Annotated in this window: 52 protein-coding genes (2 of these 52 cut by a window edge); 27 read left to right on the forward strand and 25 right to left on the reverse strand. The window is 68.8% G+C overall.

The genetic code is table 11. The features are described 5' to 3' along the window. The 6 genes from shbA to G3I17_RS21120 form a co-directional block, all read left to right on the forward strand. Positions 1-188 carry the 3' end of an RNA polymerase sigma factor ShbA gene (shbA, locus tag G3I17_RS21095; RefSeq protein WP_164598905.1) on the forward strand. 433 nt of this gene lie to the left of the window's left edge, so the window shows 188 of its 621 coding nt (coding positions 434-621); its start codon lies off the left edge, out of view; it ends in the stop codon at positions 186-188. Next, positions 181-1,572, forward strand: coding sequence for a hypothetical protein (locus G3I17_RS21100; protein ID WP_164598907.1), 1,392 nt, complete (start codon positions 181-183; stop codon positions 1,570-1,572). Before shbA ends, G3I17_RS21100 begins: the two co-directional genes overlap by 8 nt. Before the next feature lie 160 nt (positions 1,573-1,732). After that, positions 1,733-3,244, forward strand: coding sequence for an IMP dehydrogenase (gene guaB, locus G3I17_RS21105; protein ID WP_164598909.1), 1,512 nt, complete (start codon positions 1,733-1,735; stop codon positions 3,242-3,244). 26 nt (positions 3,245-3,270) lie between these two features. After that, positions 3,271-4,377 carry a GuaB3 family IMP dehydrogenase-related protein gene (locus G3I17_RS21110; protein WP_164598912.1) on the forward strand — a complete coding sequence of 369 codons (1,107 nt, stop codon included), beginning with the start codon at positions 3,271-3,273 and terminating at the stop codon, positions 4,375-4,377. After that, positions 4,374-4,964: an acyl-CoA thioester hydrolase/BAAT C-terminal domain-containing protein gene (locus tag G3I17_RS42160; RefSeq protein WP_164598914.1), complete on the forward strand. Its 591-nt coding sequence runs from the start codon at positions 4,374-4,376 to the stop codon at positions 4,962-4,964. The genes G3I17_RS21110 and G3I17_RS42160 overlap by 4 nt, the downstream gene beginning before the upstream one ends. A gap of 52 nt (positions 4,965-5,016) precedes the next feature. Next, complete coding sequence (locus tag G3I17_RS21120; protein ID WP_164598916.1) at positions 5,017-5,412, forward strand: hypothetical protein; 396 nt, start codon at positions 5,017-5,019, stop codon at positions 5,410-5,412. On the opposite strand, the gene G3I17_RS21125 is transcribed toward G3I17_RS21120, so the two are convergent. Both G3I17_RS21125 and G3I17_RS21130 read right to left on the reverse strand, forming a co-directional pair. Next, on the reverse strand, positions 5,409-6,326 hold the full coding sequence (locus G3I17_RS21125) for a TIGR03086 family metal-binding protein (RefSeq protein WP_164598918.1): 918 nt from the start codon (positions 6,324-6,326) through the stop codon (positions 5,409-5,411). The two genes, G3I17_RS21120 and G3I17_RS21125, sit on opposite strands and share 4 nt — an antisense overlap. A 54-nt stretch (positions 6,327-6,380) precedes the next feature. After that, entirely contained in the window at positions 6,381-7,820 is a 1,440-nt protein-coding gene (locus G3I17_RS21130; protein ID WP_203590536.1) for a hypothetical protein, read from the reverse strand. A gap of 138 nt (positions 7,821-7,958) precedes the next feature. Between G3I17_RS21130 and G3I17_RS21135 the strand changes: the two genes are divergently transcribed. The 10 genes from G3I17_RS21135 to G3I17_RS21180 all read left to right on the forward strand — a co-directional run bounded on the left by G3I17_RS21135 (position 7,959) and on the right by G3I17_RS21180 (position 20,825). Then, positions 7,959-9,551 (forward strand): succinic semialdehyde dehydrogenase, encoded by a 1,593-nt coding sequence (locus tag G3I17_RS21135; protein ID WP_164598920.1) that lies wholly within the window; start codon positions 7,959-7,961, stop codon positions 9,549-9,551. Then, the gene (locus G3I17_RS21140) at positions 9,548-11,266 is read left to right on the forward strand and encodes a GMC family oxidoreductase (RefSeq protein ID WP_164598922.1); all 1,719 of its coding nucleotides are present in this window, start codon (positions 9,548-9,550) and stop codon (positions 11,264-11,266) included. Before G3I17_RS21135 ends, G3I17_RS21140 begins: the two co-directional genes overlap by 4 nt. Before the next feature lie 1,049 nt (positions 11,267-12,315). Next, complete coding sequence (gene bioB / locus G3I17_RS21145; RefSeq protein ID WP_164598924.1) at positions 12,316-13,311, forward strand: biotin synthase BioB; 996 nt, start codon at positions 12,316-12,318, stop codon at positions 13,309-13,311. Between the two features lie 218 nt (positions 13,312-13,529). Continuing rightward, positions 13,530-14,840 (forward strand): adenosylmethionine--8-amino-7-oxononanoate transaminase, encoded by a 1,311-nt coding sequence (locus G3I17_RS21150; RefSeq protein WP_164599200.1) that lies wholly within the window; start codon positions 13,530-13,532, stop codon positions 14,838-14,840. Positions 14,841-14,887: 47 nt separating this feature from the next. Beyond that, on the forward strand, positions 14,888-16,006 hold the full coding sequence (locus G3I17_RS21155; protein ID WP_239062759.1) for an 8-amino-7-oxononanoate synthase: 1,119 nt from the start codon (positions 14,888-14,890) through the stop codon (positions 16,004-16,006). Further along, positions 16,003-16,665, forward strand: coding sequence for a dethiobiotin synthase (gene bioD, locus G3I17_RS21160; protein WP_164598928.1), 663 nt, complete (start codon positions 16,003-16,005; stop codon positions 16,663-16,665). The genes G3I17_RS21155 and bioD overlap by 4 nt, the downstream gene beginning before the upstream one ends. Positions 16,666-16,705: 40 nt before the next feature. Beyond that, complete coding sequence (locus G3I17_RS21165) at positions 16,706-17,797, forward strand: cytochrome P450 (protein WP_203590537.1); 1,092 nt, start codon at positions 16,706-16,708, stop codon at positions 17,795-17,797. Next, entirely contained in the window at positions 17,794-19,344 is a 1,551-nt protein-coding gene (gene guaA, locus G3I17_RS21170) for a glutamine-hydrolyzing GMP synthase (protein WP_164598931.1), read from the forward strand. Before G3I17_RS21165 ends, guaA begins: the two co-directional genes overlap by 4 nt. A 20-nt stretch (positions 19,345-19,364) precedes the next feature. Next, positions 19,365-19,943 carry a histidine phosphatase family protein gene (locus tag G3I17_RS21175; RefSeq protein ID WP_164598933.1) on the forward strand — a complete coding sequence of 193 codons (579 nt, stop codon included), beginning with the start codon at positions 19,365-19,367 and terminating at the stop codon, positions 19,941-19,943. A gap of 165 nt (positions 19,944-20,108) precedes the next feature. After that, positions 20,109-20,825, forward strand: a complete 717-nt coding sequence (locus tag G3I17_RS21180) for a hypothetical protein (protein WP_164598935.1) — start codon at positions 20,109-20,111, stop codon at positions 20,823-20,825. On the opposite strand, the gene G3I17_RS21185 is transcribed toward G3I17_RS21180, so the two are convergent. Together G3I17_RS21185 and G3I17_RS21190 are read right to left on the reverse strand one after the other, a co-directional pair. Further along, a complete protein-coding gene (locus tag G3I17_RS21185; RefSeq protein WP_164598937.1) occupies positions 20,809-23,505 on the reverse strand; it encodes a hypothetical protein in 2,697 nt (898 codons plus the stop codon). The two genes, G3I17_RS21180 and G3I17_RS21185, sit on opposite strands and share 17 nt — an antisense overlap. After that, positions 23,502-25,274, reverse strand: coding sequence for an HSP90 family protein (locus G3I17_RS21190; protein ID WP_164598939.1), 1,773 nt, complete (start codon positions 25,272-25,274; stop codon positions 23,502-23,504). Before G3I17_RS21190 ends, G3I17_RS21185 begins: the two co-directional genes overlap by 4 nt. A 96-nt stretch (positions 25,275-25,370) precedes the next feature. On the opposite strand from G3I17_RS21190, the gene G3I17_RS21195 reads away from it, so the two are divergent. Continuing rightward, positions 25,371-27,023, forward strand: coding sequence for a hypothetical protein (locus tag G3I17_RS21195; protein ID WP_164598941.1), 1,653 nt, complete (start codon positions 25,371-25,373; stop codon positions 27,021-27,023). On the opposite strand, the gene G3I17_RS21200 is transcribed toward G3I17_RS21195, so the two are convergent. Further along, positions 27,004-27,795, reverse strand: coding sequence for a TetR/AcrR family transcriptional regulator (locus tag G3I17_RS21200; protein ID WP_164598943.1), 792 nt, complete (start codon positions 27,793-27,795; stop codon positions 27,004-27,006). The two genes, G3I17_RS21195 and G3I17_RS21200, sit on opposite strands and share 20 nt — an antisense overlap. A gap of 96 nt (positions 27,796-27,891) precedes the next feature. Between G3I17_RS21200 and G3I17_RS21205 the strand changes: the two genes are divergently transcribed. Further along, positions 27,892-28,725 (forward strand): NmrA family NAD(P)-binding protein, encoded by an 834-nt coding sequence (locus tag G3I17_RS21205; RefSeq protein ID WP_164598946.1) that lies wholly within the window; start codon positions 27,892-27,894, stop codon positions 28,723-28,725. A gap of 37 nt (positions 28,726-28,762) precedes the next feature. Next, positions 28,763-29,917, forward strand: a complete 1,155-nt coding sequence (locus tag G3I17_RS21210; protein WP_164598948.1) for an Rv2578c family radical SAM protein — start codon at positions 28,763-28,765, stop codon at positions 29,915-29,917. 412 nt (positions 29,918-30,329) lie between these two features. Here the strand turns inward: G3I17_RS21210 and map are convergent, their stop codons facing one another. Next, entirely contained in the window at positions 30,330-31,097 is a 768-nt protein-coding gene (gene map / locus G3I17_RS21215; RefSeq protein ID WP_164598950.1) for a type I methionyl aminopeptidase, read from the reverse strand. A 116-nt stretch (positions 31,098-31,213) separates the two neighbouring features. Here map and G3I17_RS21220 point away from each other — a divergent pair, with 116 nt between their 5' ends. Both G3I17_RS21220 and G3I17_RS21225 read left to right on the forward strand, forming a co-directional pair. Then, on the forward strand, positions 31,214-32,371 hold the full coding sequence (locus G3I17_RS21220; RefSeq protein ID WP_164598952.1) for a CapA family protein: 1,158 nt from the start codon (positions 31,214-31,216) through the stop codon (positions 32,369-32,371). Positions 32,372-32,520: 149 nt separating this feature from the next. Continuing rightward, complete coding sequence (locus G3I17_RS21225; protein WP_203590539.1) at positions 32,521-32,808, forward strand: rRNA adenine N-6-methyltransferase family protein; 288 nt, start codon at positions 32,521-32,523, stop codon at positions 32,806-32,808. 58 nt (positions 32,809-32,866) lie between these two features. Here the strand turns inward: G3I17_RS21225 and G3I17_RS21230 are convergent, their stop codons facing one another. From G3I17_RS21230 to G3I17_RS21240, 3 genes are read right to left on the reverse strand one after another with little or no spacing between them, the layout of a single operon-like run. Further along, positions 32,867-34,603, reverse strand: coding sequence for an ABC transporter ATP-binding protein (locus G3I17_RS21230; RefSeq protein WP_164598954.1), 1,737 nt, complete (start codon positions 34,601-34,603; stop codon positions 32,867-32,869). Further along, positions 34,600-36,321 (reverse strand): ABC transporter ATP-binding protein, encoded by a 1,722-nt coding sequence (locus G3I17_RS21235; protein WP_164598956.1) that lies wholly within the window; start codon positions 36,319-36,321, stop codon positions 34,600-34,602. The genes G3I17_RS21230 and G3I17_RS21235 overlap by 4 nt, the downstream gene beginning before the upstream one ends. Before the next feature lie 53 nt (positions 36,322-36,374). Further along, positions 36,375-37,574, reverse strand: a complete 1,200-nt coding sequence (locus tag G3I17_RS21240; RefSeq protein WP_203590540.1) for a DUF418 domain-containing protein — start codon at positions 37,572-37,574, stop codon at positions 36,375-36,377. A 153-nt stretch (positions 37,575-37,727) separates the two neighbouring features. Between G3I17_RS21240 and G3I17_RS21245 the strand changes: the two genes are divergently transcribed. After that, positions 37,728-38,693, forward strand: a complete 966-nt coding sequence (locus G3I17_RS21245) for a glycerophosphodiester phosphodiesterase family protein (RefSeq protein ID WP_164598958.1) — start codon at positions 37,728-37,730, stop codon at positions 38,691-38,693. On the opposite strand, the gene G3I17_RS40905 is transcribed toward G3I17_RS21245, so the two are convergent. The 3 genes from G3I17_RS40905 to G3I17_RS21255 form a co-directional block, all read right to left on the reverse strand. Next, positions 38,690-39,466: a M48 family metalloprotease gene (locus tag G3I17_RS40905; RefSeq protein WP_343238367.1), complete on the reverse strand. Its 777-nt coding sequence runs from the start codon at positions 39,464-39,466 to the stop codon at positions 38,690-38,692. The two genes, G3I17_RS21245 and G3I17_RS40905, sit on opposite strands and share 4 nt — an antisense overlap. A gap of 212 nt (positions 39,467-39,678) precedes the next feature. Beyond that, a complete protein-coding gene (locus G3I17_RS40910) occupies positions 39,679-39,858 on the reverse strand; it encodes a hypothetical protein (protein WP_239062740.1) in 180 nt (59 codons plus the stop codon). 69 nt (positions 39,859-39,927) lie between these two features. Further along, positions 39,928-40,245: a PspC domain-containing protein gene (locus tag G3I17_RS21255; protein WP_164598960.1), complete on the reverse strand. Its 318-nt coding sequence runs from the start codon at positions 40,243-40,245 to the stop codon at positions 39,928-39,930. 152 nt (positions 40,246-40,397) lie between these two features. On the opposite strand from G3I17_RS21255, the gene G3I17_RS21260 reads away from it, so the two are divergent. Continuing rightward, entirely contained in the window at positions 40,398-40,736 is a 339-nt protein-coding gene (locus tag G3I17_RS21260; protein ID WP_203590541.1) for an MmcQ/YjbR family DNA-binding protein, read from the forward strand. Here the strand turns inward: G3I17_RS21260 and G3I17_RS42165 are convergent. Both G3I17_RS42165 and G3I17_RS39935 read right to left on the reverse strand, forming a co-directional pair. Beyond that, positions 40,718-41,017 (reverse strand): helix-turn-helix domain-containing protein, encoded by a 300-nt coding sequence (locus G3I17_RS42165; protein WP_203590542.1) that lies wholly within the window; start codon positions 41,015-41,017, stop codon positions 40,718-40,720. The two genes, G3I17_RS21260 and G3I17_RS42165, sit on opposite strands and share 19 nt — an antisense overlap. Beyond that, positions 41,014-41,331 carry a hypothetical protein gene (locus G3I17_RS39935; protein ID WP_203590543.1) on the reverse strand — a complete coding sequence of 106 codons (318 nt, stop codon included), beginning with the start codon at positions 41,329-41,331 and terminating at the stop codon, positions 41,014-41,016. The genes G3I17_RS42165 and G3I17_RS39935 overlap by 4 nt, the downstream gene beginning before the upstream one ends. A gap of 101 nt (positions 41,332-41,432) precedes the next feature. Here G3I17_RS39935 and G3I17_RS21270 point away from each other — a divergent pair, with 101 nt between their 5' ends. Beyond that, the gene (locus tag G3I17_RS21270; RefSeq protein ID WP_164598962.1) at positions 41,433-41,861 is read left to right on the forward strand and encodes a Rid family hydrolase; all 429 of its coding nucleotides are present in this window, start codon (positions 41,433-41,435) and stop codon (positions 41,859-41,861) included. 234 nt (positions 41,862-42,095) lie between these two features. Beyond that, positions 42,096-43,721, forward strand: a complete 1,626-nt coding sequence (gene groL, locus G3I17_RS21275; RefSeq protein ID WP_164598964.1) for a chaperonin GroEL — start codon at positions 42,096-42,098, stop codon at positions 43,719-43,721. Positions 43,722-43,851: 130 nt separating this feature from the next. On the opposite strand, the gene G3I17_RS21280 is transcribed toward groL, so the two are convergent. The 3 genes from G3I17_RS21280 to G3I17_RS21290 form a co-directional block, all read right to left on the reverse strand. Continuing rightward, positions 43,852-44,844: a glycoside hydrolase family 6 protein gene (locus G3I17_RS21280; RefSeq protein ID WP_203590544.1), complete on the reverse strand. Its 993-nt coding sequence runs from the start codon at positions 44,842-44,844 to the stop codon at positions 43,852-43,854. 107 nt (positions 44,845-44,951) lie between these two features. After that, positions 44,952-45,461 (reverse strand): DinB family protein, encoded by a 510-nt coding sequence (locus tag G3I17_RS21285; protein ID WP_343238368.1) that lies wholly within the window; start codon positions 45,459-45,461, stop codon positions 44,952-44,954. A 12-nt stretch (positions 45,462-45,473) separates the two neighbouring features. Then, positions 45,474-45,902: a ribonuclease domain-containing protein gene (locus tag G3I17_RS21290; protein ID WP_164598965.1), complete on the reverse strand. Its 429-nt coding sequence runs from the start codon at positions 45,900-45,902 to the stop codon at positions 45,474-45,476. 215 nt (positions 45,903-46,117) lie between these two features. On the opposite strand from G3I17_RS21290, the gene G3I17_RS41705 reads away from it, so the two are divergent. Beyond that, a complete protein-coding gene (locus tag G3I17_RS41705) occupies positions 46,118-47,047 on the forward strand; it encodes a GNAT family N-acetyltransferase (RefSeq protein WP_164598967.1) in 930 nt (309 codons plus the stop codon). On the opposite strand, the gene G3I17_RS21300 is transcribed toward G3I17_RS41705, so the two are convergent. Next, positions 47,044-47,631, reverse strand: coding sequence for a GNAT family N-acetyltransferase (locus G3I17_RS21300; RefSeq protein WP_164598969.1), 588 nt, complete (start codon positions 47,629-47,631; stop codon positions 47,044-47,046). The genes G3I17_RS41705 and G3I17_RS21300 overlap by 4 nt on opposite strands. A gap of 212 nt (positions 47,632-47,843) precedes the next feature. Between G3I17_RS21300 and G3I17_RS21305 the strand changes: the two genes are divergently transcribed. Beyond that, complete coding sequence (locus G3I17_RS21305; RefSeq protein WP_164598971.1) at positions 47,844-48,281, forward strand: hypothetical protein; 438 nt, start codon at positions 47,844-47,846, stop codon at positions 48,279-48,281. 10 nt (positions 48,282-48,291) lie between these two features. Here G3I17_RS21305 and G3I17_RS21310 read toward each other — a convergent pair whose 3' ends face one another. The 7 genes from G3I17_RS21310 to G3I17_RS21340 form a co-directional block, all read right to left on the reverse strand. After that, positions 48,292-49,002, reverse strand: a complete 711-nt coding sequence (locus G3I17_RS21310) for an FHA domain-containing protein (RefSeq protein ID WP_164598973.1) — start codon at positions 49,000-49,002, stop codon at positions 48,292-48,294. Then, positions 48,999-50,276 (reverse strand): VWA domain-containing protein, encoded by a 1,278-nt coding sequence (locus tag G3I17_RS21315; protein ID WP_164598975.1) that lies wholly within the window; start codon positions 50,274-50,276, stop codon positions 48,999-49,001. The genes G3I17_RS21310 and G3I17_RS21315 overlap by 4 nt, the downstream gene beginning before the upstream one ends. A gap of 85 nt (positions 50,277-50,361) precedes the next feature. Further along, positions 50,362-51,426 carry a PP2C family serine/threonine-protein phosphatase gene (locus G3I17_RS21320; RefSeq protein WP_203590545.1) on the reverse strand — a complete coding sequence of 355 codons (1,065 nt, stop codon included), beginning with the start codon at positions 51,424-51,426 and terminating at the stop codon, positions 50,362-50,364. Further along, complete coding sequence (locus G3I17_RS21325) at positions 51,423-53,666, reverse strand: serine/threonine-protein kinase (RefSeq protein WP_164598979.1); 2,244 nt, start codon at positions 53,664-53,666, stop codon at positions 51,423-51,425. The genes G3I17_RS21320 and G3I17_RS21325 overlap by 4 nt, the downstream gene beginning before the upstream one ends. Next, entirely contained in the window at positions 53,663-54,787 is a 1,125-nt protein-coding gene (locus G3I17_RS21330; RefSeq protein WP_164598981.1) for a hypothetical protein, read from the reverse strand. The genes G3I17_RS21325 and G3I17_RS21330 overlap by 4 nt, the downstream gene beginning before the upstream one ends. Beyond that, the gene (locus G3I17_RS21335; protein WP_164598983.1) at positions 54,787-55,767 is read right to left on the reverse strand and encodes a glutamate ABC transporter substrate-binding protein; all 981 of its coding nucleotides are present in this window, start codon (positions 55,765-55,767) and stop codon (positions 54,787-54,789) included. Before G3I17_RS21335 ends, G3I17_RS21330 begins: the two co-directional genes overlap by 1 nt. After that, on the reverse strand, positions 55,764-56,902 hold the 3' portion of the coding sequence (locus G3I17_RS21340; RefSeq protein WP_164598984.1) for a hypothetical protein. Its footprint extends 190 nt past the window's final position; the window shows 1,139 of its 1,329 coding nt (coding positions 191-1,329); the start codon falls outside the window, past its right edge — the gene reads right to left on this strand; its stop codon occupies positions 55,764-55,766. Before G3I17_RS21340 ends, G3I17_RS21335 begins: the two co-directional genes overlap by 4 nt.

The raw sequence follows: 56,902 nt of genomic DNA on the forward strand, positions 1-56,902 counted from the left end.
AGAAGCTGCGGGAGATCCTGCGGCTCCGGGTGGTAGCGGGGATGTCAGCCGAGGAGACCGGCCGGGCACTGGGGATGACACCGGGGGCGGTGAGGGTCGCACAGCATCGGGCGTTGAACACGCTCAGGGGGTTTGTGGGGCATGAGGCACAGTCGGAACGAGGGGCAGGGGAGGAGCGACATGGCTGACCGTTTTGATCTAGACGCGATTGAAGCCGATGACGCGCTGCTCGACCTGCTCGCAGCCGGTGGGGAGTCCGCCTGGGCGGCCGGCGAGCACGACCCGGTCCTGATGATGCTGGCCGAGCTGCGGCTGGCGGTGGAGGTCGAGGACGAGCTCCCGGTGGAGACGATCGACGACCCGGAGAGCTTCCTGGCGCGCTGCGCCGCGCTCAACCCGGTCACGGATCCGTTCGCCCGCAAGCTCGCGGCCCGCAGCCTGGCGCTCGGCGTCGCCGCGGTGGCCGCGCTGTCGGTCTCCGGGGTGGCCGCGGCCGTCACGGGTAACCCGCTCTCGCCGTACGAGAAGGTGATCGAGAAGATCGCCGACGGTCTGCGGCCGGAGACGAGCCTGCCGAAGGAACAACTCGACGGCCTGCCGGCGTTCGACAAGACCAAGATCGTCAAGGTCGGCAAGGACTACCAGGCGACGCAGCAGCGGAACGCGGAGAAGGCGAAGGAGCCCACGAGTGGCGGCGTCGACACGCCGCCCGCCTCCAACCTGCTGCCCCCGCTGGCCCGGCCGGCCCCACTGCCGCAGACCGACCAGCAACTGCAGATCGAGACGCAGGCCGTCGCCCCGGTAGTACCGGAGCAGCCGGCCCCGGTTGTCCCGCCGCCGAGCGAGCCGACCACGCAGCCGACCGAGCCTGGCCCGACCGGCGAGCCGACTGCGCCGCCGACCGGCGAGCCGACCCAAGAGCCGACTGCGCCGCCGTCCAGCGAGCCGACCCAAGAGCCGACCGCGCCGCCGTCCAGCGAGCCGACCCAAGAGCCGACCGCGCCGACGACGACGCCGGCTCCGGGTGGTGGCGACAACGGTTCGACCGGCAACCCGGGCGAGGGACCGACCGATGCACCGACCCCGCCGGTCACCGAGCCGACCAAGCTGCCGACCACGGTGCCCAGCACGGGCGACGGTGGCGAGACCAGTACCGGGACCGAGAACGGCGGGGACGAGACCACGCCGGTGGTCCCGCCGAAGACCGACGAGCCCAGTCCTGACCTGCCCGGTGACCAGACCGGTGACGAGGGCAACCAGGGCACCGACAACCCGATCTCCGAGGTGCTGGGGAGCGTCGTACCAGTACTACCGACGCCGACCGGTGCCCCGATCGAGGAGCCGGTGCGCCTGGAGCAGTACTTCGGCAAGGGGTTCACCGACAACGGCAAGCACTCCAGCGGCAAGCCCGCGCTGGGCTGGGCCAAGTCGCAGTACGCCAAGGGCAAGCACTCCACCGGTCAGTACGCCGAGGGCAAGCACGCGGCGACCAACCGCGCCCACGGCTCGATGGCCCCGGTCACCATCCGCCAGATCCTGGGAGTGCTGAACACCCCGATGTCCGACCGCTGACCGCCTCGCTGCCTCCGGCAGCATGGCGGTTTAGCGGGTCCGGAGCGGTCTTCTCCGGTGGGCTGTGGGTAGGGGCTGTGGAGGACCGATTCGGGGCGTCGGGTAGCTGCGGCTTACGATGGGGTCCCGTTCTCGCTGTGCAAAGGTGCCTGCCTTCCTCATGGACATCACACCCGCTGGAGTTCCCGACAAGTTCGCCGTCCTCGGCCTGACGTTCGACGACGTGCTACTGCAACCGAACGAGTCCGACGTGATCCCGTCGGAGGCCATCACCAAGTCCAGGGTCAGCCGCAACATCGAGGTGAACATCCCGCTGGTGTCCAGCGCGATGGACACCGTCACCGAGGCGCGGATGGCGATCGCGATGGCGCGCCAGGGCGGTCTCGGCGTGCTGCACCGCAACAACTCGATCGAGGACCAGGCCCAGCAGGTCGATCTGGTCAAGCGCTCCGAGTCCGGCATGATCGCCCAGCCGATCACCATCGGCCCGGACGCGACCATCGGCGAGGCCGACGCGCTCTGCGGTCAGTACCGGATCTCCGGCGTGCCCGTGGTCGACAACGCCGGCGTCCTGGTCGGCATCGTGACGAACCGCGACATGCGGTTCGAGAACGACCCGGCCCGGCCGATCCACGAGGTGATGACCCGTCAGCCGCTGGTCACCGGCCCGCAGGGCATCTCGGCCGACGACGCGATCAAGCTGCTCAGCCAGCACAAGATCGAGAAGCTGCCGCTGGTCGACGAGGCCGGCAAGCTGACCGGTCTGATCACGCTGAAGGACTTCGTCAAGCGCGACCAGTTCCCGCTGTCGACCAAGGACTCCGGCGGCCGGCTCGTCGTCGGTGCCGCGATCGGCTTCTTCGGTGAGGCCTGGAAGCGCGGGATGACGCTGATCGAGGCCGGCGTCGACGTGCTGGTGGTCGACACCGCACACGGTCACTCGCAGGCCCAGCTGGACATCATCCGCAAGCTCAAGGCCGACCCGGCCACCCGCGGCGTGGACATCATCGGCGGCAACGTCGGCACCCGCGCGGGCGCCCAGGCGCTGGTCGACGCCGGCGCCGACGGCGTCAAGGTCGGCGTGGGCCCGGGCTCGATCTGTACGACGCGCGTCGTGTCCGGCGTCGGCGTCCCGCAGGTCACCGCGATCTACGAGGCCTCGCTGGCCTGCAAGCCGGCCGGCGTGCCGGTGATCGGCGACGGCGGCCTGCAGTACTCCGGTGACATCGCCAAGGCGCTCGTGGCCGGCGCGGACACCGTCATGCTCGGTTCGCTGCTGGCCGGCTGCGAGGAGTCGCCCGGCGACCTCGTCTTCATCAACGGCAAGCAGTTCAAGGCGTACCGCGGGATGGGCTCGCTCGGCGCGATGCAGTCCGGCGGCCTGCGCAAGTCGTACTCCAAGGACCGGTACTTCCAAAGCGACGTCGGCAGCGACGAGAAGCTGATCGCCGAGGGCGTCGAGGGCCAGGTCCCGTACCGCGGCCCGCTCGCCGCCGTCGCGTACCAGCTGATCGGCGGCCTGCGCCAGTCGATGTGGTACTGCGGGTCGCGGACCGTCCCGGAGCTCCAGGACAAGGGCGTCTTCGTCCGGATCACCTCGGCCGGCCTGCAGGAGTCGCACCCGCACGACATCCAGATGACGGTCGAGGCGCCGAACTACTCCGGTCGCTGAGCACCGCCTAGCAAAGGGAACCCCAGATGACCGAGATCGAGATCGGCCGCGCCAAGCGGGGCCGGCAGGCGTACGCGTTCGACGACATCGCGATCGTGCCGTCGCGGCGGACCCGTGACCCCGAAGAGGTCTCGGTCGCCTGGCAGATCGACGCGTACCGGTTCGAGCTGCCGATCCTGGCCGCGCCGATGGACTCGGTGATGTCGCCGGCCACCGCGATCGCGATCGGCAAGGCCGGCGGCATCGGCGTGCTGAACCTCGAAGGTCTCTGGACCAGGTACGACGACCCGACCTCGCTGCTGGCGGAGATCACCAGCATCAGCAAGGAGCAGGCCACCACGCGCCTGCAGGAGATCTACTCGGCGCCGATCAAGCCCGAGCTGATCTCCCAGCGGGTGCAGGAGATCCGCGACTCCGGCGTGACCGTGGCCGGCGCGCTGTCGCCGCAGCGGACCAAGCAGTTCGCCAAGCACGTCGTGGACGCGGGTGTCGACCTGTTCGTCATCCGCGGTACGACGGTGTCGGCCGAGCACGTGTCGGGTCAGGCCGAGCCGCTCAACCTCAAGCAGTTCATCTACGACCTCGACGTACCGGTCATCGTCGGTGGGTGTGCGACCCACCAGGCCGCTCTGCACCTGATGCGGACGGGCGCTGCCGGCGTACTGGTCGGCTTCGGTGGTGGCGCTGCGCACACGACCCGCAAGGTGCTCGGTGTCGCGGTGCCGATGGCCAGCGCTGTCGCGGATGTCGCCGCGGCCCGCCGGGACTACATGGACGAGTCCGGCGGTCGGTACGTGCACGTCATCGCCGACGGTTCAGTCGGCCGATCCGGTGACCTCGCCAAGGCGATCGCCTGCGGTGCCGACGCCGTGATGGTCGGCTCGCCGCTGGCCCGCGCGAGCGACGCTCCCGGCGGCGGCTTCCACTGGGGTGCCGAGGCCTGGCACGCCGACCTGCCCCGCGGCGAGCGCGTCGAGGTCGGCGTCAGCGGCACGATGGAGCAGATCCTCTTCGGCCCGTCCTTCGTCCCCGACGGCACGATGAACCTCGTCGGCGCCCTCAAACGCGCGATGGCAACCACCGGCTACACGGAACTCAAGGAGTTCCAGCGGGTCGAGGTCGTCGTCGGGTGACCACCGGCGTGCTTCTCCTGCACGGATCGAGCGGCAAGCCCGACCTCGACCGCGCGCAGATCCTGGAAGCAGCCGGGTACGACGTCGTCGCGCCGCAGTGGTTCGACGGCCCGATCAGCGAGATCCCGCTGGAGTCGTTCCCGCTGGACGAACTGGCCGCCCGCAACGACCGGCTCGTCGTGATGGGAATGTCCTACGGTTCGGTGGCCGCGCTACTGCTGGCAAGCTTCGACGAGCGTGTCGATGCGGTGGTCGCGCTCGCTCCGGGCGCACATGTGTGGGCGTGGATCGGAGACGGTGAGCAGACGTCGATGTTCACCCGGCAGGGTGAGCTGCTGTTGCTCGCCGGTGGTGACGACCGGCTCTGGCCGTCGGTCGATTTCGCCGGGCAGCTCGCCGAGCGGCGCGGGACGCGCCCGACCCAGCTGCTGATCTCGGTTGATGCCGGGCACCGGCTGGTGTTTCCTGGTGAGGAGGTCAAGACCAGTGGGCAGCGGATGGCCAGAGGTGGGAGCGAGGAAGCGGACCGGGCGTTCGGGCAGCAGGCCTGGGCTCAGGTTGCCCAGGTCCTGGCGGGGACGCGCTGAGACGGCGGCTCGGTGACGGCCCAGGTTTGCTGAGTCTGCAAGGATTGGTCTTATGGGACTGTTCAGCAGCCGCCGCACCGAGGTTGACAACGTCGCGCTGGCCGAGGCGCGTACCCGGCTTACGTCGGAGGATGTCGACCAGATCCGCTTTCTGCTCACCACCAAGAAGACCGTATTTGCGGTCAGGTACGTGATGGAGCGGGCCGGGATCGAGCTCAAGCACGCGCGTGACCTGGTCGAGGACATCCGGCTCGGCCGCTATGTCCCGCCGATCACCGACACCCCGATCGTCCGGAGGCCCGGTACTAACCTGGCCGAGCGCACTCGCGCGCTGAAGGCCGCCGGCGAGCTCCACCAGGCTACCGCGCTGGTGGTCAGCGAGACCGGTATGACCGAGGTCGAAGCCGGCCTCTTCGTCGGCGCCCTCCGCGCCGACAACCACGCCTAGCCCTTGACGTAGGAGAGCTTCTCCGCGATCTTCCCGTCGCGCAGCCGCAGCACGTCGACCCCGCGCACATGGCCGCGGCCGCCGTCCGCCTCCGCCCAGGAGAATCTCCACCGGACGACGGCACGGTCACCGAGCACCACCGACTCCTCGGTCTCGAACAGCGGCTCCGGCGTCTCGGCGAACAACTTCCGCCACTGCTCCCGTACTGCTTCCGCTCCCACGAAGCGACTGCCGTCGGGAGCCGGTGAAGTGGACTCGAAGACGCAGTCAGCGGTCAGTTGCGCCATGATCGCGTCGACATCCCCGATGCCGAAAGCATCCCCCAGCAAGGCGACGGCGGTATGGCCGGGCGTCCACGCCGGATCTCGGCCGAAGGCGCCGAGGAGTGAGTCGGTGGCGCTGGAGAAGCCCTCGACGCGCGGGCCGATCGCACCGCCACCGCGATAGAGCTCCTCCCGGTCCTTGAACCAGGACGCCACTGCGGCGACCACTTCGGGATCGAGCCGGGCATCGGCGCCGATCGCGACCGCCAGGTCCCACCCGTGCACGAGATGGTCCGCCGCGAGTTGGCTCACGTACTCGGCGGCCGACTCCTCCCCGTACGAGAGCTGCACGGTGGCATCTCGCAGTACGGGCTCGGTGATGGCGAGCTGGGCGGCGCGGGCTGCCTCGGTTGCGGCCGAGGCAGGGTCGTTGCCGAGCAGGTCGCCGTCGAGTGAGTCTCCTACCTCTTCGATCGTCCGGCCGGCCAGCAGTGGCACGGTCCAGCGTTCCTCGCCGACCACGTGGTTGACGAGCGTCCGCACGTCCCAGTCCGGGCACGGAGTCGGGTCGCCCCATTGAGCCGGCCCGACCGCGGCCACCTGCCGGGCGAACTCCTCGCTGGTCCGGCGGTGCAGTTCTACAACGTCCATAAGTGCCTCCCCCAACAGCGTCAGCGTGCGCTCGGGGGAGGCGCAGGTCAATGCTTACAACTGGGCGGCAGCCTCGTGGGCGTGCTGGGAGGCCATGAAGTCGCCCTTCGCGGCGAGCAAGTCGCCGTGGTGGCGCAGGCAGTCGCCGGCCAGGATCTTCATCTCGAGGTTGGTCATCGTGAACGGGATGAGCGCGGTCGCGACCTCGGCGCTCCAGCCGGCCAGGTCGAGGGCCATCGCGGTCTGCCCGCTCTCGTGGTAGGCGCCGGAGATGTCGAGCAGCACCTTCGCCCAGATCGGCGCATAGGTGCTCGTCTCGTACCGCATCCGGTGCGACTCGCGCTCCGACGAGATCGCGAAAAGGTAGTGCGCCTCGAGCCCCAGCGTGAGCGCGGTCTCGGCGTCGTGCGCGAGCATCGGGCGGACCAGCTCGGCGAGCTCAGTAGCCCGTACCGCCGCCGACTCCGGATCGGTCCGGCCCGACACCGTGGCCAGCGTCATCCCGGGCGCCGGCTCGCTCAGGGCGACCAGCCGGAAGTACTGCTCGTACGGACCCAGCTTGATCTCCGCCGTCTCCAACGCCGTGGTCAGCGACGGTGGGATGCCGCGATCGAGCTCCTCGGTGACGACCGCGGCCGTCGCCGGGTCGGTCGCGAACGCCGTGCGCAGACAGTTCTCGCCTTCCAGCACCCGGCCGACGATGCCCAGGTGCTTGCCCTTGCGGGTCAGCGCGGACACGAGCGTGCGCAGATCGGTCGCGGACTCCGAGTCGGCCAGCGTGTCCGCAGTACTGAGCCCGATCTCGTCGGCCTCCAGCGCGAGGTCCAGCCGGCCGTCGGCGGCGTGGATGTCGGCCGAGACCGCCGTCGCCGAGCACAGGTAGCGCGCATAGGTCAGCGCCTGCGAGCTCGCGTTGATCTGGTCGGCCAGTTGCAGGAACAACTGGGTCGCCGCATCCGCCGACGCGACGGCCAGCGCTGGGTCGCCGTACCGGCGGAGGATGAGCGCGTTCATCGCGAGCACCCGGGCGAAGTCGGGCTGGTGCATGATGCCGTCGGCGCCACTGACCAGCCGGCCGTACGCGATCACCGCGCCGTCCATCTCCAGTACCGCGGTTGCCCCATAGCCGCGATGCGCCTGCGTCATCGCCCGCCGGGCACGCACGTCGGCCAGGAACGAAGTCGAGTCGAGCACGTCGGCATCGCTCAGCTCCGTGTAGCCGAGCTGGGCCTCGTGCAGGGCGGCAAGCGCTTCCTCGTGCCGGCCGGAGGCGTTCAGGGATCCGGCCAGCTCGTACTGCGTCGCCGCCATCAGGTGCTTGGCCTCGTAGTGATCCGGGCGATCCCCGGCGCGCTCCCTGGCCAGCTCGATGACGCGTTGCTGGTACGGCCCGGCCTCGTCGGCGCGGCCCTCCTCGATCAGCACCTGGGCTGTCTGCAGTGCCTCGCCGAGCTCGTCCTCAGGGGGCGTCCAGAGCCCCCCGCTGTCCACCATCTTTACGTTCAACCCCTTCGCAGGTTCAGTCGTTCACCCTAGCGCCAACAGCCACCTCCATGCGCACGATCAGGACCGTTATCTCGGTGCTGTGGCAAAGTACTGACACGAGCTGTTACCGGCAGGTAGCCTGGGTGAATGAGCGAGCAGACCTCGATTCCTGCCGACCCCGAGCTCGACCCGACCGCGTCGTATGCGACCGACCAATCGGTCATCCGTCGGCTGGCCGGTCTGTTGCGAGCCTCGGCAGGCACCCGCACGTCCTATGCGCCGGCGACCGGGCAACCGGTTGCCGAGCTGCCGGTGTCCGCGGCCGACGACGTCGTGGCCGCGGTCAGGTCCGCGCGCAAGACGCAGCGCACCTGGAAGGGCACCTCGATCGCCGACCGGTCGGCCATCCTGTTGCGCTACCACGACCTCGTCCTGGACCACCGCCACGAACTCGCCGACCTGGTGATCGTCGAGTCCGGCAAGGCCCGCAAGCAGGCCTTCGAGGAGGTCGCGCACGTCGCGCTGACCGCCCGGTACTACGGCCGCAAGGGCGCCGAACTGCTCGCCCCGCAGCGCAAACTCGGCATGTTCCCGATCCTCACCCGCGCCGAGCAGCGGTTCGTACCGAAGGGTGTCGTGGGCATCATCTCGCCCTGGAACTACCCGCTCAGCATGGCGATGGCCGACGGTCTGCCCGCGATCATGGCGGGCAACACGGTCGTCCACAAACCCGACAGCCAGACCCCGCTGACCGCACTCAGAGCGATCGAGCTCCTGTACGAGGCCGGGCTCCCGCGCGACGCCTGGCAGCCGGTGAACGGTGACGGCCCGACCGTCGGCGGCGCGATCATCCAGAACACCGACTACGTCTGCTTCACCGGCTCGACCAAGACCGGCCGGCTGGTCGCCAAGCAGGCCGGCGAGCGGCTGATCGGTTGCAGCCTCGAGCTGGGAGGCAAGAACCCCATGCTCGTACTCCGGGACGCCGACGTGCACCGCGCTGCCGAGGGCGCCGTCCGGGCGTGCTTCTCGAGTGCCGGCCAGCTCTGCGTCTCGATGGAACGGCTCTACGTCGCCGACCAGGTCTACGACGCGTTCATCACCGCCTTCCTCGACCGGGTGAAGAAGATCAAGCTGTCGGCCGGTACCGGCTGGGACGTCGACATGGGCTCGCTGATCTCCAAGGCCCAGCTCGACACGGTCACCCGGCACGTCGACAACGCTCGCGAGCACGGTGCCGTAGTACTGGCCGGTGGGAAGGCGCGGCCGGAGATCGGGCCGCTCTTCTACGAGCCGACGGTGCTGTCCGGCGTGACGCCCGAGATGGAGTGCTTCGACCACGAGACGTTCGGGCCGGTCGTGTCGGTCTACCGGTTCTCCGACGAGGCCGAGGCGATCCAGCGCGCCAACGAGGGCGAGTACGGGCTGAACGCGAGCGTGTGGACCAAGGATGGCCGCCGCGGCCGCGCGATCGCGGCCCAGTTGGTGGCCGGCACGGTCAACGTCAACGAGGGCTATGCCGCGACCTTCGGCTCGATCGACACCCCGATGGGCGGAATGCGCTCGTCGGGCCTCGGCCGCCGCCAGGGCGTCGAAGGCATCCGCCGGTACGTCGACCCGCAGGCGATCGCGACTCAGCGCGTCGTCCCGATCGCCGCCTCGCACGGAATCAAGGACGAGGCCTACGCCGAGCTGATGACCGGAGCCCTGCGCGTGCTGAAGAAACTGGGACGCGCATGATCTTCGACCACGACGTCATCGTCATCGGATCCGGGTTCGGCGGCAGTGTCAGTGCGTTGAGGCTGGTCGAGAAGGGGTATGACGTCGGGGTCCTGGAAGCGGGGCCGCGGTACGAGGACCAGGGGTTCGCGAAGAACTCCTGGGACACCAAGCGGTTCCTGTTCGCGCCGAAGTTCGGCATGTACGGGATCCAGCGGATCAGCGCGCTGCGCGACGTGATCATCCTGTCCGGCGCCGGGGTCGGCGGCGGCAGCCTCGTCTACGCGAACACCCTGTACGAACCGCTGCCCGCCTTCTACGCCGACAAGCAGTGGGCGCACATCACCGACTGGAAGTCCGAGCTCGCCCCGTACTACGACCAGGCCAAGCGCATGCTCGGCGTCACGACCTATCCCGGCTTCACCCCGGCCGACAAGGTGATGAAGCAGGTCGCGGACGACATGGGTGTGGGCGACACCTTCCACCCGACGCCGGTCGGAGTGTTCTTCGGTGAGCCCGGGGTCGAGGTGGACGACCCGTACTTCGGCGGCGCCGGCCCCCGGCGTTCCGGCTGTATCGACTGTGGCGAGTGCATGACCGGCTGCCGGCACAACGCGAAGAACACGCTGACCAAGAACTACCTGTACCTGGCCGAGAAGGCCGGCGCCGAGGTGTACCCGATGACGACGGTGACGTCGGTCGAGGAGTTGCCCGGTGGCGGCTACGCGATCGAGACGCGCCGGACGTCGAACAAGAAGGCGACCCGCAAGTTCACGGCCCAGCAGGTGATCTTCGCTGCCTCCGCCCTCGGCACCGCGAAGCTCCTGCACCGGCTGCGCGACGAGGGCAAGCTGCCGCACCTGTCGGACCGGCTCGGCGTCCTGACCCGGACCAACTCGGAATCGTTGCTCGGGGCAATCGCCAGGGACCGCGACGTCGACTACACCAAGGGGGTCGCGATCACCTCGTCGTTCCACCCGGACGACATCACCCACATCGAGCCGGTCCGGTACGGCCGGGGCAGCAACGTGATGTCGCTGCTGCAGACCGTGCTGACCGACGGTGGCGGTGACAAACCGCGCTGGCGGACCTGGCTGAGGGAGCTGGCCGTGCAGCGCAAGAACCTGCGCCGGCTTTACGACCTGAAGCACTGGTCCGAGCGGACCGTGATCGCGCTGGTGATGCAGACCGCGGACAACTCGATCACCACCTACGGCAAGCGGGACCGGTTCGGCCGCTGGCGGCTGACCTCGAAACAGGGCCACGGCGCGCCCAACCCGTCCTGGATCCCGGTCGCCAACGAGGTGGTCCGGCGGATGGCCAAGCTGATGGGCGGGACGCCGGGTGGCACGATCGGCGAGCCGTTCAACGTGCCGATGACCGCGCACTTCATCGGCGGCTGCGCGATCGGCGACTCGGCCGCGACCGGCGTGGTCGATCCGTACCACCGGGTCTACGGGTACGACGGGCTGCACATCGTGGACGGCTCGACGATCTCGGCGAATCTCGGGGTGAACCCGTCGTTGACGATCACCGCCCAGGCCGAGCGGGCGTTGTCGTTCTGGCCGAACAAGGGTGATGAGGACGCGCGGCCGGCGGTCGGGGCGGAGTACCAGCGAGTGGCGCCGGTCACGCCGGTCAACCCCGTGGTACCCGTCGATGCCCCAGCGGCACTCCGGCTGCCGATCGTGACCATCACCAAGCAGGACGGGCCGGACACCACCAGCAGGCTGTGACCTGAGCCGATACCGCTAGCGTGCTAGAGAGCCTGGTGCGGAGTGGCTGTACACAAAGGCAGGAAGTAGTCGGGCGTTCGGCCGGGCGCCACGCTCACGGAGGCGGCGCCCGGCCGCAGTACGGGCACTACTTCCTGCCGTTATGCACACTTTCCCATTCCGCAACAGGCTGGGCCGGATGGATGTGGTTGCTGGGGGCAACGGTTGGCGGTCGGTGCACGCCAAACCCGGCGAGCAAGCGCTTACCCCCGGTGTGTCGGGCCGGTCGTGCCGGGTTGGGCACGCGTGGCGGTCCGGGCCGGTATCTCCGGCGCCGCGTGACAGGTGTCTGAGTGATGGACGGTGCTGTCCGAGTGCGGAAATCGTGCTCGCCGGGGCTCGACTAGCAGGTTGTTGTACCGCTAGCGGGATGTTTCACGCCAGTGGTACGAAATCCCGCCAGTGACGGGGTGAAACGCATGCCCGCGCCCCGAGGGAGGCCGGCTGGGTGGAGTGGCGGGGTTGGATGGTGTGACCGAGCAGGCTGTGACGGAACTGTGACGTAGTGACAACAAAGGCCGGTAGCTCTTGAGAGTTACCGGCCAGTCCTTTGATCGGGAGGGTCATCGGGAAATGAAACAGGCTCAGGATTGCTCCTGAGCCTGTTTCATAAAAGGGAGAAGACCCCTCGGGAACGTTTCCGCCCAAATCGTTTCCCAAGGGGCCTTCTCAAGCCGGGGTGAGGCGCCCGGCGCTTTGGGATCGGGTCACCAACCATGGCTGGCGACCCGAGCTCGTGATCCTCACTCTACTACCGATTCGAGCCATTTTGACCTGCTCGCGGTGACCGTAATCACTCTGCGTGCTGTTCGTAATGTGCGACCTTTCAGTCGCTCCTCGTAACCGAGAGGCTGTCTTCTTGCGATGTCCGCCTCTGCACACATCAACGAGGCCACTCACAAGGGGTTACGAGATTCCGCAAAAGTTTTTTCTGGCCGTGACGCCCCTCGCAGCGCTGCCGCTGGGGCTGGCTTACTGTGGGCCGACCCGTTCGATGAGGCAGGAGAACAATGACCGACATCCTCGATGTTGCGCGTGAGCAGGTTCTGGAGCGAGGGATCGGCCTCACCCAAGAGCAGCTGGTCGAGGTGCTGCGATCGCCGGACGAGCAACTCGACGCCCTGCTCGCGCTCGCGCACGAAGTACGGGTCAAGTGGTGTGGCGAGGAGGTCGAGGTCGAGGGGATCATTTCGCTGAAGACCGGCGGCTGCCCCGAGGACTGCCACTTCTGCTCCCAGTCGGGTCAGTTCACCTCGCCGGTGCGCGCGGTCTGGCTGAACATCCCCGAGCTGGTCGAGGCCGCCAAGGAGACCGCGAAGACGGGGGCGACCGAGTTCTGCATCGTCGCCGCCGTCCGCGGCCCGGACGCCCGGCTGATGTCGCAGGTGAAGGCGGGGATCGAGGCGATCAACGCCGAGGTCGAGATCAACATCGCCTGCTCGCTCGGGATGCTGACCCAGGAGCAGGTCGACGAGCTCAAGGCGATGGGCGTCCACCGCTACAACCACAACCTGGAGTCCGCCCGCTCGTACTTCGGTGACGTGGTCACCACGCACTCCTTCGAGGAGCGCTGGGACACCTGCCTGATGGTGCGCGAGTCCGGTATGGAGCTGTGCTGTGGCGGCCTGGTCGGGATGGGTGAGTCCATCGAGCAGCGCGCCGAGCTGGCCGCGCAGCTGGCCGAGCTGGAGCCGCACGAGGTTCCGCTGAACTTCCTCAACCCGCGCCCGGGCACACCGTTCGGCGAGATGGAGATCATGGCCGGCAAGGACGCGCTGCGCACGATCGCCGCGTTCCGGCTGGCGATGCCGAAGACCGTACTGCGGTATGCGGGTGGCCGTGAGCTGACGCTGGGCGACCTGGGCACGCGTGAGGGCCTGCTCGGTGGCATCAACGCCGTCATCGTCGGCAACTACCTGACCACGCTGGGCCGCCCGGCCACCGCTGACCTCGACTTGCTCGCCGACCTCAAGATGCCGGTGAAGGAACTCCAGAAGACGCTATGACCACAGTGCTCTACTACTGCGGCCACTGCGGCCGCGAAGAAACCGACGGCAGCCACGAGAGCTGCCGCCGGGCGCTGACGATGGAACCACCCCGGTACTGCGACCAGTGCCGCCGCCGGATGATCGTCCAGGTGCACCCCATGGGCTGGACAGCACGCTGCTCAGCCCACGGGGAGCTGTCTTTCAGACAGCCGGTGACCGGAAAGGGAAACAGGCCCATGGGGTCGAGTGAGGAACTGCTCGGGCGGGATGCCACGTTGTTGTGGCATCCGTACTCGTCGTTGAGCGAGCCGGCGCCGGTGCGGGTGGTGCGGGGTGCCGACGGGGTGCGGCTGCGGCTGGATGACGGCGCCGGGGGTGTGGTCGAGGCGATCGACGCGATGGCTTCGTGGTGGTGCATGATCCACGGGTACCGGCATCCGGTGCTGGACGCGGCGGTGAAGGCGCAGGTCGACGACTTCAGCCACGTGATGTTCGGCGGGCTCACGCATGAGCCGGCGATCCGGCTGGCCGAGCGATTGGTCGAGATCACGCCGGAGCCGATCAGGCACGTGTTCTTCTGCGACTCCGGGTCGGTGTCGGTCGAGGTCGCGATCAAGCTCGCACTGCAGTACCAAGTTGCCCGTGGCAACAACGGGCGGACCAGGATGCTGACCGTCCGGGGCGGATACCACGGAGACACGTTCGCGCCGATGAGCGTGTGCGATCCGGTGAACGGGATGCACTCGCTGTTCGCGGGGGCGCTGAAGGAGCAGGTGTTCGGGCCGCAACCGCCGGCCGGGTTCGACCGCGCGGACGACGATCCGGAGTACCTGGCCTGGGCGGCGGCGCTGCGGGCGCTGGCGGCGCAGTACCGCGATGAGGTGGCGGCGATCATCGTCGAGCCGATCCTGCAGGGCGCTGGTGGGATGTATCCCTACAGCCCGGCCTGCTTGAAATTGCTGCGCGAGCTGGCCGACGAGCATGGCTTCCTGCTCATCCTCGACGAGATCGCGACCGGATTCGGGCGTACCGGCACGCTTTTCGCCTCTGAGCACGCTGGGATCGCCCCCGACATCCTCTGTGTCGGCAAGGCTCTCACCGGCGGTTACCTGTCGCTGGCGGCGACGCTCTGTACTACGGAGGTCGCGCACACCGTGTCGGGCGGCCCTGGCGGGGCGCTCATGCACGGGCCGACCTTCATGGCTAATCCCCTCGCATGCGCTGTCGCCTTGGCCAGCGTCGACCTGTTGCTGTCCCAGGACTGGGCGGCGCGCGTTGGTCAGATCTCCGCAGGATTGGCGGCCGGCCTGGCACCGGCAGCTGAGTTGCCTGGGGTGAAGGATGTGCGGGTGCTCGGCGCTGTCGGCGTCGTGCAGCTCGCTGGTCCGGTCGACATGGTGCGGATGACGGATGCCGTACTGCGCCGAGGTGTGTGGGTCAGGCCGTTCCGGGATCTCGTCTACACGATGCCGCCCTACACCTGCACTGCCGAGGAGATCGCCACCATCACCTCCGCCATCATCGAAGCAATTGCCGAGGGCAACTGATGGTGGAGGGCGGAGAGGCGGCCGGGCGGCCTGTCGTTGGCGGCGGCCTGGCGGGCTGGCTCGCGCCGAAGGCAGCGGCGCTCGAGTCGCGGGGGCTGACTCGACGGCTGCGGGCTCGGCCTTCGGATGAGGTTTTGATCGACTTGGCGGGCAACGACTACCTCGGGCTGGCGCGCGATGCGCGCGTGGTCGAGGCGGCGGTGGCAGCGGTCCGGGAATGGGGTGCGGGGGCGACAGCCTCCCGTCTGGTCACCGGTACCACGGCGCTGCATGCAGAGCTGGAGGGCGAACTGGCCGCCTACACCGGGCATGAGGCCGGCCTCGTTTTCTCGTCCGGGTATCTGGCCAACCTCGGGGTGATCACCGCGCTGGGCGGGCCGGGGACGTTGCTGGTGTCCGATGAGCACGTGCATGCGTCGATCGTGGATGCGTGCCGGTTGTCGCGGGCGCGGGTGGAAATCGTTCCACACAACGACGTCCAGGCCGTCGGCAAAGCGCTTGCCGAGCGCAAGGAACCGCAGGCGGTCGTGCTGGTCGAGTCCGTCTACAGCGTGCTCGGTGATGCGGCGCCATTGGAAGCCCTGTCTGCGGTTGCTCTCGAGAACGGCGCGGTGTTGCTGGCTGACGAGGCGCACGGGCTCGGTGTTACGGGTGGCGGTCGTGGTTCGATCAAGGCAGCTGGGCTGGCCGGGGCGGATCACGTGGTCGTCACCATGACGTTGTCGAAGGCAATGGCCAGTCAGGGCGGTGTCGTCCTCGGTCCGGCCGTACTCCGGGAGCATCTCGTCAACCGCGCCCGCTCCTTCATCTTCGACACCGGCCTCAATCCGGCCGCCTGCGCCGCTGCGTTGGCAGCGTTGCGCATTCTGATCGAGGAACCGGCGCGGCCGGAGGCGGTCCACACCACCGCTGCAAGGCTGGCCGAGGTCTGCGGCGTCACGCCGTCGGCCGGTGCTGTTGTCTCGGTGCCGATGCCTGGGCCTCGCGAGGCGGTTCGGGCCGCTGAGTTGTGCTTGGCGGACGGAGTACGGGTTGGCAGTTTTCGGCCGCCTTCTGTTCCTGATGGGATCAGCCGGCTTCGGCTCACTGCTCATGCGGGGCTCTCGGCCGAAGACCTCGATCGGGCGTGCGAGGTCATCACCACAGCGATCCAGGAGGTTTCGTGAGCGGGGTTCTGTTCGTCACCGGTACCGATACAGGGGTTGGGAAGACCGTGGTCACGGCCGCCCTGGCGGCGAGTGCGGACGGATCGGTCGCAGTGCTGAAGCCCGCCCAGACCGGCGTCACCGCTGACGAGCCGGGCGACCTGCAGGAAGTGCAGCGGCTGACCGGCCTGACCGAGCTGCATGAAGGCGTCCGGTTGCTCGATCCGCTGGCACCGACGACGGCCGGGCGGCGGCAGGGGGTCGCGCTGCCCTCGGTCGATGAGCACGCCGAGACGATCGAGAAGCTGGCGCTCGACCATGACCTCGTTCTGGTCGAGGGTGCGGGCGGACTGCTCGTCGGGCTGGATGACGACGGCAACGACCTGGCCGATCTCGCTGCCCGGCTGGAGATCCCGTTCGCCTTCGTGGTGGTCGCCCGCGCGGGGCTGGGCACGTTGAACCACGCCGGGCTGACGGTCGAGGCGTTGCGTGCGCGAGCGCTGCCGATCGCCGGTCTGGTGATCGGGTCCTGGCCCGCCGAACCGGAGCTCGCTGAGCAGTGCAACCTGGACGACCTGCCGACGACGACCGGCGTACCGGTGATCGGGCGGATCCCGGAAGGCGCGGGCGCGCTCGACCGGGAGAGCTTCGTCGCCGCGGCGGCCGGCTGGTTCGACTGACATTGCACCTTTGACATCGCCCCGTGTCTACACTCGGGCGGTGACCCACTGCCCTGCCCGGTATGACGAAAAGCTGGGTATGTGGGTCGTCGACGAGCCGGGTGAGGTGCGCGAGATCCTGCTCGATCCGGCGACGTTCCGGCCGGACAATGCGGTGCTGGCTCACACTGCGCTGAGCGTGAAGGCCCTGCGGGTGCTGCAGGGAGTCGGATTCGCGCTGCCGCCGACGCTGGCCAACAACGCGGGCTCTTCGCACCGGCCGATCCGTGCTGCGGTGGCTCGATTCTTCAGCCCGGCTCGGGTCGCCGCCATCGAGCCGCTGACCCGCAGGCTGGTCTCCGAGCGGGTCGAAGCGGCTTTGGTGGCGTTGGACTCCGGCCCGGTCGATCTGGTCGAAACGGTCGCCGCTGAGCCGCCGGCGTTGGTGTTGCTGGACATGCTCGGGCTGCGCGACGTCGACGTACCGGCGTTGAAGGCGTGGAGCCGGGACTCGCTCGAGCTGTTCTGGGGTTGGCCAACTGAGGATCGGCAACTGGAGCTCGCGCACAGTGCCGCGGAGTTCTACGGCTGGTTGCGGCAGCGGGTGGTGGCGGCTCGACGGTCGCCGGGGGAGGACCTGTTCGGCGTACTGGTGTCGCTCGGGTTGAGTGATGAAGAGGTGTGTGCGGTCGCCTACTTCCTGCTGATCGCCGGCCAGGAAACGACGACCCAACTGATTTCGACGGCTTTCCAGCGGTCGCTCGGACAGCGCCTGGACCCCACCGAAACAGTCGAGGAGGTACTGCGCGAGTCGTCGTCCGTTCCCACTTGGCGTCGGGTCACGGCCGGGCCTGCGGCGGTCGGTGACGTGGAGCTGCCCGCGGGTGCGCCGATCCTCCTCGGGCTGTCCGGCCACGGCGGCCTGGCCGAGCTCGCCTTCGGTCTGGGCCTCCACCGCTGCCTCGGCGCCGGCCTGGCCCGCCTTGAAGCCCGGGTTGCACTGGAAGTCGCCGCGCCGCTACTGGCTGCAGTACGGGCCGTGGAGCCGGAGCCGCCGATGATCGACCTGCTCTCGTTCCGGGCGCCCGCTCGCTTGGTGGTGTCCGGCGCGATTACAGCCTCACTGACCTGCACCGATACCCTTTGTGGGTGACTGAGCATGAGCTGGTTCTGGTCGTCGACTTCGGGGCGCAGTACGCGCAGTTGATCGCGCGCCGGGTGCGCGAGGCGAAGGTGTACTCCGAGATTGTGCCGTCGTCGACGCCGGTCGAGGAGCTGCTAGCCCGGAATCCGAAGGCGATCATCTTGTCCGGCGGCCCGCAGTCGGTGTACGCCGAGGGCGCGCCGCGAGTCGATTCGGCGCTGTTCGAGGCCGGGGTGCCGGCCTTCGGGATCTGCTACGGGTTCCAGGCGATGGCGCAGACGCTCGGCGGCGAGGTACGGCGTACAGGGCTGCGCGAGTTCGGCCGGACGCCGGTCACCGTGAGCGAGCCGGGCACGCTGCTGGCCGGCATCCCCGAGGACCTCAGCGTCTGGATGTCCCACGGCGACGCGGTGCACGCGCCGCCGGCCGGCTTCGCAGTACTGGCTGCTTCCGAGGGGGCGCCGGTCGCAGCCTTCGAGGACCTGGACCGGCAGCTCGCCGGCGTGCAGTGGCACCCGGAGGTGCTGCACTCGCAGGCCGGGCAGGCTGTGCTCGAGCACTTCCTCTACGACATCGCCGGCTGCAAGGGCGACTGGACCACGACCAACCTCGTCGACGAGCAGGTCGAGCTGATCCGCAAACAGGTCGGCGACAAGCAGGTGCTCTGCGGACTGTCCGGCGGCGTCGACTCCGCGGTGGCGGCGGCCCTGGTGCACAAGGCGATCGGCGACCAGCTGACCTGCGTGTACGTCGACCACGGGCTGCAGCGCGCGGGTGAGTCCGAGCAGGTCGAGAAGGACTACGTCGCCGCGACGGGCATCCGGCTGGAGGTCGTCGACGCGGAGGACCAGTTCCTCGGCATGCTGGCCGGCGTCACGGATCCGGAGCAGAAGCGCAAGATCATCGGCCGGGAGTTCATCCGGACCTTCGAGGCGACGGCGCGCAAGCTGGACGCCGAGCGGCACATCGAGTTCCTCGTCCAGGGCACGCTTTACCCGGACGTGGTCGAGTCCGGCGGTGGTACCGGGACGGCGAACATCAAGTCCCACCACAACGTCGGCGGGCTGCCGGACGACCTGCAGTTCTCGCTGATCGAGCCGCTGCGGACGCTGTTCAAGGACGAGGTCCGCGAGCTCGGCCTGGCCCTCGGGCTGCCCGAGGCGATGGTCTACCGGCACCCGTTCCCCGGCCCGGGCCTGGCGATCCGGATCGTCGGCGCGGTCGACCGGGAGCGGCTGGACATCCTCCGTGCCGCCGACCTGATCGCCCGCACCGAGATCACCGCGGCCGGCCTGGACCGCGCCATCTGGCAGTTCCCGGTGGTCCTGCTCGCCGACGTCCGCTCGGTCGGCGTCCAGGGCGACGGCCGGACGTACGGTCACCCGATCGTCCTCCGCCCGGTCACCAGCGAGGACGCGATGACCGCCGACTGGGCCCGCCTCCCGTACGACGTCCTGGAGAAGATCTCCACCCGGATCACGAACGAGGTCGACGAGATCAACCGCGTCACCCTCGACATCACCAGCAAGCCCCCGGGCACCATCGAGTGGGAGTAGTCCCGCACCTGGCAGGCTCGGTGCAGCTCATCGTGGTCCGGCACGGCCAGTCGACCTGGAACCAGGACCGGCGGTGGGCGGGACAAGCAGATCCACCACTGACCCAACTCGGCCGCGACCAAGCGGCTGAGCTGGCTCTCAGCTGCCGCGCCGCAGGGATCGGAGCCGTGCTGTGCTCCGATCTGAGCCGGGCGCGAGAGACCGCCGCCATCGTCGCCCGGACGCTGCAGCTCGGTGAGCCGATCGAGTCGCCAGACCTGCGGGAGCGATGGAGCAGGACCCTCACGGGTCTTACCGCCGACGAGATCGAGGCCACCTTCCCCGGTGCCCTGTCCGCGTGGAGAGACGGCAGCTCGACGAAGCTGCCGGGAGACAGCGAAGCCTTCGATCCGTTCGCTGTCAGAGTCCGCCGGGGCCTGGAGACTGCCGCCGGACTCGCGCCGGTGGTCCTCGCCGTGGCTCACGCCGGCGTGCTCCGCGCCCTGGCAGAACTCACCGGAACCCCCACCGAACCCCGGCCGGCGAACACGACCGGCCGACGGTTCGTGCTCGACGCCGGCCGGCTGAGGGACAACGGGCCGGCCTTCGCCACCCCGTAGTACGAACCCTTCGGCCGTGCGGACTGTTTGTGGGTTCCTGAGAGTTCCTGCAGAATTCGGGGGGATCGGTTGTGAGGCCGTGGATCGAGATGCAGAGTATGGAGCGTGGGGACGTCCGTGCGTGGGGTGGGGTTGAGTCGACGGCGGTTACTCGGGTTGGGGGCTATGACAGCCGCGACCGGTGTAGCCATGGTCGCTACGTCGGGGGCGGTGTCGGCCGATACGTACGGGTCCGGACAGCTTGCGCCGTGGGGCGGTCTCGCGCGCACGATCTCCAGCGACGAGCAGATTCGCGTGGTGCTCGCGGGTGACGGGGTGTTCACGTTCGGCGACAGCATCGCCGTCCAGGACGGTGATGACCTGGCCTGGCGGTTCACTGGGCTGACCGGCAAGGCGATGGCCATGCACAACTGGGCCGGTGAGCCCGCCGAGGCCGCGGTCGACGCGTTGCAGGAGTGGGCGACGAAGTACGGGTTGCCGCGCCGGATCGTGATGGCGACCGGGACCAACGACATCTTCAAGCCACCGGCGTTCGGCCCGCAGGTCGACCGCGCGCTGCGGATCATCGGGCCGACCCGGACACTCTTCTGGGTCAACACCTTCGTGTCCCGGACCAGGGAGTCCGACCTGGTCCAGCGCGCCGACCGCCGCAACTGCGCCTGGGTCAACCGCCAGCTGGACGACGCCGAACGCCGCAATCCCAACCTGCACGTCGTCCGCTGGTCGGAGTTCCTCGGCGAGGTGAAGTACCCCCACCGCTATCTGCGGGACGGCCTGCACACCTCCGTCCCGCTCGGCCAGCACTGGCGCAACGAGCTGATCCTCCGGGCCCTTCAGAACCCCCCGGCAAGCCCAGGCTCGCGCCCTAGCGCGCGTCCGTGAGCCGCGTCTCCAGGGTGGCGGCCTCGTCTGCGCGGCCGAGGGCACGGAGGCGGTCGAGCAGGAGGTAGCCGGCCCGGTACCAGAGGTCCTCCCCGACGGGAGTCGACTCGAAGATCTCTCGGGCCAGTACGTCGTCCGTTGAGCCGTGCTCGGCGATGAGCAGTCGCGCGTTGATCAGCTGGCCTTCGAAGCCGCCGCGTTCGTAGTACTCGGCCGCCTGGCGCGCCTGCTCGACAGCTGCCGTGGCCTCGCCCTTCTGCAGCTCCAGCAGCGCCAGGTCCCAGTGGATCCCGGCCTGCTGGAAGATCACCACCTCGTCCGCCGACGGAAGCGTGTCGAGCACGGGCTGGGCCTGGTCGAGCAGCCGCTTCACCTGGTCGAAGTCGCCGCAGTACCGGGCCGACTGACCCGCGAGCCGCAGCGCCTGGACATACTCGATCGGCTGCTCCGCAGACTGGAAGTACTCCGCAGCAGCCACCAAGGCATCGACTGCCTCCTGATCGCGGTCCATCCGCTCGAGCAGCATGCCCTCGTCCTTGCGCAGCAGACCGAGCCAGTGCGGATGCGCGTCCTCGGGCGCGTCCGTCAACTGCGCGCGGACCTTCGTCAGCGCCGCGTCCAGCTCGCCGAGAGCCCGGTACGCATCAACCAGTACGCCGCGTGCGTCGGCCAGTGTCCAGGCGAACTCAGGGGTGCTCTCGAGGACCGGTGACGCCTCCTCAGCCGTCTCGGCCGCCTCCAGCGCGCGCCCGGCCAACAGGTAGGCACGGGCCAGATCGACCTGGCAGAAGGCGACATGAGGCTGCGAGACCGGCAGGCCGGCGGCGATGGCGATCGCCTCTTCCAAGTCGTCGACAGCCTCGGTCGCACGGTCCAGCTTTGCCCGGATCCGGCCGCGCTGCCGGTAGGCCAAGGACCGTGGCAGGTCGTCGCTACTGCTCAGCCCAGCTGTCGCAGCCGCCTCGGCCTCGGGAAGCCGGTCCAGCTGGACCAGCAGATTGCTCATCAGGATCGCCGAGCTGGCCAACTGGTCGGCGTCGGTCTCGGGCAACGTGCGCGCGGCCTCGAGCTCCGCGACCGCCTCCTCGAAGCGTCCGTCCTGGGCGTACATCGTCGCCAGCGAGTCCTGCCAGCCGGCCCGGCGGCGGGGTTCGTCGTTGGCGATCAGCCAGCGCATCGGCTCCTCACCGGTGGCGAGCGCCTCATCGATCTGGCCGAGATGACCGAGCATCCGCGCGATCCGGGCGCGGTTACGCAGCAACCGCGCCTCTTCGCCCAGCTCGGCGTACAGGGTGAGGGCCGCGCGCCAGGAGTCGAGCGCCGCCTCGGGCTCCTCCTGCGAGTTCAGACCCCGCAGGTCGAGCAGCCGCGCCCGGTCCAGCGGCGTACGGTCCGCTTCCGCGACCTCTGCCTCGTAGGACTTCCAGGCTGCGACCGCCTCGTCACGCTGGTAGTTCTGCCAGGCTTCCTCAGCCTTGTCGAGCCACTCCCGCCCAACCGGTACTGCGGCCTGCGAGTCGGCGGCGGTCTGCAGTACCTCCACCTGAGTCACGTCAGGCTGCTGGGCTTTCGTTTGAGCCCGCACATGCGCCCGGCGCGCTGTCTCGCTCAGCGGCAGGTACTCGACCCACGGCTCAGCCGTCAGCACAGCCTGGACGACCTCGCTCTTGTGGGTGGTCCCATTGCGCTCGTCGAAGCGGGCCGCGAGGCCGAGCGCCCTCTCGGCCAGCTGCTCGGCGAGCTGCCCGGCCGGTACGTCGTCGCCCTTCGGCTGCCGGATCATCGGGTCCTCGCCGCTGATCCGTCGCAACGCCAGCGACGCAGCCGCTGCGAAGTTCATCTCCGCGAGCGTGCTCGGCGGATCGTCGAGTTCACCCAGATGCCGCTCGACCAGCTCGACAGCCCTTGTTTCGTTGCCGGTCCGCGCACAGAAGACGACGTGATCGGCGTACGAGTCCAGCTCACCCGGCAGGTTGCGCAAGGCCCGGTAGGCCCGCCGATGCGCGTCCACTGCTTCGGAGTACATGCCTTCGGCAACATAAGCCGGCAGCAGCTGGGTCAGCATCTGCTGCGGCTGCTCGTTACAGGTCAGCGATCCGTCGAGAACCCCGACAGCCAGCGCCACCGCGTCGGCCGGGCGATCGGTGGTGATCAGGTGGATGACCTTCGAGGTCGGGTCGCAGCCGACGCAGTCCGACAACTCGTCCCGCGGCGCTGTCGACCAGAGCCGGTACTGCTCGGCTGCTGTCTCGACATCGCCGACGTGATTGGCGACCAGCCATCGGTGCTGGTGCACCGCGTGCATGCTGTGGCCGCCCGTGCGCCACCGGCGTTCCATGTCGTCCAGGACGGCGTGAGTCTGCGCCAACGGCACCTCGGGGAACTTGCTCAGCGTGCTCGGCGCGTACTTGAACGTCCACAGGAACGTCTGCGTGTGGTCGCTGTACCGCTCCGGCTCCGCATCCCAGTCGGCCACGCAGCGCGCGAACGGCACCAGCGACTTCCGTGCCTCGCCGCCCATCACATACGCCGACACGAGGCTGAGCCGCGAGTAGAACGCGAGCTCCTGGTTCTCCGCCGCGTCCGCCCGGCGAACCACGTCCTCCAGCAACGCCGACCGCGCCTTCCCGTACGGCGCGCTCTGCGCGCGATGCAACCGATCGACCAAGTCGTCGCTCATCGGGAGTCCTCCTGGGACGGGACAGCCTGGTCGAGCAGGCCGAGGAAGGAGCGGTTCACCAAGGCGGAGTCCGCGGGGCCGATCGGGTGGTAGCCGAGCATCAACGCGTGCCCGTAAAGGCCTTCCACGGCCAGCCGGGTCAGCTCAGGATCGGTCAGCGAGACCATCCGGCGTACCAGCGGGCTGCGGTGGTTGAGCACCAACTGTGGTCGGCTGTCGTCGTGGGTGTCGAGCGCGCCGAGCACCTCGGACCACAACGCGTCCGCCTTGCTCTTCGTACTGCGAAGCTCAGCGGCGAACTGTGCCGACCGGTCGACCAGGTAGATCGCGGGCAGCCCAGCCGGGTCGAAGGCGCGGACGACAACCTCACAACCGACCGCGTCGAGCGCCTCCTGAGCAAGCCGGATGAACGGCCGCAGCGCGAGCTCGGTCGCCGGGTCGAGGCTGTCGAAGCTGGTGCTCAGCTCGGTCGGATCGAACCGGCTCGTCGTCAGCTCGGGGACGACCTCGGGCAGCCGCTCGAGCAGCTCGCTGTCGTAGGTATAGCCGCCGTTGACGACCGTGATCTGCTGGGCCGCGGCGACGGCGGCGAGCTGCCGGAACTCCTCGATCGTCGCCACATAACGGATCTCGCCGTGCCGCTCGTGCAGCTCGGCGGCCGTCATCCGGCCGTGGTTCGTCTCGAACCGCAGCCAGCGATAGACCAGCCGGAGCATCTCGTCGTCGTGCAGCGCGAGCGCCTTCACCCCGAGCTGGTGGATGCCGAGGAACCGGTCCAGCTTCTGCGGATCGGTGCTGCCGAGCCGGACCAGCCAGCCGCGCAGCTGGGCGCCGAGCGCCTCCCGGGTGGCCTCGAGGTTGCCGTCGTCGAAGAGCGCCTCGCGGCTCGCGGTCGGGCGCAGCTCGGAGGTGTCGATCACGGCGCGAACGAAGAACGCCCAGTCCGGCAGCAGCCCCTCGACGCCTTCCGCGAGCAGCATCCGCTTGAGGTAAACGCGATGGGTCGCGCGCTCGGCCGGGTTCGCGGGGAAGGGCAGCACGAAGGCGACCCCGGTCAGCCCGGCGGCCGGGATGTTGAGCGGGATCACGTCGAAGGGGGTGAAGCCGAGCTTGTCCTGCGCATAACCGACCAGCTCCGCGCGCTGCGCCGCAGTACCGGAGGCTTCCCAAGGGGCTCGGCCGTCCGTCACCTGCTCGCCGTTGACCCGGATCTCCAGCGGGAGCAGGGCGCCGAAGAGGCGGATCAACTCGATGACGGTCGCAGGCTTGTACCACTGCTCGGCGCCGCGTCTCGCGGTGAGCGTGACGGTGGTACCGACCTCGTCGCGGGGTGCGGTCTCCTCGAGCGAGTAGCGGCCGTCCGCCGTACCGATCCAGAGCGTGGTGGGGCCGCCGGCCGGGCGGGTGACCACCTCGATCTCCTCGGCCACCATGAACGCCGACAGCAACCCGATCCCGAACTGGCCGAGGAACTCGGTCCGCGCAAAGCCGATCTCGTCGCGCTTGGAGCTGCGGCCGATGGTCGCCAGCAACTCGGTCACCTGGGCAGGCTCCAGCCCGATCCCGGAGTCGCTGACGCTGATCCGCCGCTCGTCCACCTGGACGTCGATCCGCCCCGGCGCGGCCGGCTCCCCGGCCCGGCGCGCGGTGATCGCGTCCACGGCGTTCTGCAGCAGCTCACGCAGGTAGACCCGCGGACTGCTGTACAGATGATTGCTCAGCAGATCCACAACCCCGTGCAGATCGACCTGGAACTTCTCGCTCCCCATCCCAACCCCCTCGTGCGGCAGGCACACGCTACTAGTACTGGAAGTCCACGTCCGAGTTGGTGACCCCTGGATTTCCCGGGACACTAGTCTTCAGGGGTGAATCTCGAACAGCTCATCGCGCAGGTGGACAGTCTGGTCTTCGGGACGGATCCCGCCGCGGCGCTGGAGCCGTTCGGGCGGGCCGTGGCGGTCTTCGACGCGGAGCCGGATCCGGAGCAGCTCGACAGTCTGCTGACGACCTTCGCGTACGTCGTGCTGCAGTTCGACGAGTACGCCGGGTTACCGCTGGATCGCACGCTGGAGATCCTCGACGACCTGGAGCGGCGTCATCTCGATGCCGCGAACAGTCTGCGGATCGTGCACTTCTGCCGCTGGCTGCTCGCCCGGCAGGTTGGCGACGCGGAGTTGGCGGAGGCGCAGTACCAGGCCTGCCTCGCGGCTCGGCGGGACGACTTCGCCTGGTGCGAGGGCTGTGAGCAGATCTACCAGGTCAGGCACCTGATCGAGACCGGTCGCGCGGCCGAGGCCGTCGCGGTGGCCGAGCAGGCTTTCGCCACCCCGGTTGATGGTTGCCATCAGCAACCACACGCGCTGCTGGCCGCCGCGTTGCCCGGCTACGTCGCGGTCGGTGACCTCGACGCGGCGGCCGACGCCCATCGGACGGCGTACCGGCTGGTCCGCAACGATCCCGACGAGTTGTTCGCGCACTCCCAGCACATCAGGTTCTGCGTACTCACGGGCAACCAGGAACGGGCCGAGGAACTGGTCGAGCGGCACCTCGGCGGGCTCGAGGCGGATGTCTCGTCCGCTGATGCGCTGGCCTTCTGCGCCGCGGCCGGGCGGGTGCGCGGCGAGGGCGAGTTCACCGAGCGGGCTTGGCGGCTGGCGGCCGAGTTCGATCACCGCAACGGGACCAGGTACCAGAGTGAACTCCTGCGATCGTCGCTGGCCGAGCGCCCGTGGGTCGATCAGCTGGAGTTGCTCGGTGACGGTGGTTGCGCCGAGCAACTTGCCGCGGTCCGCTCGGCGCCGGACGACCCATGGGCGGGCTGGGAGCTGGCGAAGGCGCAGATCGAGATGGCGCACCGGATGCACCTCGACGGCCGCAACATCGAGGCCGCCGAGATCGGCGAGCAGGCACTGGTGGCGCTGGCCGATCCGCGGATCGCCGACCTGGCCCAGCTGAACAGCCTGAACGTCCTGCGGAACGTGCTGTTCGCGGCATACCTGGATCTCAACGAGCCGCACGCCGCACTGCCCCAGGCCGAGCTGGTACTGGCGAATGTGCCGGCCGACGCCGGTCCGGACTGGCTCGGCATGATCCTGCGGAAGAAAGGCGAGCTGCTCGAACAGCTCAACCGTGACGCCGAAGCACGAGACACGCTGATCGCCGCTGCGGCGCAGTACGGGCTGGCTGCGCAGTTGCACGAGCAGGTCGCGGCACTGCGGCTAGCGGCGCAGTCGGCGCGCTACATCGGCGAGCTGGACCAAGCGGAGAGCCTGCTCGGCGAGGCCCGCGTGGTGGTTGACCAGTTGCCAGCGGACGACCTGCGGAGTCCGACGAGCGATGCGGTGGTGCATTGGGAGCTCGCGCTGGTACGGGACATGCAGGGGCGGTTGACCGAGGCGATCGAGCTGGCCATCGTGTCGGCTGATCTGTATGAGTCGGTGGGGCAGCTGGAGAGCGCCTCGAACGCCCGCGACTACATCGAGAACCGGCAGGCGAGGCTCAGGGCGTCCGGCTCTTGAGCGCCTCGATGCCGTCGAGCAGCCGGTCCAGGCCGAACCGGTAGGACTCGTCGGCAGCTTCACGGGTGCCGTCGCCGTAGCCCTTGGCGTTCCAGATCGCCGTCATCGTCGGGTGCCGGTCGACGTCGAAGTACGTCTCCCAAAGGTCCCACCGCTCGTGCCACCAGGCGTCGTGGCTCTGGCCGGTCTCCCGCTCCAGTTGCTCGCTCTCGGCTTCCAGGCCGGCGGCCGAGTCGATGTACGTCGTGATCGCCAGCGCGGCCGTGTTGGTCTGCCGCGGGGAGAGCTCCAGTACTGCGCAGGCTGACAGCAGGTACTCGCGGGCGGCCAGCATGCCTGGCCCGACGGGTGGCCGGATCGTGGAGATGCTCGCGAGCCACGGGTGCCGGTGGAACATGGCGCGCGTCTGTTCGGAGTACAGGTTGATCTGGTCGCGCCAGCTGCTGGGACGCGGTACGCCGGGGGCGGGGAGGTCGCGCTCGGCGAGGACCTGGTCGACCATCAGGTCGAGCAGCTCCTCCTTGGAGGGGACGTAGGTGTAGAGCGTCATGGTGCCGACGCCGAGCGCCTTGGCGACACCGCTCATCGACGCGGCCGGGAGGCCCTGCTCGTCGGCCAGGGCGATACCGGCGTCGACGACCTTGTTGAGATCGAGGGTCGGGCGGCGGCCGAGCTTGGTTGCGGGGCCTGGTTGAGGGGCCGGCTGGTGGTTTCGCCAGAGCAGAGCCAAGGTGCGGTCGGCCGGACCGCCACCGCTGTGCCGCACTGCCATCGGCCCTCCCGTTCCCGCCGTCTTGCTGCCATCTTTCCCGCTGTCGCCGAACTTTCTCATATGCGCTGACTTGCTATTCTCGTATACCATACGGGAATGACGATTCTGGTGACGGGTGCGACGGGCAGTGTGGGGCGACTGCTGGTGAACGAGCTGGTGTCCGCGGGCGCACCGGTGCGGGCTTTGACCAACAACCCGGTGAAGGCTGCTTTGCCTGCCGGGGTGGAGATCGCGGAGGGGTATCTGGGGCGTCCGTCGAGTTTGCCGGCGGCGCTGAAGGGGGTGGACACGGTCTACCTTGCACCGCTGCCTGCTGTGGTGGACGACTTCGTCGTCTGTGCGTTGGAGGCCGGCGTGCGGCGGGTCGTCGTGTTGTCGGGGGAGCCTGCGGAGTACGAGTCGCAGGGGGATCCGGCGAACTGGCACTACTACCGGCTGGAGCGGGCGATCGAGGACGCGGGGTTCGAGTGGACTCATCTGCGGCCGGGGCAGTTCATGAACAACACGCTGGACTGGGCGTCTTCGATCAAGAGCGAGGGGGTGGTGCGGGCGCCCTACCCGTCGGCGGTGCAGACGCCGATTGATCTGGCCGACATCGCGGCGGTGGCGCGGGTTGTGTTGCTGGATGAGAGCTATACGGGGCGCAAGCTGACGATGAGCGGGCCGGAGGCGATCACTCAGCCGGAGGAGGTGGCTTTGATCGGGGCGGCGATCGGGCGGTCGTTGCGGTTCGAGGAGTTGTCGCGGGAGGAGGCGCTGGCGGCGTGGGCGCCGGTGATGGGGGCGGGGACGGCGGAGTGGTTGCTGGAGGGGTTCCGGGTGATGTCGGAGTACCGGATGACACCCGAATCGACCGTGCTGGAGGTGACCGGGCGGCCGGCGCTGGCCTATCGGGAGTGGGCTGTGCAAAACGCCTCGGCCTTCTGGTGATTTGAAAGCTGGGCGAACATGTGTTCGACTGTTCTCCATGCGATGGGCCGGGCAGGGGATCGGGGCGGAGGCGCCAGGGGCTTTGCCTGGGCTGGGGTCGATCGCGGGGCTGGTGCGGAGTGTGACGACGCCGGAGTTCCGCGGGGTGACGTTCCATGAGGTGCTCGCGCGCTCGGCGCTGAACTCGGTGCCGGGCTCGGGGATGCCGTTCAACTGGACGATCAACCCGTACCGCGGCTGCACCCACGCCTGCCGGTACTGCTTCGCCCGGCCGAGCCACCGGTATCTCGAGCTGGACACCGGGCTGGACTTCGACCAGCAGATCGTGGTGAAGACGAACGTGGCCGACGTCCTGCGCCGCGAGCTGGCCCGGCCGTCCTGGCGTTGCGAGCAAGTTGCCCTAGGCACCAATACCGATCCGTACCAGCGGGCGGAGGGGCGCTATCGGCTGATGCCCGGCATCATCGAGGCGCTCGCCGCGTCGGGCACACCGTTGTCGATCCTGACGAAGGGAACGCTGCTGCGGCGCGACCTCGACGTACTGGCCGCTGCCGCTGAGGAGGTGCCGGTCGGGCTGGGCGTCTCGCTGGCGCTGGCCGACGAAGACCTTCGCCGGCTGGTCGAGCCCGGGGTGCCGTCGGTGCGGGGCCGCTTGGACTTGATCCGCGCGATTCGTGAAGCAGGCTTGCCTTGTGGGGTGATGGTCGCTCCGGTACTGCCGTGGCTGACCGACTCGGCCGAGCAACTGGACCACCTCTTCGGCGAGCTGGCAGAGGCCGGCGCAACCGGCGTCACCACGCTGGTCCTGCACCTACGTCCGGGCGTGAAGGAGTGGTTCATGACCTGGCTCGCCACCGAGCGCCCCGACCTGGTCACCCGCTACGACCAGCTCTACTCCCACGGCCCCAACGCCCTCCAAAGCTTCCGCAACGCCTTCGAGCACAAGGCCCGCCCCCTCCTGGACAAACACGGCTTCGGCCGCGCCTCCCGCCACCGCTCGTCATCCAACGGAGTAGTAGAAGCCCCCGGCCCCGGCTCCCAATCCGGCTGGGGCGAACCAGACCCCACCAACGCCCGCTTCCGCCCCCGTCAACAACCAGTCGGCTACGCCACCCGCCGCAGCTCATCCCGCCGCGCCCCGGCCCCCGTCCCACCGGTTCTCCCCACGCCTGACCAGCAAACCCTCTTCTAATCCGGCTCACCGTCCCGACCCTCGCTTCTGCCGCACCTGACGCACCCGAGCCCCCAACCGCGTCGGACAGTCAGCCGCTGCCAAACGGCGCTACCGCGAGCACAACTCGCAGTACCGCCAGCGCCCCAGAGCCTGTTGCGGAATACCCCGAAGAGGGCTGAGGAGGCAAAGGGGCCGGTTTGGGTGGTAACAAACTTGCACCCAGAGACGAAAAGTTTCCGCGTAGATCGACCCGGACCTCAGCAAGCGCATACCCGGGGCCGACCCGGCCGAAAATGACCCACGGAAGAGTCAGAAGAGCCGCAAATACCCCGTCCGAGGGCGACGCCCGCCCCGAAGCAGGCTAGAACCCTCTCGATCCGCCACCCGCCTTCGCCGCATACTCGGCGTTGACTCCTTGGTCTTGGCTGGGTTAGCGGGTGGTGAGGATTTCTGGGCCTTCGGGGGTGATGGCTACTGTGTGTTCGGCGTGGGCGCCTCGGGTTTGGTCGGCGGAGCGGAGGGTCCAGCCGTCCTGGTCGATGACGTAGACGCTGCCGGGGCCGTGCCAGAACCAGGGTTCGATGGCGATCACGTGGCCGGGGCGGAGTTTGAGGCCTCGGCCGGGATGGCCGCCGTTGGGGACGTGGGGTTCTTCGTGCATGCGGCGACCGATGCCGTGGCCGCCGAAGTCGAGGTTGGTGCCGACGCCGGCTCGGCGGCCGATCTCGCCGATGGCCGCGCCGACGTCGCCCAGCCGTGCGCCCGGTACGGCGGCTGCGATGCCCGCTGCCAGGGCCTGCTCGGTCGTCTCGATCAGCTCCAGGTCTTCGGTGCGCGGAGTGCCGACGGTGAAGCTGGTGGCCGAGTCGGCGCACCAGCCGTCGATCGAGGCGCCACAGTCGACGTTCAGCAGGTCGCCGTCGGTCAGCCGTAGATCGCTGGGCAGTCCGTGCAGTACGGCGTCGTTCACCGAGGTGCAGATGACGCCGCTGAACGGGCTGGTCGCGAACCCGGGCTGGTATCCCTCGAACAGCGACACCGCCCCCGCGGACCGGAGTACGTCGCGAGCCACCTCGTCCAACTCGCGGAGCGAGACGCCGACCGCCGCCTCTTTCTTCACCGCTGTCAGCGCCGAGGCGACCACCCGTCCGGCGGCGCGCATCTGTTCGATCTCGGCCGCCGTCTTCAATTCCACCATCCGCTGAGTCTATTCATCGTCGGGGCCCGATCGTCCGAAGCTTCAACCTTTTCGCTCGCCGCAGCGTCTCCCCAGTAGATCCGCTCACTGCGGACGGGCGACTTCGGGGGCGACAGATGAGCAGGTACTGGGGTAGAGCCGTCGCAGCGGTACTGCTGGTTGCCGGGCTGGTGGCTGTGACCGGCTGCATCGCGGACACACAGGCCGCGGAGTACCAGCCGAACACCTCCGGCCCGACGAGCAAGCCCGACAAGCCCGGAGCAGCCGGACAGCAGAAGCCGGACCAGCTGACTCTGGTCGCAACCGGTGACGTGCTGCTGCACGAGCGCCTCTGGAACACAGCCAAACGCGACGGCAGCAACGGCGAGTGGGACTTCGCCCCGCTGCTCGCCGGGGTCAAACCACTCGTAGAACAAGCAGATCTGGCTCTCTGTCACCTGGAGACGCCACTCGGTACGCCGCCCGCCGGCTACCCACTCTTCCAAGGCCCGCCGCAGATCGTGCCGGCTCTGGTGAAGACCGGGTACGACGCCTGCTCCACCGCCAGCAACCACAGCTTCGACCAAGGCGCGGCCGGGATCGACCGTACCCTCAAGCTGCTCGACAAAGCCGGCCTGAAGCACACCGGTACGGCGCGCACTCCCGAAGAGGCCGAGACACCCACGATCGTCACTGTGCAAGGCGTGAAGGTCGCCCTGCTCAGCTACACCTATGGCTTCAACGGCCTCCCGTACCCCGACGGTCAGACCTGGCGGGCCGGCAAGCTCGACGTCGGCAAGATCAAGGCGATGGCCCAGAAGGCGCGCGACAACGGCGCCGAGATCGTCGTGGTCAGCTGCCACTGGGGCGACGAGTACTCCAAGACCCCCAACGACCAGCAGCGTACGGTCGCGCGCCAACTCCTTGCCGACAGCAACATCGACCTGATCCTCGGCCACCATGCGCACGTCGTCCAGCCGGTCGAGCAGCTCAACGGCAAGTGGGTCGTCTACGGACTCGGCAATCTGGTCGCCGCCCATCGGCAGCCGGCGAGCACGAAGTCCGAAGGCCTGCTGATGAAGTTCACCTTCCGCAAGGACGGCGACCGCTGGAAGGCCGACGCGCAGTACGCGCCGCTGCTGATGACCGACACGCTCCCGGTCCGCGTCCTCGAGGTACAACGCGAACTCGCCAAGCCCGGCAGCTCCGCAGCCAAGAAGGCCCGCCTCGAGCTGGCGCAGCGGCGTACCAGCGAGACTGTCACCTCGCTGGGCGCGCAGCCGAAAATGCTTTGATGACAGGCGATCCAGGCTCTAGGGTCGATCGCATGTCTATCAACTATTTCGTGATGGTTCGCCGTGCCCGCCTCCGGGCAGGCGAGGGGTGCCTGGGGATGGCATCCGCTCGATAGTCGTTGGTCCGCGCCGACGCTGGTGATCTCCGATTGCCGGCGCGCCCGTTCAGGGTCGTCTCCAGTCCGCCGTACGGGATCTCCACCGCGCTGCTCAAGAGGCTGCTCGCGCCAGGCACTCGCCTGGGGTCGGCCGACCTCGTCCTGCAACGCCAAGTGGTGAACCGCTGGATCAGCCACCAAGCACCGGCAGCCGCCAGATGGAGCCGGTACTACGACCTGTCGATCGGGATCCGCCTTCCCCGCAAGGCCTTCTCGCCCCCACCCCACGTCGATTCCGCCGTCCTGGTACTGCGTAAGCGCAGCCGGACCCGAGCGTAGAAACCCAAGGCCCCCGCTGCTCAGAGGTGAGCAACGGGGGCCTTGGGTGTGCTGAGGCTCAGCCGTGCCAGGAGCTCCAGAGCGCCGCGTACGACCCCTGCCGCGCGACCAGCTCGTCGTGGCTGCCGAGCTCCGTGATGCGGCCGTCCTCGACCACCGCGACCCGGTCGGCGTCATGCGCCGTGTAGAGGCGATGGGCGATCGCGATCACCGTCCGGCCTTCCAGTACTGCGGCCAGCGACCTCTCCAGATGCCGGGCCGCCCGTGGGTCGATCAACGAGGTCGCCTCGTCGAGCACCAGCGTGTGCGGATCGGCCAGCACCAGCCGAGCCAGCGCCAACTGCTGCGCCTGCGCCGGCGTCAACGCGAGCTGACCCGAGCCGACGCGCGTATCGAGCCCGTCCGGCAACGCTTCGGCCCACTCGCGTGCATCGACCGCCGCCAACGCGTCGAGCAGCTCGGCGTCGGACGCGTGCTCGCGTGCCATCGAGAGGTTGTCTCGCAAGGTGCCCACGAAGACGTGATGCTCCTGGGTGACCAGCGCGACCTGTTTTCGGAGGTCATCGAGTGGCAGCTCGGTCATCGCGACCCCGCCGACGGTCACCGAGCCGGCGCGTGGCGGATGGATGCCCGCGACCAGCCGCCCAAGCGTCGACTTGCCCGCGCCGGACGGGCCGACCATCGCGATCCGCTCGCCCGGCTGAACGGTCAGATCGACGCCATGCAGCACGTCGCGACCATCGACGTACGAGAATCGCACGTCGCGTGCCTCGACCAGCTCGCTGGACGGGGTGCGCCCTGACGGCGTCCGGTCGTCCGGTACGCCGTTGATGCCGAGCAGCCGCGCGAGGGATGCACCGCCGACCTGCAGCTCGTCCAGCCAGGAGATCAGCCGGTCTACCGGATCGATCAGCTGGTTCACGTACAGCACGCCGGCCGTGACCGCGCCGAGCGAGATGTGCCCGTTGATGTGCAGCCAGCCGCCGAACAGCAGCGTGCCCACGATCGGCACGATGTAGCCGATCTCGACGACCGGGAAATAGATCGTGCGCAGGCGCAATGTGTACCGCTCGGCGTTGTACGACCCGCGGATGTCGTCGTCGGTCCGGCGCACGCGCTCGTCGTACCGCTGCAGTGCCTCCACTGTGCGAGCGCCCTCGACCGTCTCGGCGAGCGAGCTGGTCAGCTGTGCGTACGCCGCGTTCTCGCGGAGGTACCCGTCTTTGGCGTAGCGGAGATACCATCGGGTGCTCAGCGCGAGCACCGGCACCATCGCCAGCATCGGGAGGAGCACCCAGACGCCGACCAGCAACGTCGCGGCGACCGTGAAGAGAACGGTGACGAAGGCAACGATCGTCTCCGGTACGGCGAACCGCACCGTCCTCGACAAGGCGTCCACGTCGCGCGAGGTCCGGGACAGCAGATCGCCCGTCCCGGCCCGCTCGACCGTACCGATCGGCAGGGCGAGCGCGTTGTCGACGAAATCCTCGCGCAGCTCGGCCAGCACCTGCTCGCCGAGCGCGAACGAGCGGAACCGCGCCCACCGGGTCAGCAACGACTGCACCACGATGAAGACGGCGATCACCAGGATCACCTGGTTGACCTTGCTCGCCGTCGTACCGCGCTGGACGTCCTCGACGAGGGTGCCGATCAGCCGTGGCGCTGCCAGCCCGGACACCGCGGCGAGCACGTGCAGGCTCATCGTGATGATCAGCGCGCGCGGATGCCGCCGCGCAATCTGCCGGGCGTGCCGACGCACCTCGGCGGAGGTCGCCACCGGCAGGATCTGCTTCATGCGGACACCTCCTCGTCTTCGGTCTGTCGGGTTACTGTGCTGCGGTACTGAGGATTCTGCTCGAGCAGCTCGCGATGCTTGCCAGTGGCAACCACCCGGCCGGCGGCGACGAAGCTCACCTCGTCGACGCGGTCGAGCAGCAGCGGGCTCGAGGTGAGCACCACGGTGCTGCGGCCGGCCCGGTGCTCGCGCAGCCGGTCCGCGATCCGCGCCTCGGTGTGCGCGTCGACGGCGGAGGTCGGCTCGACCAGCACCAGCACCGACGGGTCGGCGAGCAGCGCGCGGACCAGGACCAGCCGCTGCCGTTGACCGCCGGAGAAGGAGCGGCCCTTCTCCTCGACCTCCGAGTCGAGCCCATCCGTCAACGCGACCAGGACGTCCTCGGCGGACGCAGTACGGATCGCTGTCATCAGCTCTTCGTCGGTACGCCGGTGGTCCGGGTCGAGCTCCTGGCGCAGCGTGCCGGTGAAGAGTTGTGAGCCGGTGTCGCTGACCAGGATGCGAGCCCGGACGTCCGCCCGGGTCGCGCTGGCGAGGGTGACCCCGCCGTACCGGACCTCGCTGGCGTCGTCGTACCGGCCGAGGCGGTCGGCCAGCTCGGCGGCGCGGTCGGGCTCGGCGGAGACGATCGCGGTCAGCAGGCCGGTGCGCGCGCGGATCCCGGAGACCGGATCGACCAGGTCTCCGGCGTCGGGTAGCTGCACCGGTACAGCTGGATCCACGACGTCGGGAGTCAAGGCCAGGACTCGGTTGACCCGGCCGGCCGCGACCAGGCCGCGCATCAGTTTGTCGGCGGCCTCGGTCGCCGTCCGCAGCGGCATCACCAGGAAGGTGGCATAACCGTAGAAGGCGACCAGGCTGCCCGCGCTGAGCTCGCCGCGGAGGGCGAAGTGCGCGCCGAGGCCGACGACGACCACGATGAAGATGCCGGGCAGGAACACCTGCGCCGCGTCGAGGACCGATTGGATCCGCGCGACCTTCACACCCGCCGTACGGACCTGTTGGGACTCGCGCCGGTACCTGCGGGAGAAGGAGTCCTCGCCGCCGATGCCGCGCAGCACTCGCAGGCCGGTGACGATGTCGGAGCCCAGCGAGTTCAGCTCGCTGACCGCCTCGCGTTGCGCGGACTGCCGGGTGTGCAGCGGCCGCAGCATCGGGCCGAGGCAGAACAGCATCACCGGGACGCCGATCAGCACGACCAGGCCGAGCAGTGTCGACGACGACAACAGGATCACCGCGACTACGAAGAACGCGACGATCGCGCCGGCGAGCCGGGCGGACACCTCGAGCACGTTGCCGATGTAGGCCAGGTCGCCCGCGCCCACGCTGACCACCTCGCCGGTCGCGAGGTGCTTGGGCAGCGTGGCGCCGAGATCGGCCGACTTGCGGGTGACCACCTGGACCGTGCGGTAGGCGCCGCTCAGCCAGTTCATCACCGCGAACCGGTGCCGCATGATGCCGGCCAGTGCCTGCAGCACGCCGACGCCGAACAGCACGCTCGTCCACAGCACCAGCCGCTCGGTGTCGCCGGCCGCGATGCCCTCGTCGATCGCCTTGCCCAGAATGGCCGGCACGAACGCCTGCGAGCCCATCCAGAGGATGCCGAACGTCATCCCGCCCGCGAGCGTGGCCTTCTGCCCGCGCGCCACCCACCACAGATAGCGGGCAGGCGAACGGTGATCAGGCACGCCGGGATCGGCCAACGGAAGCTGTTTCATAACTCTTCGAGGCTAGGTGGCCGCACCGACAAAAGCATGCGAATTAAAGGCGGTCAGCCCCGGTAGGTGAGCTTTCGGAGGAGTACCTCGAACGGGCCGCGGAGGTTGTGGCGGCCCAGTTGGTCGGCCAGGACGACCGTCAGGCCCCAGGTGCCGAGCGCCAGGAAGGCGGTCTGCCACTGGTGCATGTGGTGGCCGAGGTCGAGGAGGTACGGGAAGAAGACGATGGCCCAGACGACCGACTGGAGTAGGTAGCAGGTCAAGGAGCGTTGGCCGGTTGCCTGCAGCGCAGTGATGAGCCGCCCTTGCTTGTGGATGCGCAGGGTCCACAGGGCGATCAGGGCCGCGTACGCCGGGCCGCCCGCGAACCCCGCGACCGAGTGGAGGAAAGCGACCGGTACTACGTCCTCGCCGGTGCCGTGCAGGATGCCCGAGGTGTAGAGGGCCAGCGGGATGCCACCCAGGACCGAGACCGGGATGCCGATGAACGCCATCCGGCGGAGCAGTTGCCGATGGGCGGCCGGGTCCTCGAAGAGGCGGCGGCGGGCGGCCCAGATACCGAAGAGGAAGGCGCCGGCCGCAGTGACGGCCAGCAGCGGCGCGGTGAAGACGATGACGACTGCGCGGTCGAGCATCGCCTCCAAGGGGTTGTGCTCGACTGACCAGGGGTAGGCGGCCTCCACTGTGGCCGCGTCCGTCGGGATGGAGAAGTAGGCGTACAGGGCGGCGCCGATGATGACCCAGACGCCAGCGCTGATCAGTAGCCGCTTGTTGCCGTAGCGGACGGCCGGGACGAGTACCAGCGCGAGGAGCCCGTAGGCGGCGAGGATGTCGCCGTAGTACAGGAGCACTGCGTGCAGTACGCCCAGGACGACCATCCACAGGCCGCGGCGGCGCAGTAGCTTGCGGGTGCCGCGCCACTCGACGCCATTCGTCTCCTGGCGGCGCATGATCTGCACCATGCCGTAGCCGAACAGTGCGGCGAACATCGTGTACGACCGGCCGTCGACCAGGGTCGTCTCGAGGAAGGCCGCGATGCGGTCCGGCAGCGCGGATGCGATCGGCGTACCGCGGATGTCGCTGACGCCGGGTGGGTGCAGGAAGCCGTGCGTGTTCGCCAGGGCGATGAAGAGCAGTAGCAGGCCCCGGGCCAGGTCTGGTCCGAGTGCTCGGGCGGTGACGGCGGTCGGCCCGGTCGTGAGCGCAGTACGGGGCTGGGCCGTCGGCGTCTGATTCATCGGCGTCTGGGTCATGCTCCTGACGCTAGAAGCGGCCGGCCGCCGCGGCAGCCGACTTCGGTATCCGGTCACCCGGCGAAAGGAGCGGAGCACAGTTGGTGGGCGAGCTTCACCTTGCGTTGGGCAACGGGTTCCCACCCCGCCACCTGCACCGCCTGTCCTGGACCCATGCTGGTGATCGCGCATCGGGGAGCGAGTGGCTACCGTCCGGAACACACGCCGCAGGCCTATCGGCTCGCTGCGGCCCTAGGAGCCGACTATCTGGAGCCTGACCTCGTCGCCACGCTCGACGGCATCCTGGTGGTCCGGCACGAGAACGAACTGTCCGGTACGACGGACGTCGCGGAGCACGCGGTGTTCGCGGACCGGCGGATCACCAAGATCGTCGACGGGACGGCCGTCAGCGGCTGGTTCGCCGAGGACTTCACCTACGAGGAGCTGCGCGTGCTGCGCGCCCGGGAGCGGATGCCCGCCCTGCGCGCCGCCAACACGGCCTACGACGGCCGGGAGGGGATCCAGACCTTCGACGAGGTGGTCGCGCTGGCGCGGCAGGAGTCGGCCCGGCTCGGCCGGCCGATCGGGGTGATCCCGGAGATCAAGCACCCGGCGTACTTCCGCCGCCTCGGGCTGCCGCTGGAGGAGCTGCTCGCCGAGCGGCTGGTCGCGCTCGGCCTGCACAAGGGCGAGGCGATGATCCAGTCGTTCGAGCCGACCAGCCTGCGCCGGCTGTCGGTGATGACGGACGTCCCGCTGGTCCAGCTGATCGACTCCGAGAACGCGCCCAACGACTTCCTCCGGCAAGGCGACAACCGCACCTTCGCCGACCTGATCGAGCCGGCCGGGCTGCGCGAGATCTCGACGTACGCGCAAGTGCTTGCACCGCACAAGGACCTGGTCATCCCGCGGACCGCGAGCGGCGGCCTGGGCGAACCGACCCGCCTGGTCGACCTGGCCCACCGGGCCGGCCTCACGGTACAGCTCTGGACCTTCCGGGCCGAACGCCGCTTCCTGCCCACCGGCCTCGATCTGGCCGCCGAACTGGCCCGCTTCGCCGCCACCGGCGTCGACGGCGTCTTCTCCGACCACCCCGATATCGCGGTGGCCGCCGCTCAGAAGACCAGCCTCAAGGTCTAACGCAACGCGGACCGCAACTCCTTCAGCACGGCCTCGGCAGGGCCGGCCAGTTCCCGGTCGATGGCGCGGTTCTCGTCAGTACCCAGTACTACGAGAGCGTGGTGCGCGGGCCTGGCCCGGATCAGCTTCGTGCGCAGGTTCGTCGGCGGGTGAGTCGAGTCGATCCGGGTGTCGCGGAGGCGGCTGACCCGGACTCGTCGCTCGATCTCACGCGCCGGGACCTCCCGGACAGCCCGGGTGACGGCCTCCAACGGCTCGACCTCCGAGCCGAAGCGCAGTGCCTGGTGGAGCGCCCGGTAGGAGGTCTCGGCGAGCACCAGCCGCTCCAAGGCCGAGGCGGTCGCATCCGAGCCCCCGATCTCGGCGGCGCGCCGGTCAGCCAGGTACTCCGCGCGCTGCCCGGCGCGCAGGTCCACCGCCGTCAGCAACCACTGCATGCGTCTGGCGGCCGCACCGATGGTTAGGTCGAGCAGCTTGTTGAGGCCGCTATTGCTCATATCGCCGGCATACAGGCTGTGGACATCCCGCCGGAGCTCGTCGAGCGGCTGCTCGCCGAAGGTCTGCTGGATCTCGTCCAGCGCCGACACCGCCGAGCTGACCACCCAGCCGTGCACGGCGTCGCTGTTCTTGCCATGCCCGAGCTCATGCGTCAGCACGGCGACCCGCTCCTGCGGCCGCAAGCCTGCCCACAGCGACAGGCCGATCCGGATCACGGGCGTGAAGCGCCAGCCGACCCGGGTGAAGCCGATGTTCGGGTCAGCATCGAGGACCACCACACCCACTGGCTTGGTGCCGATCGCGGCGGCGATCCGGTCGAGCAGGGCGAAAAGCAGCGGAGCCTGTTCCCGGTGGACCAGATGGCGGTCGTCGTGGTCCAGCCGGTTGACCCGGGGCCGGAGCAGTACGGCGATCCACTGGGATCTGCTGGGCGCACTGTGGGCAGCGCGTGGCGCCCTGGTCGGTCTGCACGTGAGGAGTGTGGCAGCTAGTCGCGGAGGGCTGCGAGTGCTGTGGTTGCAGGAAGTTGTACTTCTTGGTCTATGGCGCTGTTCTCCGCCGTTGCCCAGAGGGGGAGCCCGATCTGCAGGGTTCTGCAGGTGACCGAGATGTGGGGGAGAGTCGTCACCACGACTGCGCTGACGGTCAGTGCGGCGTCGGTCGGCACGGCAGCAAGTGTGAGAGCGCCTGTGGCCTATCTGAGGGCGCTGTCACCTTGCTGCCGTGCGTCCGCCCGTCACGCCGCCGGCGGCTTGTCGTCGTAGATGCGGGCGGCGATGTCGGACTCGGGGGTGGGCTGCTGGGGCTGCTGGGCCGACTGCCAGACGGCCTTGCCGTCGGCCTCGGGCATTACGATCCAGGCCACGACGTAGCCGATCAGCGCGGTACCGCCGGTGATCAGGGTCAGGCCGACGATGGCCAGCCGGACCAGCGTGGCGTCGATGTTGAAGTACTCCGCCAGGCCACCGGACACACCGGAGAGCATCCGCTGGTTACGCGAGCGGCGAAGAGACTTACCGGACAGGTTCGAGAACGGTGCAGTGGAGTTCGTCATGTCCACTACTCTGCCGCCGCGACCCCCTTCCCCACATCGGGATCCGTACCGACCGGACCCTGGTCCCATCCCTGACCCGCCTCAGCCGGGGTGAGCCGGGACCCCTGACGACTTTCGTCGTTTCTGTCGGCGGCAGGTCATACCGTCGGGGGATGGATGCTGAGGCGGTGACGAAGCTGCTGCTCACCCTGCCCGGGGTCGAGGAGCATGTGGGGTGGGCCGGGCAGCCTGCGTTCAAGGTGCGGAAGAAGGGGTTCGTCTACCTGTCCGCCGATGAGACGTCGGTGATGCTCAAGGCGCTGCGCGAGGAGCAGGAGGCGCTCGTCGCGGCGGACCCGGAGATCTACACGCCGTCCTGGGCGTCGGGCCGGTTCGCCTGGCTGGAGGTCAAGCTGGCGATCGCCGACGACGAAGAGCTGCGGGAGTTGCTGACCGAGGCCTGGCGCCTGACGGCTCCCAAGATGCTGATCGCTCAGCTCGACCGGCGGTAGGCGGTCGGGGTGGTGCCGACCTCGCGGCGGAAGTGCGTGCGGAAGTTCGCCGAGCTGCCGAAGCCGGTGGCGGCGGCGATCCGCTCGACGTGCTTCCCTGCCTCGTACGCCGCCGCCGCGCCGAAGTCGGACGTGATGACGTGCAGGCAGGCGTCGATCGCGGCGCCGCCACCGGCCGAGGTGAGGATCTTGCCGTCCTCGACGAACAGCCGGTTCTCCAGGACGTTGACCAGCCGGTGATTCTCGCGCAGGCAGGTGACGTACTCCCAGTGGGTGGTCACGTCCCGCCCGTCCAGGACGCCGCCGCCGCCAGGGCGAGCGTCCCGGTGCAGATGCCGACCATCCGGGCGCCACGGTCGGCGCTGAGCCGGATCAGCTCGAGGTAGTCGGCCGGCAACGGAATCTCCGGCTGGTCGTATCCGGGCACGACGACGATGTCGGCGTCCGAGGCCGCGGACAGCGGATGTGTGGCCATCGACTCACCGCAGACGATCACCCGGTAGCCGTCGCACCGGCCCAGGATGTGCAGCGGGATGCTCAGATCGAGCGCTATCAGCCGCGGTACGGCGAGGATCGCGACCGTCAGCTCGGCCATGGCACCATCCTTGCTCCCTTTGGCATCGTCGCTCCTGGTGACGGGCACTCCTCGAATCCTACGGTCGATTCACCATTCAACTTTCTGTTCCGAGGAGTGACGTGACCGCTACGCGAGTCGAGAGCTTCGGGGTTCCGTGGGAGAGCGAGTACGGCTACGTCCAGGCCGTTCAGCACGGGGACACCATCTATCTGTCCGGCCAGCTGGGGCATCAGGGCAGCGAACTGGTGGCGCCGGCGCCACTGGACGACCAGGGGGAGGTGACGGACTTCTCGGCGATGGCCGACCAGATGCGCCAGACCTACGCCAACGCCGAGGAGCTGCTGGCCCGCCTCGGGGCCACCCTGGCCGACGTCGTCGAGGAGGTCCTCTACGTCCTCGACATCCCCGCTGCCTTCGCGGCGGCCGGGCCGGTCCGCAAGGCCGCCTACGGCCGCCAGGACCCCCAGGCAGCCAGCACCCTGGTCGGCGTCCCCCGCCTGGCCCTGCCCGGCCAGATCATCGAGATCAAGTTCGTCGCGAAGGTCTAGCCGGTACCTCCGGGGACCCGGTCGGCTTGCACTCGCTTGGGTCGAGTGCTAATACTTTGGTTAGCACTCGACGGGCGAGAGTGATAACTGCCGACGCCCGGAGGGTGTGACCATAGACGGCCTCGATGAGGTGCCGGAGGCGTGGCGGGACGTGACCGCCACACCGAAAGTACCGTCCGTCGCGGGCATCCGGCCGGCTGAACAAAAAACTCGACGCGGGAGGACTCGCGGAGAATGCCCAAGCTGATTGCTTTCAATGAAGAGGCGCGCCGCGGCCTCGAGCGGGGTATGAACACCCTCGCCGACGCCGTAAAGGTGACGCTTGGCCCCAAGGGCCGCAACGTCGTGCTGGAGAAGAAGTGGGGCGCCCCCACGATCACCAACGACGGTGTCTCCATCGCCAAGGAGATCGAGCTCGAGGACCCGTACGAGAAGATCGGGGCCGAGCTCGTCAAGGAAGTTGCCAAGAAGACGGATGACGTCGCTGGCGACGGCACCACCACGGCGACCGTGCTGGCCCAGGCGCTCGTGCGCGAGGGTCTGCGCAACGTCGCCGCCGGTGCCAACCCGATGGGCCTGAAGAAGGGCATCGAGAAGGCCGTCGAGGCCATCAGCGAGCAGCTGCTGGCCCAGGCGAAGGACGTCGAGACCCGGGAGCAGATCGCTTCCACGGCCTCGATCTCCGCCGCTGACACCCAGGTCGGCCAGATCATCGCCGAGGCGATGGACAAGGTCGGCAAGGAAGGTGTCATCACCGTCGAGGAGAGCAACACCTTCGGTCTCGAGCTCGAGCTCACCGAGGGCATGCGCTTCGACAAGGGTTACATCTCGCCGTACTTCGTGACCGACACCGAGCGGATGGAAGCGGTCCTCGAAGACCCGTACATCCTCGTGGTGAACAGCAAGATCTCGAGCATCAAGGACCTGGTCCCGGTGCTGGAGAAGGTCATGCAGACCGGCAAGCCGCTGGCCATCATCGCCGAGGACCTCGAGGGCGAAGCCCTCGCGACCCTGGTCGTGAACAAGATCAAGGGCACCTTCAAGACCGTCGCCGTCAAGGCGCCGGGCTTCGGTGACCGCCGCAAGGCCATGCTCGTCGACATCGCCGTGCTGACCGGCGGTGAGGTCATCTCCGAGGAGGTCGGCCTCAAGCTCGACACCGTGGACCTGGAGCTGCTCGGCCAGGCCCGCAAGATCGTCGTCACCAAGGACGAGACGACCATCGTCGAGGGTTCGGGCGACGCCGACCAGATCTCCGGCCGGGTGAACCAGATCCGCGCCGAGATCGAGAAGTCGGACTCCGACTACGACCGCGAGAAGCTGCAGGAGCGACTGGCCAAGCTGGCCGGCGGCGTTGCGGTGATCAAGGTCGGCGCGGCCACCGAGGTCGAGCTGAAGGAGCGCAAGCACCGCATCGAGGACGCCGTTCGCAACGCGAAGGCGGCCGTCGAAGAGGGCATCGTCGCCGGTGGCGGCGTGGCGCTGCTGCAGGCTTCGGTCGTTGCGTTCGAGAAGCTGGAGCTCGAGGGTGACGAGGCCACCGGTGCCGCGATCGTGCGTTCCGCGGTCGAGGCTCCGTTGAAGCAGATCGCCTTCAACGCCGGCCTCGAAGGTGGCGTCGTGGTGGAGAAGGTTCGCAACCTCGAGCCGGGTTGGGGCCTCAACGCCGCGACCGGTGAGTACGTGGACCTGATCAAGACCGGCATCATCGACCCGGCCAAGGTGACGCGCTCGGCGCTGCAGAACGCAGCGTCCATCGCGGCCCTGTTCCTCACCACCGAGGCCGTCATCGCCGACAAGCCCGAGAAGGCCGGTGCCGCCCCGGGCGGCGCCCCCGACATGGGCGGCATGGACTTCTGATCTCCTAGAAGTCCTCTGCAAGACAAAAGGCGGTCCCGGGCATCAGCCCGGGACCGCCTTCTTCGTTGCCGTCTTCCCTTACGTCCGAAGGACTGTCGATGACGTCCCTCGAGTTCTTCGGACGTCAGCGTCAGGTGCCGGTGATGAGGCGCTTGGCCAGGACCGGGGAGAAGGTGCCGGCGGGAATGCCGGTGCCGAGGCCGCAGTCACCGTCGGAGTCGCCGGGGACCTTGAGCCAGAGCAGGCTGTCGAGGGTTCCTGAGAGGTGGCTGCCGTCGCGGGAGGTCTCGCCCAGCTTGCGGCCGGCCGGGTTGCACCACTGGCCGTTGGAGCCGTTGCCGTTGCGGCTGGTGTCGATCACGAACTGGGCCGGGCTGTTCAGCGCCGCTCTGATCGCGTTGCCCTTGGTGACGGACTCGGCGGTCGGGTAGTAGTTCGAGGTGTTCAGTGCGAAGCCGCGGATCTTGCCGACCTCGACCAGTTTCAGCCGCCGGGCCATCTCGCCCGCCTCGATCCAGGTCGCGTTGCCGCCGTCCATATAGGCCCAGGTGTTCGGGTTCTTGGTGGCGAACTGGTTGACGGCGTACTTGAGTAGGTCGATCCGGGTCTGCTTCTCGGCGTCGGGGACGCAGTCGTACTGGGCGAGCGCGTCCGGTTCGATGATCACTACCGCCGGGCGGTTGCCGATCCCATCGGCGAACCGGCTGATCCAGGTCCGGTAGGCCTCGGGGGAGCCGGCGCCGCCACTGGAGTGACTGCCGCAGTCGCGGCCGGGGATGTTGTAGGCAACCAGGATCGGCAGCTTGTCAGCGGTGTCGGCCGCTTTCGTGTACGACGTCACCGCTGCCGCGATGTCGCCACTCCAGTTGCCGAACCAGCGGCCGCCGGCTTTCTCGGCGATCTGGGTCCGGATCGCGGTCACGTCGGGGTGGCCGGAGTTCTGCCGGACCCAGACGGCCGGGTTGGAGTTGGGGTCGACGGAGAAACCGCTGGTCATCGACACCGGGTTGCCGGCCACTTTGGCGGGCGCTGCCAGAGCGGAGGCCTGGTTGCCGGCTGTGATGAGGGTGAGTGTCACAGGCACGGAGAGCAGGCTGAACAGAGCCTTTCGCAGGCTGGACATCGAAGGTGGTCCTTCCGTGAGGGGCGGAAACAACTACTCAACGTGTCGACGGCGTTGCGTAGGAGATTAACCGGTTAGGCCCCTTCTTGGAAAGTCCCTGACGATGGCTATTTGCCGGCCGTCCTGAGCAATCTGAGTTGGCCGATTTCGGCGGCGTTCTTCATCAGCTCGGTGTTGACCCAGGCGTACTGGTCGGCGGTTGAGCGGCCTGCCTCTGGGGGCCAGGGGAAGACGGCCGGGCCGGTGAGGTCGGTGGTGTCCTCGAGGATGTGGGACCACTGGTCGCGGAGTGCTCGCATCCAGCCGAGGGTTCTGGCCAGGTCGCCCGGCCACAGCACCGCAGTACGGTCCGGTGGTACCGCGCCGCGGGCGTGGGCCGCCGCGGTGGACCACCACCAGCCGATGTGCCAGGTGAGCCAGCCGATCGTCGGGACCGGGATCGGGTCGAGTGCGCCGTCGGCCCAGTCGGCTCGCCAAATGCCGGTGCTGTCTTGGCGGACCGTCCAGCAGAGCTTGGCCGGTTCCCAGAGCAGATCCTCGGGGGTCAGCCGTTCCAGGTGGTACTCGAACAGTGCCCAGGTGAGCTCGAACTGGTTGCGCAGCATGTCTGACGTCACCGGCGGATTGTCTCAGCCCCGCTCGTTCACCAAGCAGAAGGACGCGTAGTGGTCGCCGGTGTAGTACACCGAGGCGGGCGTGGTGAGCGCGCCGCCGCCGATCAGCCTGCGGGCGCCGCGGTCGGAGGAGCCGGGCGTCTTCACGGTGTACTCGTGGTAGTAGCTGCTCGGCTTGGCAGGCAGGATCCCCTCCCGGTTCTGGAAGACGGTGCCGTCCTGGCTGTACGGGAACGGCCCGCCCGAGTGGATCAGCCGGAGGGTGGTGGCGGCCTGCGACGGCAGCGTGCTCAGGCCGCAGGACGGGATCGCGGCAACAGCCGACGGTACGACGTACTGGGTGCTTGTGGACGTGGAGGCGGTTGCGGTTGTCGCGGTCAGGCCGATCGAGAAGATGGCGACGGCGGCTAGCGCGCTGAGGTTTTTCGCGGTGGGGGTTCGCATGTCCGAAGGGTTCCCGCGGCAAGCGACGCCGGTACGTCCCAGCCGTGAATAATCGGTGGACTCTGACCTCGGGCCGGCCCTAGGGTCTGGGGCAGCGAGAACGATTCTCGAGCGGAAGGAGCGACCGATGAACACGCAGACGTGTATTCCGGCGCGCCGCCTCCGCTCGTCCAGCTCGCGCTGAGCGGAGCCGCGCGCCTCCTTCTGGAGGAACAGTGAAGATCCGCAGCACCGTCGAGGCCGACCTCGACATCATCCACACCCTGATCGCCGAGCAGTCGCTCAACACCGTCACGCGGGAGCGCTGGGACGAGTACCTGGTCAGCGGCGCCTACCGCTACGACTGGTCGTGGGTCGTCGAGGACGACGACAAGATCATCGCCCTGGCCATCTGGTGGGGCATGGAACAGTTCGACCACCCGTTCAGCATCGACGGCCTGTACGCCGTACCGGGGGTCGATCGCGTGGCCGTCTGGGCCAGCTTGATCCGGCAGACGCTGGCCACCTTCCCGGCGCAGGCCGAGCAGCCGGAGTACCACATCTTCCTGCCCAACGGCTGGCGCGATCAGCCCGACGTCGTAACCGAACTCGAGCCACGGCTGGAGGCTGCGGCGGCGGCCGGGCTGTCGGAGCTCACCGAACGCCTGCGCTACGAATGGACCCCTTCCGACGGGTTGCCGGCGCGGTCGACCCGGTTGTGCTTCGAGCCGGCCGACGACGAGGCCTTCCTGGACGTCTTCCGCCGGGTCATCCAGGGCAGCCTCGACGCCTCCACCGCGCGATCAGTCGCCCGGGTCGGAGTCGAGGGCACGGCCAAGGAGGAACTGGAGATCTACCAGTCGATGCCGGGGGAACGATCCTGGTGGCGGTTGACCTACGACGCTTCTGGGTCGCTGGTCGGGTTCGCGTTGCCATCGGCCAACAACGGCGGACCGGTCGTCGGCTATCTCGGAGTACTGGCTGAGCACCGCGGTCACGGCTACAGCGATGACCTGCTGGCCGAGATCACGCACCTCCTGGTCGAGACCGGCGCCGAACGGATCCGGGCCGACACCGACCTGACCAACAAGCCGATGGCAGCGAGCTTCGAACGCCTCGGCTACCGCAACCACGCTGTCCGGATGGTCGCCAGCTACCCGGTCTAGCGGACCTCGTTGGTCCACCCGCCGGTACCGGCCGTCGGGTGGGCCACCGCCTGATCGAGTACGCGGGTCATCCAGATCGAATCGCCGCGTTCGTCATCCTTGGTGACGCGATCGCTCCGGTGGAAATCGAGCTTCTCGAGGACGCGGAACGACGCCGTATTCCACTCCCGTACGGTCGCCCAGAGCCGCCGCCGTCCCGTCCGGGCTGCGGCTTCGACAACCGCGCGCGCGGCCTCTGTGGCATAGCCGTGACCGTGAGCCCGCCGGGCAAGTTCATACGCGATCTCAGGTTCGTCGACAGACCCCTGGCCGACGATCAATCCGCAGTACCCGATGAACTCCCCCGTGTCTCGCCGCTCGATCGGCAGCAACCCCAGCCCGGGATCCGCAGCCAGCGGATTGTCCACCAGCCACCCACGAATGTCCTCGACCGTCGGGTTCCCGTCCGCGTCGATCCGCCGTAGCGCCCGTGGATCCCGCTCAACCCACAACCCGCGGTACTCCTCAGCATCCGACACCAACCATCGCCGCAACCGCAGCCTTTCGGTCGCCAGCTCCGCCGGCAGTTCCCCATACGTCGCCACCCAGCCAACCTAACCCGGCCAGACGGAACCCGAGGTTGGGTCGGCTGCAAATTTGCTTCCACTCAGCGTCGAGGGGAAGCTGAGTGCCGCGTGAGCGACGGCGGAACGCGCGTGGTGCCGGCGTGGGGATTTCCCTGGTGTGAGGGGGAGACGCGGGGTGGCGAGCGGCCTATGCTTCGCTGACATGTCAGATTGTTCGGTCGTTTGTGCCGATGCGTGACATCGCGCTGATCCTGCATGTCGCCGCTGGGCTGGTCGGGCTGGTGTTCGGGCCGCTGGCGATTGTTTGGACGCTGCGATCTCGTCGGCTCAACTGGGCTGGGGAGGTTTTTCACTGGGCTGTGGCGCTGGTCTGCCTGACGGCGCTGGTGATGGTGCCGTACGACTGGGGCCGGCTGTGGGTGTTCTGGCCGATCTCGATCGCGTCGTACCTGTTCGTCTACCTCGGCCAGCGGGCCGCGGAGTCACCCGGTGGTCTCTGGTACCGAGGGGTGCTCCGCGGCTACGGCGGGGGCTGGATCGCCTTGTGGACGGCGATCCTGGTGGTCAGCGTGCCGGACCATCCGTGGACCTGGGCGATCCCGATCGTGGTCGGCTCGGCGGCGCTCGAAGTGCTCTGCTTCCGCCCGGCCAAAGCTTGGACCCGGTGAGGGCCTGTCGTCAGGCCTGACCGGCTTGTTCTTCGGGGGTGGATTTTCGTACTACGAGGCGGGTCCAGGCGCCGACGTAGACGCGGTCGTCGGTGTTGAGTTCTCGGCGTTGGCCTGAGGAGATGGGGTCTTCGGGGAGGGGGCCGGAGGAGGGGCCGACGAAGGTGCCGTTGGAGGACTGGAGGTCTTCCACCCACCAGCGCTGGCCGTCCGTGGTCAGCTGGGCCTGGCGGCGGCTGACGCCGGTGTCGTCGCCACAGTCGATCTCCGGGGTGATGCCGCGGCTCTTGGACGGGCGCCCGACCAGGACGCTCTTGGCGATGACGGGGATCACCACTGGCAGGCCGGGGGACGGGCACGGGTCGTCGCTTTGCTGTACCTCGTACCAGTCCGGGTCGACCCAGCGCTCCACCACCCAGTCGGCGACCGCCTGCGGCGCAGGCGGTACCGGGGGCGGCGTACCGAGGTCTAGTGACGAAGCGGCGCGGGGCATCGTGCCGGTGGTGAAGTCGTAGCCGCAGTTCTCGCAGAACAAGGCATCCGACGCGGCCGGCTCCGAGCAGTTCGGGCAGGCCTGGGCCGTCACCGCAGGGGCCGCCACGGACGGGGCCGGTACCGACGAAGCAGCAGGCGTCGCGGCTGCCCCGATCGGCAGGCCGCAGACGTCGCAGTAGTCGGTGGAGACGGACGGGTGCCCGCTCGGGCACGTCACTGAGGTCATTTCTTCACCCGCGTGGTCTTGGTGGAGGCGGTGTCGAGCGCCATCTCGTCGGCCTTCTCGACGCTGCGCTTGAGCCGCACGGTGCCGTTGTCCTGATCGTCGATGTCGACCACCTTACGAAGCCGCGTGGTCGCTTCCTCGTTCCCTGTCTGGGCGGCGAGTTGCACCGCGCGGCCAAGCTTGGTGGTCGCGGTCGCGGTGTCGCCGGCGGCCTTCGCGGCCAGGCCCTCCTGGATCACGTCGGCCAGCTCGGTCTGCCCGGTGTAGTGGGCGACCTCCGGGTTGATCCGGGTGGTGAGCGCCTCGTCCTCGGACCACAGCGCCCGTACGAGGCCCTGCGCCACGACCTGGTCGCCAAGAGCCAGCTGTACGCGCGCGGCGAGCTGCTCCTGGCCGATGCCCTTGGCCGCGAGCCGGATCGCCACGTGGTAGTCGCGGGACTCGTCACCCCATGAGCCGGTCGGGTAGGAGCCGGTCAGCGCGTTCACCTCGGTACGTCGCGACGTCAGGTCGTCGACCGTCGGGGCGACCTGGCGGACGAACAGCACCTGCGCACCCTGCGGGGCCCAGACGCGCATGTCGGCCTGGGCGACGCCCTTGCTCATCGCGTTCTGGATGATCTTGGCGAACTCGGCGGCGAGCTGGTCCTTCGCCGGGATGATGTCGACCGTGCCGAGCAGCGCGGTCGCGATCCGGCGTACCTCGTCGACCTGCCAGGCGACGCCCACACCGCGGCAGTCGCACTGGAACTGGCCGGTGACGGCCTGGATCGTCTGGGTCAGCACCTCGGGCGACTCGTGCTGGTTCTCGCCGTCGGTGAGCAGCAGCGCGTGCTTCTGGGTCAGCGACGGTACGGTCGCGAAGACCTTCGAGGCGAGCCGCAGCCAGGTGCCCATCGCGGTCCCGCCGTCGGCGTAGAAGCGGGACACCGCGTCCTTGGCCGCCTGCCGGGTGAACTGGTCCATCTTCACCATCACCGGCTCGGGCGACGGCGGGAAGGCGAGCTGGGCCCGGTCGTTGCCGGAGATGACCGCGAACCAGACCCCGTCGAGGATCTGGTCGAGCGCGGTCTGCGCGGCGAACGCGGCCGCCCGGACGCCTTCGGCCCCCATCGAGCCCGACGTGTCGACGATGATGATCTCGCCGGCGTCGCCGCTGCCGGTCTGGCCGGCCGCGCCCGCGCCGGTGCAGGAGACCGTGACGATCGCGTGCACGTCGGTGCCGCCGTCGGGCAGGAACTCGTTCTGGTACACGGAGGCGGAGAACTCGGCCATCAGGCGTCCTTTCGGTACAACGGCAACGGATCAAGAGCAGTGCAGAAGAAGCAGTTCAGAGGATCAAGGGCAGTGCAGGAGCAGTTCAGATACGAGCGAGCGCGACAGTGATGTTGTCCTGACCGCCCTGGGTGTTGGCCCAGTCGACCAGAGCAGAAGCAGTGGCCAGCGGCTCGTCACCGTTGGCCGCAGCGGTCTGACGTACCAGTTCGGCCAGCGGTGCCGCCTCGGAGCAGTAGTTCCACAGACCGTCCGAGCAGACCACCAGCCAGCCGGGCCCAGCCACCTTCAGCGACGTAGTACGGGGTGTGTGGTCAGGGGCGTCCTTGCCCAGCCACCGGGTGATCGCGTGGCCCTGCGGACCCGACTCCGCCTCATGGCGCGGTACGCCGGTCGCGATCAGCTCGGCAGCCCAGGAGTCATCAACAGTGAGCGCAACGGCCTCAGCGTTGTCCGGGAACCAGTACGCCCGGCTGTCGCCCACCACACCCGCCACCAGGAGGTCGCCCTCGAGTACTGCGGCCACAAACGTGCAGGAAGCCGGATTCGGGCTGTCCGGCGAAGTGTTCTCCAGTACTGCGTCGCTAGCCGCATCCGCTGCAGCCTTGAGCCGCGCGATGACCGCGCTGTTGCGAGAGGACTCAGTCCCCATCCCCTGCGCGTGCCCAGCAGCCAGTACGTCGCGGGCAGCCCGGGCAGCGGCCAGGCTGGCCACGTCGGAGTCGAGCGAGGAGCTGACGCCATCGCAGACCACCAGCAGGGCACGACTGCCCGGCTCCGGGTCGGCAGCGATCGCCGCGGCGTCCTCGTTGCGGCTGTGCCGGATCCCTCGGTCGCACACGGCCGCCACCCAGGGGGCGGGCTGCTCGCTGAAGTGGTCGCGCGCCTTGGTCGCCTTCGTGCCACAGGTCTCGCAGTACCCGTCGGAGCTGATCGCCCCGCCGCAGGAGCGGCAGGGGCCGGGGGCAGCCTCGGCACCGTGAGCGGCGGCCGGGTTCAGCTCGACCGTCGGCTCGGTGTCGGTGTCGATCGCGGGGGTGGCCGGTGTGGCAACAGGCGCGAGCTCGGCCCCGCATGCCTCACAGAAGTGGTCGGCGTCGGAGATCGGCCCACCGCAGCTGGGGCAGACCGTCTGGGTCGTACTCGTCATCGCAGCGTCCATCCTCGAACATCGTTGGCCAGGTCGACCAGGGCGATCCGTTCCTGCTTGCTTCGGGCGTGCCCGGCGAGTTCACGGTAGGCGGCTTCGAGGCCGTCCCGCAGGTCCGGCTCGACCGCCTCCCGGCCGGCGATCTTCAGCCCGGGCTGCGGACCCTTGCCGAGGACCTCGTCCAGGGCGGTCCGGAAGATGGTCGCGGTCAGGTTCGCCCGATCGACCGGGTCGATTGTCACGCTCTCGATGTTGCTCATCGCCTCGGCCAGCGCGGGCAGTCCACGCCCCGATCCTGCCAGTAGACCGGCTCGCAGGCGGCGAGCCCGCACGTACGACCCGCTGGTCTGCGGTACCAGGTCGAGCGCGCCGACCGCGCCGTCGAGGTCCCCACGGGCGGACCGGAGCGCCGCCAGCCCGAAGGCGGAGGGGGCGATGTAGTTCGCGTCAGTGCGAGCACAGGTCAGGTACAGGCCCTCTGCTACGTCGTACTCGCCGCTGATCTCGCAGGAGACGGCCAGTGCGAGCTTAGGCCCCAGCTCACCCGGCACCTGGCCGTAGACGGCGTTGAAGGCCGACTGGGCGGTAGCAGCGTCGTTGCGGGCCAGTGCGACGAGTCCGGACATCCAGACCGCCCGCCACTCCCAGGGGTCGCCGGCAAGCAGGTCAGCGACCGCAGTGTCGACCATGTCGTACCGGGCTGGCCCGATCTCCAGTGCGGTCTGGGCGATCTCCAGCAGGATCTGCGCAGACGACTCCGGCGCGTCCACGAGGAGCTCGAGCCGCTTCTGCGGGTCGGGCACGCTCACGGTCTTCAGCCAGCCGGCCATCTTGTCGCTGTCGTCCTTCACCAGCGACGGCAGCCGCCGCCACGGCTCGGCCTCGTCGCCCAGGCCGGCCGCGAGGTCGCCCGGGCTGCCGAACAGCAGCGACGACGTGGAGTGCTGGGCAGCCTTGACGCCCTGCTTGTCGGCGACCACCTCCCGCAGTACGCCGAGGAGCTGGACGCGGAACTCGTCCGCAGACACGAAACGGTCAGCCGGGTCGGGCGCGCACGCCTTGACCAGCAGCCGGTAGACCGAGTCGTACTGCTGGAACAGCGGCACCTCGGCGACCGGCGGCAGCGTGCTGACGTACTTCGACTGGTAGCCGCGGAACTCGAAGGCGAGCACGCACAGCGTCCGGCCGAGCGTGTAGATGTCCGAGGCGACCGAGGTGCCGACCTCGGCCACCTCCGGAGCCTGGAAACCGACGGTGCCGTAGATCGCCGAGTCCATGTCGTCGATCCGCCGGACACCGCCGAGGTCGATCAGCTTGACCGCGTCGCCGACCTGGATGATGTTGTCCGGCTTGAAGTCGCAGTAGACCAGGCCGAGGTCGTGCAGGTAGGAGAACGCGGGCATGATCTCGAGCAGGTAGGCGATCGCCTGGTCGATCGGCAGCGCGTCGTACTGGTTGTGGTTGGCCGCCATCCGCTGCTTGAGCAGCGTCTTCAGCGAGGTGCCGCCGACGTACTCCATCACGATGTAGCCGGCGCCGTCGTGGGTGACGAAGTTGTAGATCTCGACGATCAGCGGGTGCTCGACCCGGGCCAGGAACTGCTGCTCGGCGATCGCGGCCGCCACGGCGTCGGGGTCCTCGGAGTTCAGCAGGCCCTTCAGCACCACCCAGCGGTTGGACACGTTCTTGTCCTGGGCCATGTAGATCCAGCCGAAACCACCGTGCGCCAGGCAGCCCCTGACCAGGTACTGGCCGCCGACCAGGTCGCCGTCCTTCAGCTTCGGCGAGAACGAGAACGGGCTGCGGCACTTCGGGCAGAAGCCCTCGGTACGGCCCGGCTGGTCGCCTCGTGAACGGCCGACCGCGTGGCCGCAGTTCGGGCAGTTGCGGCGGTCCTCGGGGACCATCGGGTTGGCCAGGATCGCCTTGCCGGCATCGATCGCAGGGATCGGCGGCACATGAGTCAGCCCGGCGCCGAGTCTTGCCCCGCGCAGCCGCGTGGACGAAGTACCGAGTCTGCGGGTCAGCTTGGAGCCGGCCGCGGTGGCCCGGGCCGAGCCCAGTGGCGTCGAGGCCAGCCGGTTGGAGGCACGCGAGACGGTCGACGCGCTACTGATCGGGTCTGGCATCGACGAGGCAGCTGGTGCCGAGGTCGCACCACCAGGTGAGCCGCAGACGTCGCAGTAGCCGTCCAGGATCGTGCCGGTGCAGCCCGGCTGTGTGCAGGCGATGGTCGTCATGTCGTCACTCCCAGATACGTCTGGTACGCCGCCACGAGCGCGCCGAGCCGAACCAGGTCCACTGGTTCCGCGTCGAGCACCGCGCGGCCGCGTCGATACAGCTCGGCCAGGTCTTCGGTGGTTCCACTGCTCCGGGAGACGCTGCCGGCTTTCACCTGATACGCGTCCAGCCGCCCGGCCAACTCGTCCCTACGCTCCAGCGCGGAGCCGTACGCCGTCTGCGCCTGTCCCAGCGCCCGCCGTACTGCGTCCAGCCGGGTCAAGTACTTCTCCAACTCGGCCGGTGTGTTCGGCACCGGCCCCAACGCAGTCACATCCGGTACTGCGAGCCGCGGCGCGGGCGAGACCCCGGCGACGCAACGATCCGCCAACGCGCGGACCGCCTGCCCCTGCGCTTCGAGCTCGTTCCGCACCGCGCGAGCCCGGGCGACGTCGGCCGCCCGTTCACGCCGGGTCGCGGCGCCGACGATGAGATCGCGTTCGTTGTGCGCGGCATCGATCTCCAGCGGACCGATCAGCCCGCCGATGTCGGCGCCGCGCTTGGCCCGCTCGGTCAGGTCGGTGACGCGCCGGTCGAGATCGTGGTGCTCGGCGATCGCCGCGTTGCGGTTCGCTGCGGGCTCGATCGCGACCAGATCCTTGATCCGCTCCACCTGCGCGCGCAACTGCCGCATCCGGGCCGCCCGATCGGCGTCGCCGGGCTCGAGCGAGAGCTTGGCCCGCAGCGTCGAGGCCAGCGCGTCCGACAAAGTGCATGCCTCAGGCAACGAAACGGCGAGCGAGCCGGCCGCGCCGCCGGTGTCCAGACCACCCCAGATCAAGGTGGAGATCCGCTCGGTCTCGGTCGCGCCCACCCGGCCTGAGTCCCAGGTGACCAGGATCAGCTCATACCGGTCAGAGACCGCCTTCCAGACCGCCATCGCCAGCACGACGTCGCCGCTCAGGGCGTCGGCGTCGGCTGCTTGCAGGGCGGCCTGGTCGAGCTCGTCCAGCTCCGCCCGGCGCCGGTCGCGCCAGCTCCCCAGGGCATCGAGGAACGCCAGCAGATCCTTTGCGGGGATGCTGCTGCCGATCCTGCCCGGTGGCTGCGGCGCGGTGGCCGTCGGCGCGCCTACGGTCATCAGGGGGCGACTCGGCCGTAGATGGGCTGCGGCGGGACAGCCTTGCCGAGGGCCGCCTCGAGCCACGTGTGGTACGACGTCTGCCAGCTGCCGTCGGCCTTCATCTTCTCCAGCACGCCGTTGACGAACTTCACGAAGTCGGTATCGCCGGAGTTCATGCCGAGGCCGTACGGCTCGTCGCTGAAGGCCGGCGCGTCTGTGACCTTCGCATAGGGGTCCTGCGCGGCGTCGCCGGCCAGCACGGTGTCGTCACCGGTGATGCCGACGACCTTGCTCTGCTGGAAGAGCACCAGGCAGCCGGTGTCGGTGTCGGCGTTGACCGGGATCACCTTGGGGTTTGCCTTGATCATGTTGTCGTAGCTGGTCGAACCGGTCGGCGCGCAGATCTTCTGGCCGCTCAGCTCGGCCAGCGTCTTGGCCTTCATGTCCCGCTGGACGAGCAGCTTCTGGCCGGAGTGGTAGTACTCGGCCGAGAACGCGATCTTCGTCCACCGGTCGCAGTTGATCGTCATGTTGCGCGCGACGATGTCGACGGCGCCGGGGCCGCGCTTGGCCTGCAGCACCGGCAGCCGCTGCGGGCTGGAGATCACCCGCAGCTCGACGTGGCCTTCGGCGGTACCGAAGATCGCCGCCGCGACGGCGTTGATCATGTCGATGTCGAAACCCTCGATCTTGCCCGAGATCGGATTGCGCGAGCCGAGGTTCAGGCTGTCCGCGGACACTCCGGCGACGAGCCGGCCATACGCCTGGATCCGGGCCATCGTGCTGCCGGTGGGCATCTGGAGCGGAGCCGGCAGCGGGCCGTCCGGCTTGTACGACTGCAGCGCGTTGGTGCAGGTCGCCGTGGCCGGAGCAGCCGGCTTGGCCGGGGCCGGCGTCGGCTTGACCGGCACCGGCGTCGCGTCGTACGAGCTGGAACCGCAGGCGGTCGCGGCGAAGAGGAGAGCCAGCGAACCGGCGATCAGGCGGGTCTTGTTCATCGGTACTCCTCCAGTCGCTGGGAGAATCCCCAGGCGGCGAGCAGGGCGGCGGCGATCCCGATCGGCAGGCCCAGCCAGCCGATCGGCGGCAGCCCGTTGCGAGCGTCGGTCAGCTCGGCGCGAGCCTGCGCGCTGAAGTCGGCCAGCTTGGTCGCCGACTGGTCGTCGAAGGCCTTGAAGGCTTCGTTGGACGTCCCGTCGCCGGTGCCGACGGCCGTGTTGACGGCGTCCTGCCACTTGCCGTCGGTGTCGTCGAGTTTGCGGATCCCGACGTGGACCGTGCGGTAGTCGCCCCACAACGAATCCAGGCCGGGTGCGGTGTTCGCGACCTGCTCGAGTTGGCCGGCGGTGTCATCGGCCGACTTCTTCCAGGCTGCTTCGAACGCGGTACCGGAGCCGCGGGCGATCAGGGTCAGGCTCTCGTTCGACTTCGCGTCGTACGCCGCGATCCGGGCCTGGGAGAGCGCCAGCGTGTCGGCGTACGCGTTGTTCCTGGTGTCCTTGGCCGAGCTGGACGCACCCGCGAGCGAGGCGCCGCCGACGACCATGGTGAGCAGCACGAGTACTGCGGCTGCCGCGACCGGCACGTTCAGGTAACGGTGGGTGCGCTTGGCCAGCCACCACAGGGAGTAGCCCAGTACGACGAGGGCGAGCAGGCCGCCGACGATCAGCCAGATGTTGCCCATGCCGACGCCGTCGAACTCGGTGTCTACGCGGGCCCGGTTGGCCTTGACCAGCTCGTTCAGCACCGGCAGCGAGTCTTGCTGCAGGGTGGCGCTGGCGTCCTTCAGGTACTGCGAGCCGAGCGGCAGGCCTTGCCGGTTGTTCGCCCGGGCCTGCTCGATCAGGCCTTGGTAGCTGAGCAGCGTGACGTTGAGCTCGCCGAGGGCCCTCTGGTCGGCGGGCTGCGCGGTGGCGGCCTCGGCGATCAGCTTGGCGGCGGTCGTCATCGAGTCGGTGAAGTGCTGGCGTTGGGCGGGCGGCTCGAGGCCACCGACCAGGAAGGCGTTGGTGGCGTCGGCGTTCGCGCTGACCAGGTTGGTGTGGATCGCCTGGATCCGTACCAGCTGGGCGGTGTTCTCCTCGGCCCGCTTCAATGCGCCTTCGGACTGGCTGAAGCCCTGCGCCGCGGCGA

This window comes from Streptomyces sp. SID13031 (assembly GCF_010548305.1).
GTDB lineage: Bacteria > Actinomycetota > Actinomycetes > Propionibacteriales > Kribbellaceae > Kribbella.

Bases quoted from the DNA above. Each gene is read 5' to 3' on its own strand.
- G3I17_RS21120 (WP_164598916.1), top strand. From the start codon at position 5,017: ATGGGACTGTTCAGCAGCCGCCGCACCGAGGTTGACAACGTCGCGCTG.
- G3I17_RS39935 (WP_203590543.1), bottom strand. From the start codon at position 41,331: ATGGCCGAGCTGACGGTCGCGATCCTCGCCGTACCGCGGCTGATAGCG.
- G3I17_RS21185 (WP_164598937.1), bottom strand. From the start codon at position 23,505: ATGAGCGACGACTTGGTCGATCGGTTGCATCGCGCGCAGAGCGCGCCG.
- G3I17_RS21125 (WP_164598918.1), bottom strand. From the start codon at position 6,326: ATGGACGTTGTAGAACTGCACCGCCGGACCAGCGAGGAGTTCGCCCGG.
- G3I17_RS21240 (WP_203590540.1), bottom strand. From the start codon at position 37,574: ATGACCCAGACGCCGATGAATCAGACGCCGACGGCCCAGCCCCGTACT.
- G3I17_RS21220 (WP_164598952.1), top strand. From the start codon at position 31,214: ATGAGCAGGTACTGGGGTAGAGCCGTCGCAGCGGTACTGCTGGTTGCC.
- G3I17_RS21290 (WP_164598965.1), bottom strand. From the start codon at position 45,902: ATGCGAACCCCCACCGCGAAAAACCTCAGCGCGCTAGCCGCCGTCGCC.
- G3I17_RS21315 (WP_164598975.1), bottom strand. From the start codon at position 50,276: ATGGCCGAGTTCTCCGCCTCCGTGTACCAGAACGAGTTCCTGCCCGAC.
- bioB (WP_164598924.1), top strand. From the start codon at position 12,316: ATGACCGACATCCTCGATGTTGCGCGTGAGCAGGTTCTGGAGCGAGGG.
- G3I17_RS21280 (WP_203590544.1), bottom strand. From the start codon at position 44,844: ATGTCCAGCCTGCGAAAGGCTCTGTTCAGCCTGCTCTCCGTGCCTGTG.
- G3I17_RS21200 (WP_164598943.1), bottom strand. From the start codon at position 27,795: ATGGCAGTGCGGCACAGCGGTGGCGGTCCGGCCGACCGCACCTTGGCT.
- G3I17_RS21205 (WP_164598946.1), top strand. From the start codon at position 27,892: ATGACGATTCTGGTGACGGGTGCGACGGGCAGTGTGGGGCGACTGCTG.
- map (WP_164598950.1), bottom strand. From the start codon at position 31,097: ATGGTGGAATTGAAGACGGCGGCCGAGATCGAACAGATGCGCGCCGCC.
- G3I17_RS21210 (WP_164598948.1), top strand. From the start codon at position 28,763: ATGCGATGGGCCGGGCAGGGGATCGGGGCGGAGGCGCCAGGGGCTTTG.
- G3I17_RS21305 (WP_164598971.1), top strand. From the start codon at position 47,844: ATGCGTGACATCGCGCTGATCCTGCATGTCGCCGCTGGGCTGGTCGGG.
- G3I17_RS21190 (WP_164598939.1), bottom strand. From the start codon at position 25,274: ATGGGGAGCGAGAAGTTCCAGGTCGATCTGCACGGGGTTGTGGATCTG.
- G3I17_RS21310 (WP_164598973.1), bottom strand. From the start codon at position 49,002: ATGACCTCAGTGACGTGCCCGAGCGGGCACCCGTCCGTCTCCACCGAC.
- G3I17_RS21325 (WP_164598979.1), bottom strand. From the start codon at position 53,666: ATGACGACCATCGCCTGCACACAGCCGGGCTGCACCGGCACGATCCTG.
- G3I17_RS21235 (WP_164598956.1), bottom strand. From the start codon at position 36,321: ATGAAACAGCTTCCGTTGGCCGATCCCGGCGTGCCTGATCACCGTTCG.
- G3I17_RS21255 (WP_164598960.1), bottom strand. From the start codon at position 40,245: ATGACGAACTCCACTGCACCGTTCTCGAACCTGTCCGGTAAGTCTCTT.
- G3I17_RS21110 (WP_164598912.1), top strand. From the start codon at position 3,271: ATGACCGAGATCGAGATCGGCCGCGCCAAGCGGGGCCGGCAGGCGTAC.
- G3I17_RS21260 (WP_203590541.1), top strand. From the start codon at position 40,398: ATGGATGCTGAGGCGGTGACGAAGCTGCTGCTCACCCTGCCCGGGGTC.
- G3I17_RS21330 (WP_164598981.1), bottom strand. From the start codon at position 54,787: ATGACCGTAGGCGCGCCGACGGCCACCGCGCCGCAGCCACCGGGCAGG.
- G3I17_RS21335 (WP_164598983.1), bottom strand. From the start codon at position 55,767: ATGAACAAGACCCGCCTGATCGCCGGTTCGCTGGCTCTCCTCTTCGCC.
- G3I17_RS21140 (WP_164598922.1), top strand. From the start codon at position 9,548: ATGATCTTCGACCACGACGTCATCGTCATCGGATCCGGGTTCGGCGGC.
- G3I17_RS21100 (WP_164598907.1), top strand. From the start codon at position 181: ATGGCTGACCGTTTTGATCTAGACGCGATTGAAGCCGATGACGCGCTG.
- G3I17_RS21135 (WP_164598920.1), top strand. From the start codon at position 7,959: ATGAGCGAGCAGACCTCGATTCCTGCCGACCCCGAGCTCGACCCGACC.
- G3I17_RS21245 (WP_164598958.1), top strand. From the start codon at position 37,728: ATGCTGGTGATCGCGCATCGGGGAGCGAGTGGCTACCGTCCGGAACAC.
- groL (WP_164598964.1), top strand. From the start codon at position 42,096: ATGCCCAAGCTGATTGCTTTCAATGAAGAGGCGCGCCGCGGCCTCGAG.
- G3I17_RS21180 (WP_164598935.1), top strand. From the start codon at position 20,109: ATGACAGCCGCGACCGGTGTAGCCATGGTCGCTACGTCGGGGGCGGTG.
- G3I17_RS21130 (WP_203590536.1), bottom strand. From the start codon at position 7,820: ATGGTGGACAGCGGGGGGCTCTGGACGCCCCCTGAGGACGAGCTCGGC.
- G3I17_RS21320 (WP_203590545.1), bottom strand. From the start codon at position 51,426: ATGACGAGTACGACCCAGACGGTCTGCCCCAGCTGCGGTGGGCCGATC.
- G3I17_RS21150 (WP_164599200.1), top strand. From the start codon at position 13,530: ATGGGGTCGAGTGAGGAACTGCTCGGGCGGGATGCCACGTTGTTGTGG.
- G3I17_RS21230 (WP_164598954.1), bottom strand. From the start codon at position 34,603: ATGAAGCAGATCCTGCCGGTGGCGACCTCCGCCGAGGTGCGTCGGCAC.
- guaB (WP_164598909.1), top strand. From the start codon at position 1,733: ATGGACATCACACCCGCTGGAGTTCCCGACAAGTTCGCCGTCCTCGGC.